The sequence below is a fragment of the Lentzea sp. NPDC004789 genome (assembly GCF_053601075.1).
Map to the genome: position 1 here is coordinate 1 of NZ_JBSGBE010000033.1, position 57,671 is coordinate 57,671.

General features: G+C 66.2%; 52 protein-coding genes, 3 tRNA genes, 1 other RNA gene and 1 pseudogene (1 of these 57 running past the window's edge). 25 read left to right on the forward strand and 32 right to left on the reverse strand.

Going from position 1 to position 57,671, the window contains the following annotated elements:
- Positions 1-40: 40 nt before the first annotated feature.
- Positions 41-1,003 carry a polymorphic toxin-type HINT domain-containing protein gene (locus ACWEIJ_RS42860; protein ID WP_449843047.1) on the reverse strand — a complete coding sequence of 321 codons (963 nt, stop codon included), beginning with the start codon at positions 1,001-1,003 and terminating at the stop codon, positions 41-43.
- A gap of 337 nt (positions 1,004-1,340) precedes the next feature.
- On the opposite strand from ACWEIJ_RS42860, the gene ACWEIJ_RS42865 reads away from it, so the two are divergent.
- Entirely contained in the window at positions 1,341-2,228 is an 888-nt protein-coding gene (locus tag ACWEIJ_RS42865) for a tyrosine-type recombinase/integrase (protein WP_449843048.1), read from the forward strand.
- A gap of 399 nt (positions 2,229-2,627) precedes the next feature.
- On the opposite strand, the gene ACWEIJ_RS42870 is transcribed toward ACWEIJ_RS42865, so the two are convergent.
- From ACWEIJ_RS42870 to ACWEIJ_RS42920, 11 genes and pseudogenes are all read right to left on the reverse strand, one after another.
- On the reverse strand, positions 2,628-3,644 hold the full coding sequence (locus ACWEIJ_RS42870) for a GNAT family N-acetyltransferase (protein ID WP_449843049.1): 1,017 nt from the start codon (positions 3,642-3,644) through the stop codon (positions 2,628-2,630).
- A gap of 121 nt (positions 3,645-3,765) precedes the next feature.
- On the reverse strand, positions 3,766-4,167 hold the full coding sequence (locus tag ACWEIJ_RS42875; RefSeq protein WP_449843050.1) for an SCO4402 family protein: 402 nt from the start codon (positions 4,165-4,167) through the stop codon (positions 3,766-3,768).
- 635 nt (positions 4,168-4,802) lie between these two features.
- Positions 4,803-5,276, reverse strand: coding sequence for a hypothetical protein (locus ACWEIJ_RS42880; RefSeq protein WP_449843051.1), 474 nt, complete (start codon positions 5,274-5,276; stop codon positions 4,803-4,805).
- A gap of 350 nt (positions 5,277-5,626) precedes the next feature.
- Entirely contained in the window at positions 5,627-6,022 is a 396-nt protein-coding gene (locus ACWEIJ_RS42885; protein WP_449843052.1) for a hypothetical protein, read from the reverse strand.
- A gap of 98 nt (positions 6,023-6,120) precedes the next feature.
- Positions 6,121-6,453 (reverse strand): deaminase, encoded by a 333-nt coding sequence (locus tag ACWEIJ_RS42890; protein ID WP_449843053.1) that lies wholly within the window; start codon positions 6,451-6,453, stop codon positions 6,121-6,123.
- Positions 6,383-6,589, reverse strand: a pseudogene (locus tag ACWEIJ_RS42895) (polymorphic toxin-type HINT domain-containing protein); the annotation flags it as partial. The pseudogene ACWEIJ_RS42895 and the gene ACWEIJ_RS42890, both read right to left, overlap by 71 nt.
- A 73-nt stretch (positions 6,590-6,662) precedes the next feature.
- A complete protein-coding gene (locus ACWEIJ_RS42900) occupies positions 6,663-7,742 on the reverse strand; it encodes an RHS repeat-associated core domain-containing protein (RefSeq protein ID WP_449843054.1) in 1,080 nt (359 codons plus the stop codon).
- 132 nt (positions 7,743-7,874) lie between these two features.
- The gene (locus tag ACWEIJ_RS42905; protein WP_449843055.1) at positions 7,875-8,609 is read right to left on the reverse strand and encodes a hypothetical protein; all 735 of its coding nucleotides are present in this window, start codon (positions 8,607-8,609) and stop codon (positions 7,875-7,877) included.
- Between the two features lie 14 nt (positions 8,610-8,623).
- Entirely contained in the window at positions 8,624-14,728 is a 6,105-nt protein-coding gene (locus ACWEIJ_RS42910) for an RHS repeat-associated core domain-containing protein (RefSeq protein ID WP_449843056.1), read from the reverse strand.
- A gap of 16 nt (positions 14,729-14,744) precedes the next feature.
- Positions 14,745-19,634, reverse strand: a complete 4,890-nt coding sequence (locus ACWEIJ_RS42915; protein ID WP_449843057.1) for an FG-GAP-like repeat-containing protein — start codon at positions 19,632-19,634, stop codon at positions 14,745-14,747.
- A 438-nt stretch (positions 19,635-20,072) separates the two neighbouring features.
- Positions 20,073-20,744 (reverse strand): hypothetical protein, encoded by a 672-nt coding sequence (locus ACWEIJ_RS42920; protein WP_449843058.1) that lies wholly within the window; start codon positions 20,742-20,744, stop codon positions 20,073-20,075.
- A 178-nt stretch (positions 20,745-20,922) separates the two neighbouring features.
- On the opposite strand from ACWEIJ_RS42920, the gene ACWEIJ_RS42925 reads away from it, so the two are divergent.
- Positions 20,923-21,846, forward strand: coding sequence for a tyrosine-type recombinase/integrase (locus tag ACWEIJ_RS42925; protein WP_449843059.1), 924 nt, complete (start codon positions 20,923-20,925; stop codon positions 21,844-21,846).
- Between the two features lie 1,021 nt (positions 21,847-22,867).
- Here ACWEIJ_RS42925 and ACWEIJ_RS42930 read toward each other — a convergent pair.
- Both ACWEIJ_RS42930 and ACWEIJ_RS42935 read right to left on the reverse strand, forming a co-directional pair.
- The gene (locus ACWEIJ_RS42930; protein WP_449843060.1) at positions 22,868-23,419 is read right to left on the reverse strand and encodes an AAA family ATPase; all 552 of its coding nucleotides are present in this window, start codon (positions 23,417-23,419) and stop codon (positions 22,868-22,870) included.
- Positions 23,419-24,273 (reverse strand): GntR family transcriptional regulator, encoded by an 855-nt coding sequence (locus tag ACWEIJ_RS42935; protein WP_449843061.1) that lies wholly within the window; start codon positions 24,271-24,273, stop codon positions 23,419-23,421. Before ACWEIJ_RS42935 ends, ACWEIJ_RS42930 begins: the two co-directional genes overlap by 1 nt.
- A gap of 194 nt (positions 24,274-24,467) precedes the next feature.
- Between ACWEIJ_RS42935 and ACWEIJ_RS42940 the strand changes: the two genes are divergently transcribed.
- From ACWEIJ_RS42940 to ACWEIJ_RS43010, 15 genes are all read left to right on the forward strand, one after another.
- A complete protein-coding gene (locus tag ACWEIJ_RS42940; RefSeq protein WP_449843062.1) occupies positions 24,468-24,800 on the forward strand; it encodes a hypothetical protein in 333 nt (110 codons plus the stop codon).
- A gap of 260 nt (positions 24,801-25,060) precedes the next feature.
- Complete coding sequence (locus tag ACWEIJ_RS42945; protein ID WP_449843063.1) at positions 25,061-25,339, forward strand: hypothetical protein; 279 nt, start codon at positions 25,061-25,063, stop codon at positions 25,337-25,339.
- Position 25,340: 1 nt separating this feature from the next.
- Positions 25,341-25,523: a hypothetical protein gene (locus ACWEIJ_RS42950; RefSeq protein ID WP_449843064.1), complete on the forward strand. Its 183-nt coding sequence runs from the start codon at positions 25,341-25,343 to the stop codon at positions 25,521-25,523.
- A gap of 94 nt (positions 25,524-25,617) precedes the next feature.
- Positions 25,618-26,976: an FtsK/SpoIIIE domain-containing protein gene (locus tag ACWEIJ_RS42955; protein WP_449843065.1), complete on the forward strand. Its 1,359-nt coding sequence runs from the start codon at positions 25,618-25,620 to the stop codon at positions 26,974-26,976.
- Position 26,977: 1 nt separating this feature from the next.
- A complete protein-coding gene (locus tag ACWEIJ_RS42960) occupies positions 26,978-27,184 on the forward strand; it encodes a hypothetical protein (RefSeq protein ID WP_449843066.1) in 207 nt (68 codons plus the stop codon).
- A 5-nt stretch (positions 27,185-27,189) separates the two neighbouring features.
- Entirely contained in the window at positions 27,190-27,549 is a 360-nt protein-coding gene (locus ACWEIJ_RS42965; protein ID WP_449843067.1) for a hypothetical protein, read from the forward strand.
- Positions 27,549-27,938, forward strand: a complete 390-nt coding sequence (locus tag ACWEIJ_RS42970) for a hypothetical protein (RefSeq protein WP_449843068.1) — start codon at positions 27,549-27,551, stop codon at positions 27,936-27,938. The genes ACWEIJ_RS42965 and ACWEIJ_RS42970 overlap by 1 nt, the downstream gene beginning before the upstream one ends.
- Entirely contained in the window at positions 27,935-28,159 is a 225-nt protein-coding gene (locus ACWEIJ_RS42975; protein ID WP_449843069.1) for a hypothetical protein, read from the forward strand. The genes ACWEIJ_RS42970 and ACWEIJ_RS42975 overlap by 4 nt, the downstream gene beginning before the upstream one ends.
- Positions 28,160-28,162: 3 nt before the next feature.
- On the forward strand, positions 28,163-28,387 hold the full coding sequence (locus ACWEIJ_RS42980) for a hypothetical protein (RefSeq protein WP_449843070.1): 225 nt from the start codon (positions 28,163-28,165) through the stop codon (positions 28,385-28,387).
- On the forward strand, positions 28,384-28,728 hold the full coding sequence (locus ACWEIJ_RS42985) for a hypothetical protein (protein WP_449843071.1): 345 nt from the start codon (positions 28,384-28,386) through the stop codon (positions 28,726-28,728). Before ACWEIJ_RS42980 ends, ACWEIJ_RS42985 begins: the two co-directional genes overlap by 4 nt.
- On the forward strand, positions 28,725-29,600 hold the full coding sequence (locus tag ACWEIJ_RS42990) for a hypothetical protein (RefSeq protein WP_449843072.1): 876 nt from the start codon (positions 28,725-28,727) through the stop codon (positions 29,598-29,600). The genes ACWEIJ_RS42985 and ACWEIJ_RS42990 overlap by 4 nt, the downstream gene beginning before the upstream one ends.
- A gap of 99 nt (positions 29,601-29,699) precedes the next feature.
- On the forward strand, positions 29,700-30,479 hold the full coding sequence (locus ACWEIJ_RS42995) for a DNA methylase (RefSeq protein WP_449843073.1): 780 nt from the start codon (positions 29,700-29,702) through the stop codon (positions 30,477-30,479).
- Between the two features lie 16 nt (positions 30,480-30,495).
- Positions 30,496-31,860, forward strand: coding sequence for a replication initiator (locus ACWEIJ_RS43000; RefSeq protein ID WP_449843074.1), 1,365 nt, complete (start codon positions 30,496-30,498; stop codon positions 31,858-31,860).
- A complete protein-coding gene (locus ACWEIJ_RS43005; protein ID WP_449843075.1) occupies positions 31,845-32,024 on the forward strand; it encodes an excisionase family DNA-binding protein in 180 nt (59 codons plus the stop codon). The genes ACWEIJ_RS43000 and ACWEIJ_RS43005 overlap by 16 nt, the downstream gene beginning before the upstream one ends.
- Entirely contained in the window at positions 32,024-33,340 is a 1,317-nt protein-coding gene (locus ACWEIJ_RS43010; protein ID WP_449843123.1) for a tyrosine-type recombinase/integrase, read from the forward strand. The genes ACWEIJ_RS43005 and ACWEIJ_RS43010 overlap by 1 nt, the downstream gene beginning before the upstream one ends.
- Positions 33,341-33,406: 66 nt before the next feature.
- Here ACWEIJ_RS43010 and ACWEIJ_RS43015 read toward each other — a convergent pair.
- Positions 33,407-33,482: transfer RNA gene (locus tag ACWEIJ_RS43015), tRNA-Ala, on the reverse strand.
- Between the two features lie 123 nt (positions 33,483-33,605).
- Between ACWEIJ_RS43015 and ACWEIJ_RS43020 the strand changes: the two genes are divergently transcribed.
- The gene (locus tag ACWEIJ_RS43020; RefSeq protein WP_449843076.1) at positions 33,606-34,844 is read left to right on the forward strand and encodes a phenylacetate--CoA ligase family protein; all 1,239 of its coding nucleotides are present in this window, start codon (positions 33,606-33,608) and stop codon (positions 34,842-34,844) included.
- Here ACWEIJ_RS43020 and ACWEIJ_RS43025 read toward each other — a convergent pair.
- The 3 genes from ACWEIJ_RS43025 to ACWEIJ_RS43035 are packed head-to-tail and all read right to left on the reverse strand — an operon-like array spanning position 34,837 to position 37,812.
- The gene (locus ACWEIJ_RS43025) at positions 34,837-35,619 is read right to left on the reverse strand and encodes a DsbA family protein (RefSeq protein WP_449843077.1); all 783 of its coding nucleotides are present in this window, start codon (positions 35,617-35,619) and stop codon (positions 34,837-34,839) included. The genes ACWEIJ_RS43020 and ACWEIJ_RS43025 overlap by 8 nt on opposite strands.
- 46 nt (positions 35,620-35,665) lie before the next feature.
- Positions 35,666-36,952, reverse strand: a complete 1,287-nt coding sequence (locus ACWEIJ_RS43030) for an MFS transporter (RefSeq protein WP_449843078.1) — start codon at positions 36,950-36,952, stop codon at positions 35,666-35,668.
- 50 nt (positions 36,953-37,002) lie between these two features.
- Positions 37,003-37,812: an N-acetyltransferase family protein gene (locus ACWEIJ_RS43035; protein WP_449843079.1), complete on the reverse strand. Its 810-nt coding sequence runs from the start codon at positions 37,810-37,812 to the stop codon at positions 37,003-37,005.
- Between the two features lie 26 nt (positions 37,813-37,838).
- Between ACWEIJ_RS43035 and hrpB the strand changes: the two genes are divergently transcribed.
- Genes hrpB through ACWEIJ_RS43050 form a run of 3 tightly spaced genes read left to right on the forward strand, consistent with a single transcriptional unit; the run spans position 37,839 to position 41,837 of the window.
- The gene (gene hrpB, locus ACWEIJ_RS43040) at positions 37,839-40,109 is read left to right on the forward strand and encodes an ATP-dependent helicase HrpB (RefSeq protein WP_449843080.1); all 2,271 of its coding nucleotides are present in this window, start codon (positions 37,839-37,841) and stop codon (positions 40,107-40,109) included.
- 46 nt (positions 40,110-40,155) lie between these two features.
- Complete coding sequence (locus ACWEIJ_RS43045; RefSeq protein WP_449843081.1) at positions 40,156-41,238, forward strand: macrolide family glycosyltransferase; 1,083 nt, start codon at positions 40,156-40,158, stop codon at positions 41,236-41,238.
- Positions 41,235-41,837 carry an HD domain-containing protein gene (locus tag ACWEIJ_RS43050; RefSeq protein WP_449843082.1) on the forward strand — a complete coding sequence of 201 codons (603 nt, stop codon included), beginning with the start codon at positions 41,235-41,237 and terminating at the stop codon, positions 41,835-41,837. The genes ACWEIJ_RS43045 and ACWEIJ_RS43050 overlap by 4 nt, the downstream gene beginning before the upstream one ends.
- Here the strand turns inward: ACWEIJ_RS43050 and menC are convergent.
- Genes menC through ACWEIJ_RS43070 form a run of 4 tightly spaced genes read right to left on the reverse strand, consistent with a single transcriptional unit; the run spans position 41,822 to position 46,004 of the window.
- Entirely contained in the window at positions 41,822-42,925 is a 1,104-nt protein-coding gene (gene menC / locus ACWEIJ_RS43055) for an o-succinylbenzoate synthase (protein ID WP_449843083.1), read from the reverse strand. The two genes, ACWEIJ_RS43050 and menC, sit on opposite strands and share 16 nt — an antisense overlap.
- Positions 42,922-43,629, reverse strand: a complete 708-nt coding sequence (locus ACWEIJ_RS43060; protein WP_449843084.1) for a hypothetical protein — start codon at positions 43,627-43,629, stop codon at positions 42,922-42,924. The genes menC and ACWEIJ_RS43060 overlap by 4 nt, the downstream gene beginning before the upstream one ends.
- Positions 43,619-45,031 carry an amino acid permease gene (locus ACWEIJ_RS43065; RefSeq protein WP_449843085.1) on the reverse strand — a complete coding sequence of 471 codons (1,413 nt, stop codon included), beginning with the start codon at positions 45,029-45,031 and terminating at the stop codon, positions 43,619-43,621. The genes ACWEIJ_RS43060 and ACWEIJ_RS43065 overlap by 11 nt, the downstream gene beginning before the upstream one ends.
- A gap of 25 nt (positions 45,032-45,056) precedes the next feature.
- Positions 45,057-46,004: a helix-turn-helix domain-containing protein gene (locus tag ACWEIJ_RS43070; protein ID WP_449843086.1), complete on the reverse strand. Its 948-nt coding sequence runs from the start codon at positions 46,002-46,004 to the stop codon at positions 45,057-45,059.
- A gap of 53 nt (positions 46,005-46,057) precedes the next feature.
- On the opposite strand from ACWEIJ_RS43070, the gene ACWEIJ_RS43075 reads away from it, so the two are divergent.
- The gene (locus ACWEIJ_RS43075; RefSeq protein ID WP_449843087.1) at positions 46,058-46,957 is read left to right on the forward strand and encodes a saccharopine dehydrogenase; all 900 of its coding nucleotides are present in this window, start codon (positions 46,058-46,060) and stop codon (positions 46,955-46,957) included.
- Positions 46,958-47,107: 150 nt separating this feature from the next.
- On the opposite strand, the gene ssrA is transcribed toward ACWEIJ_RS43075, so the two are convergent.
- Positions 47,108-47,480, reverse strand: a transfer-messenger RNA (tmRNA) gene (ssrA, locus tag ACWEIJ_RS43080).
- A 121-nt stretch (positions 47,481-47,601) separates the two neighbouring features.
- On the opposite strand from ssrA, the gene ACWEIJ_RS43085 reads away from it, so the two are divergent.
- On the forward strand, positions 47,602-48,840 hold the full coding sequence (locus ACWEIJ_RS43085) for a sensor histidine kinase (RefSeq protein ID WP_449843088.1): 1,239 nt from the start codon (positions 47,602-47,604) through the stop codon (positions 48,838-48,840).
- The gene (locus ACWEIJ_RS43090; RefSeq protein WP_449843089.1) at positions 48,828-49,469 is read left to right on the forward strand and encodes a response regulator transcription factor; all 642 of its coding nucleotides are present in this window, start codon (positions 48,828-48,830) and stop codon (positions 49,467-49,469) included. Before ACWEIJ_RS43085 ends, ACWEIJ_RS43090 begins: the two co-directional genes overlap by 13 nt.
- 7 nt (positions 49,470-49,476) lie before the next feature.
- On the opposite strand, the gene smpB is transcribed toward ACWEIJ_RS43090, so the two are convergent.
- The 6 genes from smpB to ACWEIJ_RS43120 all read right to left on the reverse strand — a co-directional run bounded on the left by smpB (position 49,477) and on the right by ACWEIJ_RS43120 (position 53,760).
- Positions 49,477-49,953, reverse strand: coding sequence for an SsrA-binding protein SmpB (smpB, locus tag ACWEIJ_RS43095; RefSeq protein WP_204764515.1), 477 nt, complete (start codon positions 49,951-49,953; stop codon positions 49,477-49,479).
- 30 nt (positions 49,954-49,983) lie between these two features.
- Positions 49,984-50,886 (reverse strand): permease-like cell division protein FtsX, encoded by a 903-nt coding sequence (gene ftsX / locus ACWEIJ_RS43100; protein ID WP_449843090.1) that lies wholly within the window; start codon positions 50,884-50,886, stop codon positions 49,984-49,986.
- Positions 50,887-50,925: 39 nt separating this feature from the next.
- A complete protein-coding gene (ftsE, locus tag ACWEIJ_RS43105) occupies positions 50,926-51,615 on the reverse strand; it encodes a cell division ATP-binding protein FtsE (RefSeq protein WP_086666930.1) in 690 nt (229 codons plus the stop codon).
- Between the two features lie 69 nt (positions 51,616-51,684).
- Positions 51,685-52,047 (reverse strand): hypothetical protein, encoded by a 363-nt coding sequence (locus ACWEIJ_RS43110; protein WP_449843091.1) that lies wholly within the window; start codon positions 52,045-52,047, stop codon positions 51,685-51,687.
- Positions 52,048-52,097: 50 nt separating this feature from the next.
- Entirely contained in the window at positions 52,098-53,198 is a 1,101-nt protein-coding gene (gene prfB, locus ACWEIJ_RS43115) for a peptide chain release factor 2 (RefSeq protein ID WP_449843092.1), read from the reverse strand.
- A gap of 61 nt (positions 53,199-53,259) precedes the next feature.
- The gene (locus tag ACWEIJ_RS43120; protein WP_449843093.1) at positions 53,260-53,760 is read right to left on the reverse strand and encodes a PadR family transcriptional regulator; all 501 of its coding nucleotides are present in this window, start codon (positions 53,758-53,760) and stop codon (positions 53,260-53,262) included.
- Between the two features lie 389 nt (positions 53,761-54,149).
- On the opposite strand from ACWEIJ_RS43120, the gene ACWEIJ_RS43125 reads away from it, so the two are divergent.
- On the forward strand, positions 54,150-54,350 hold the full coding sequence (locus ACWEIJ_RS43125; protein ID WP_030470381.1) for a hypothetical protein: 201 nt from the start codon (positions 54,150-54,152) through the stop codon (positions 54,348-54,350).
- Positions 54,351-54,434: 84 nt separating this feature from the next.
- Here the strand turns inward: ACWEIJ_RS43125 and ACWEIJ_RS43130 are convergent.
- The 3 genes from ACWEIJ_RS43130 to ACWEIJ_RS43140 all read right to left on the reverse strand — a co-directional run.
- A tRNA-Met gene (locus tag ACWEIJ_RS43130) sits at positions 54,435-54,508 on the reverse strand.
- 245 nt (positions 54,509-54,753) lie between these two features.
- Positions 54,754-54,827: transfer RNA gene (locus ACWEIJ_RS43135), tRNA-Met, on the reverse strand.
- Positions 54,828-54,880: 53 nt separating this feature from the next.
- Positions 54,881-57,671 carry the 3' portion of a UPF0182 family protein gene (locus ACWEIJ_RS43140; protein ID WP_449843094.1) on the reverse strand. Its footprint extends 212 nt past the window's final position, so the window shows 2,791 of its 3,003 coding nt (coding positions 213-3,003); the start codon falls outside the window, past its right edge; it ends in the stop codon at positions 54,881-54,883.

The window sequence follows — 57,671 nt, forward strand, 5'->3', positions numbered from 1 at the left end:
CGAGTCCCAACACACCTCGAAGTTGATCACGGTGGCCGTCTCACATCCCCGGCAGGTCATCGACCAAGATCACGCCATGCGGCTGTAGTACTAGGTCCACACGGCGGAGAATAATCCCGTCCGAGTCATAGACGGCATAGTTACTAATCGCGCCGTTTTGGGTCCTGTACAGAATGCCATTATTTGGTCCTCCCCCGTCGAGCGCTCCGCCTACGGGGAATCGGCCTTGCCACTCAGTCGCATTGCTGAGATCAATGCCGCCATTGTCGTTGTGGACCAGTACCGGAGTGTCACCAGCAAGCACATAGTACGTGTGGATGCCGTCGACACTGAGGTTGCGGACACGCTTGAACTCGACCCGCTCCTTGAGCTGGGTGACCTCTACGCGGGTGCCGGTCGAGGTCTGCAAGGCCAAACCTGCGTGAAGGTCTTTGGCGTCAACCCACCTCTTCTGGTCGGGCAGCCAGAACGGGTGCTTGTCGGTCGCGACGATCTTGCCGTCGGCTGTCTCGATCTCGACGAGGTTCTTGAAACCCTCGCCGATGATCGTCGCGGTCACTTCCCGTGCGCCCGACTCACCCGTCTCCGGGTCTGTGGCGAGCACGTGGTCGCCGACCTTGATCTCGTCGATGCGTTTGATCGAACCGTCGGCCATCAACACCTGAGTGTCACCGGCGAAGCTGTTGCCGGGTCTGCCGCCGCAACCGTTCCCCAGAACCTTGGCGGCTTTACCCAGCCAGCCAGCCTCCTTGGACGCCGCACCTGCACCCCGCAACGCCGACCCGCCTACGGCACCCGCGGCGAGCCCGACCGCGCCGACGACGGTGAAGACGAAGTCCCAGCCGTTGGCCGGTCGGTTGCCGACGGTGTAGGACCATTCGCAGAAGCCGGCGCCGGGGTTGCTGCTGCGGCAGAGGTAGGTGGCCCAGTTGGCGACTGCCTTCGCGTAGGACTCGTCCGGCGCCATCATGACTGGTGCGCCGAAGATGGGACCTCGCTTCATCTCTTCGGCGGTGGGTAGTCGGTGGCCGTAGATGATCGGCTGGTTGGAGCCGTCACCGGTGCCGGTTTCCCATTGCCAGCGCTGTTCGAACTCCCGCTGGGAATACCCGGATCCCTCCGGGCCGCACAGACCGTTGGGCGAGTAGCCGCATCCGACGGACGCCGGCGACTTGGCTGGACCCCGCCCGCGGCCGCACCACTGTCGCCGACTGGGTCACGACCTGGTTCGCCGCGCTCGACCTCGACCCGCGCACCATCGACAACTACCGCAGCGTTCTCCGCTGCCACATCCTGCTCCGCTGGGCGCCACCCCGCTCAACGCGATCACCGCGCTCGGCGTGAACAAGTGGATCAGTGACCTGCGCCAGCTCGGTTATGCCAACACCACCGTCGCGACCATCGTCAAAGTCCTGTCGATGATCCTCACAGACGCCGCCGACGAACACCTCATCCCAGCCAACCCGATCCGCCGCTACCGACGGCGCGGACGACGCAGCCACCGCATCGAACGCGAACGCGTCTGGGCAACACCCACCGAAGTACTCCGCATCGCCGAACAGGCCGCCACACTCGGCGGCGACACCGCCAGCCTGCTCATCATCACCGCCGCCTGGACCGGATGCCGCTGGGGCGAACTCACCGGACTGCGACGAGACAACGTCGACCTCGACCACGGCGTTATCGTCATCGACCCACGCACCGGGGCACTACACGAAAGTGCCCATACGCGGTGGCTCGGCTCACCCAAGACCCCCTCCTCAGCCCGCACGATCACCCTCCCACCGTTCCTGATCAGCTTGCTGCGCAAGCACCTTGAGCGGCACAACAACGAGTTCGTGTTCACCGCCGAAGGCGGAACATGGTTGTGGCGCAGCACATTCATCCGCCGCGTACTCAAACCCGCGGTCAACGGCAACGAAGGACGCCCGCTGACAGGCGTCCGCACGGTGCCGATCCGACCGGGCCTGACCTTCCACGGCTTGCGGCACAGCCACAAGACATGGCTCATCGCCGGCGGCGCCCCCGAGATCGCCCAGGCACGACGACTCGGCCACCACCTGCCCAACCGGGTCACCGAGGTCTACTCCCACGTCGCACCCGAAGTCGAACTCCGACTCCTCAACGACCTCCAACGCCGCTGGCACGAAGCCAGCCTCAACGTCCGAGCACACCCGACCGCATCGGAGCCATCACAACGCTACCTCTCCGGACCACTTGCGGCGTAAGCAATCCCGCTGTCCCTCACACCGTTAGGGGGAGGGGCACGACGATCACCCAGTCCAGCGACCAGCACAACGATCAAGCCGGAGAAACCTGCTCCAGAACTGCTCCATAGGGGCAGCACGACACGATCACCAAAGATCCACCCAGAACAGCAAGAAACCCGCCTGACCAGCGGAAACCGCTCGATCAGACGGGATCTCAATTCAAGTGGAGCTGAGGGGACTCGAACCCCTGACCCTCACACTACCAGTTTGGTCCACAAAGGACTTCTACCAGCACAAACACTAGAGCCTCAGCAACTCCAGCGCAAGTAGCTGCCGTTCAGCGCCGTTGAGTGCCGTTCGACGACGTTCAACTGCCTGCCCTGCTCCAGTTCCGCTCCAGCACGATCAGTGTGAGACTCAGCCCAGCAGTCGACGCAGTTCGGCGATATCCGCACTGACTCCAACCGTCGAGCGGCTGGTCGTGAAGCCGATCTGCTCGTTCACCCTGATCATGTATTGGTTGTCGGCGTTCACGTTGGTGTAGATCTTCGCGATCGATGGCCGTTCGACGAGCAGTGCCCGCAACATGTGCGCCTTGACCCATCGCCCAAGCCCCTTGCCGCGATACGCGGGTATCACGGCGGTGTCCTGCTGGACGGCCCACTCGGGATAGTCGGCGTAGAGGTCCATCTGTGTCAGTGCGACAACCTCGCCTGTCGCCTCGGACACCGCGACCACCACCCGTTGCACGACGTTCCGCTCACGATGGCGAGCCTCGGCCTCGCGTACGCGTTCGGCCGTCCACTCCGCAAGCCTGTACTCGGAGTCGCCGGCAGGCGCATCGCGCATCACGTGCAGCGCGCGAGCGTACGAAGCCACCAGCTCGTCAGGTGCGGCTCCCTCCCACTCCGCCACCCTGAACCCTTCAGGAGCAGGCACGTCCCAGAGCGCCGGGTCGACATCGCGGATGTCCAGCGTCTGCGCGATTGTCGACTTGGAGATGCGCATCCCCACCGCGACCGCCCACTGCGCGCCCGGTCCGCCCTTGGACAGTTCCCAGCCCTCCACGAGCCTCCTGCCGCGCGCTTCGAGTTCCGGCAGCAACGCCTTGAGCACCGCGGTCCCCACACCCTCACGCCGCCGCCACGGTGCCACAGTGATCGTCGTCAGCGCCAGATGCTCGTTCTCGTCAGGCGGGAAGTAGACGACGGCCTTGGCCACCAGCTCGCCATCACAACGGGCGATCCAGTACCGCCGAGGCCCCAGACTCGGGACAAGCTGCCGCAGACTGGCCACCCAGTCGTCGTAGTCGAGCACCACTGGATCCGGGCGATCCAGACGCAGAGCGGCCACCGACAGCTCGTAGAGCGCCCTCAGGTCCACCGGTGCGGCTTGATCAGCCTCGAACGGCTGCAGTTCGAACTTCCTGGTCATTTCCGATCCCCACACTCTCCCCGACACGACGTGGAGGCACGCACACGATTGCAACGCTCGGCGAGCTCACCCCTTCACCGGAGTTCGCGACAGATCATCTGCCGACCAGCAAGCGGCAGGCTCACGAGCCTTCAAGAACGACGAGCACCCTTCGCGCCGCTGCTACAACCGTCCCCCATTCCGGTAGCTCCAGATACTTGTCATCGCTCAGCTCGGTTCCAAATCGATCGAAGATGGAATTCAAGACATCGACCAGCTCCTGCATCGCACAAGCCTCCTCTTCAGATGCCAGCACGTCGCCTATCGCCGCCTGTGGAGCTTCCAAAACTTGCGTATCGTCGTAGAGTATGCGAACCCGATGCGTAAACTCATCATAATTTCCAGATAAAACATCGCGTCGAACCCACACGCGCTGCTGATACTCGAAATCCGAAAGAGCGCGAACCGCCTCCAGGACTTCGTTGCGCAAGTTCGGATACCTAACTTCAATCATGGCGTATCCCAGCTTCTCCACTTTGCCCACTCACTCAACGGAATGTGCGCATTTGCCGCGTCGTCCGTAACGGTGCCCGAGATTGGGCGACCATCACGGCCAATAACCTTCCCGTTACTCCGCACAACAACGTGATCAACCTGCTGGCTCGGCCACGGCGAGTTCGCATTCCCAGGGTCAATGCGAACGCCGTTCTCTCGAGCATCCACGGGAGCGTCCCATCGCCAGCCGCCACCTTTCTTCGTGGGTTTACCTGCCGCCAGTCCGCAGAGATGGTTCCTGGTCGGCCACAGAATGGACCAATGGTGGGACCGGTGTTGTGGACCAGCACAGGGGTGCGGCCAACCAGTACATGATAGGTGTGGAGACATCCACCGTTAGGTTGCGCACACGCTTGACCGCGACCTGCCTCTTGATCGCAACTACGCGCACCCACGTCTCTGACGAGGTCTGCAGCACCGAACCGACGCGCAGGTCCTCGGCGTCCGCCCAGCGTTTCTGGCCGGGCAGCCAGAAGGAGGTGTCGACTGGTAGCGGTGATCTTGCTGCCGATCCCCGTTACCTTCCTCTCACACCCGGTAACCAGGGCCTAAAATGAGGCCAACGCCTCCTGACCAACACGACGAGTCGACAACCGCTTCGCACGGCCTTCAGTGGAGAACCTCTCAAGGTTGCCCAGTCAGACGGAGAGCGTGAATCACCGGATTTTCGGCCAATCCCGGAACGCTCTCAACCAGGCGAGAATATGCCTCTTCGACGAACCCTGCGAAAGCAGGCACCACCTCATCTGTACTAACTGCGACTCGCCATTCCCGTTTGGACGAAGTAACCACGACGGCTTTACCCTCAACCTGTAGACGAATCACTTCATCACTCTCTGTGAACCCGATGCTCGCATCGTCGCCTGAGACCAAGCGTTTGAGCGCATACTGCAGTGACAACGCAAAATCAACTAGGGTTATACCGCGCGTTCTGGAGATGATCTCGATATCGTCGATCACGAACCTGACATGCACCGCGAAGCACTTATAGCAGAGGGCCGTTTCACTGATGATTACCGGATTGACAGGGCCAGCACTGCCCCAGGTGGCACGCCAGGGCGTCTCAACCTCCGAGATGTCGAATGACAACCGAATCATCGCTTACGCACACACCTCATTGTTGCGAAGACCTGTTAGCAGTCTTCAACAACCGAGTCTTGACATGTTCAACAGTAAAGATAGCCCTAGAGCCCGAATATGAGCCAGCCCGGAGAAAGCCTTGAGAGCTCTCTGGCGATTCCTCCGCAAGATCTCGAATATTACACCGAGACTCAGACGCGAGCTCTTCAATCGAGTTGCAACCTCAATCATCGGTCCGCCCACCTCCTCAGCAGTCATCTCATTCCTGCACTCTGCAATGACCTCTCATGGAATCCTCCAATCAGGCGGACTCCCCCTAAAGGGTAGGTCCAAGCAGTCCTCGAAGCCTTGAAGGTCAGATCACCCGACTATTCCATTGACCAGGCAGGACCGAGCCCACCTGAAAAATCTTGCAAGAATTCCGAAACAGCATTTATGGCCTGTAGGCGACCAACCAAATCGGAACGCTTGAACACGCCCATTTGGCCGCCACATACCAGCTCAACCTCGGCTGACAGATTCTTTGATTCATCATGCAGTTGAATTATTGTTCCATCACTCAGCTCTCCTGTAACAAGAAACAGCTCCGGCCCTCCCCCTACGGAGATATATCGGAATGGATCCTCCGCCGTAACAGAAACTTCAGTCCACCTAAGCCCATCAAGGTTGGCAATAGCCTGCTCTATTCTTTCCAACGATGGCTCCTCAACCTCCCAGTCTTGCGTGCTGACCCCACTCCGGTCATCTCCTGCCAGTCTGATCATTTGAACTACCTTGACCTCGGCACGGATGGTCGCTGATTTGCGTTGATCACATAGGTGCCAGAAGGAGCATGTACCAGAAGTTGGTCAATCCCAGCACCTCAGATCAAGGATCCTACCCCACCACTCGCGCCACATGATCGACAAAATTCGCGATCAACATACAGTACAGCTTGAGCCCCGGATACCCTCGCGTTCTTGGCCTGCTGGAACACGTCAGCCTCAGCATGAGTCCTTGTCTGCGCATTGACTCTAATATCGACCTCACGGCCGTGGGCATTTCTTCCACAGCAGACGGCCCCTCCAACCACAAGCATTGCAGCGGTAAATGTATCGTTCGCACTTCCGCTGGTCGGCATTCCCTCACGAGTCCTGTACGCCGCAAGATCCGCCCCAGCCACAGTTGTGAACGAGAACAGACTCTTTACCCGCATTTACAAAATACGTGCGAATATCATCAACGGATAAATTGTACACCCGCTTCACGTTAACATGTTTGCGTATTGCAGATATCTGAACCCAGATTCCCGCCGAGGTCTGCAGCCAAGAACCGACACGCAGATCCTTAGCTTCCGCCCAGCGTCTCTAATCAGGCATCCAGAACGGGTGTTTGTCCGTCGCGGTTATTTTGCCGACGCCAACCTCAATCTCGAATCTCGACAAGGTACTTTAAACCCTCGCCAACGATCGCCGAGACAACCTCTCTTGCGCCCGACTCGCCCGTTTCCGGGTCGGTAGCGATGACTCGATCACCAACCTTGACTTCATCAACGCGCTTGGTGGATCCGTCTGCCATCAAAACGAGCGCGTCGCCGGTAAAGCTGTTGCCGTCTTCACAGGCAAATCGCGCGGCGGCCGCACGACTGGTCCGCAGCTGCCGCGCCAATGTGAAATAGCTACTGCAACCCAAAGACTTCTGATAGGTGCATACAACCTCTGCCAGCGCAAGGAGCTGGTATTCACTGAACTCACCCCAGTCGCCTTCAGGATTTCCGTAGTTGGGGTCTGTCGGCTGATACGCCCGCATCGCTGCGGCAAGCTTGAATAGATCCGGCCCGCCAGGGGGCAGTGCCCTAGTGCCGAGATAGGTAGTTCCGCTGGGCATGTGTCGCGCTGCGGTGATGCCGCCTTCCGATTCGACTTCGAATTCCGAGGCGACTTCGTGGTCGTTGGTGCGGTGGGTGCTGCAGTTGCTGCCGTCGTCCATGCAGCTGGTCGGCAGCAGACCGGTCGGGTCGCTGTAGGTGATCGGTGGGTTGTTGGCGTAGGCGTAGCCGTTCCACTGCTGCGGATCGGCGATGTCCATCACCGGATCCACCGACACGAACCGGCCGATCGCCGGGTCGTACTCACGCGCACCGATGTGCGTCAGCCCGGTGTTGTCCAGCGTGCCGCCAACGAAGCCCTTGTCCAAGCGCCTGAGCATGGGCCGACTCCTGCAACCCAGCACTACAAGCCGCGCGTGCAGCGGTGAAAGCGCTATGAGAAGCAACGTCCCGGTCACCCGTTCCAGGTCGAGGATATCCAGCCCGATAACGGAGCCGAGTTCTAGTCCGCGTTCCACTGCCATACCTTCGACAAAGGCATTGGCGATACCTAAGTCCGCCCGGCGACCCTGCAGCTCATCGGGAAAGTCGAGCGCCCCCACCACATCGACGCCGAAGAGTTCTACAGGCTGCTCGACGGTTTGACAATCGGCGACACCGGCGTGTTCAACGAGCACCTCAAGGAGGCGGAAGAATACTACGACTACACCGTCGGCACGACGGCCTTGGCGATCAGACCTCGTTTGAGAGGTTGCTACAGAAGGCCTCACCCATTCCTAGGTTATCAACGATCAGCGTCAGTAGCATACCTAGCTTACAGATGCAATTACGTCGGTCAGTCGCCGGTAGATTCGCTCCTTCTCCCCCGAACGACTGGTCCAGTCATGAGGCGAGAGCAGCAGCTGCCGCTGTCCCCGCACCGCCTTTTTCAGCAGCACCGCGAGGTAGCTCCTCGCCTCCTCCCGATCCTCGCTCTCCTGCCAGGTGTCAATCTGTTCGAGCGCCTTACTCAGCACCGGTTCAGGCTCAGTGAGCAGCACGTATCCATCTTCAGAGGGAAGACGCTGATCCAACAGATCGACCCCACCCTGGAACGACACCCAGGCCAGTTTCGCCGCAGAGAAGTCGTTGCGCAGGTACTCATTACGCGAACGCCCGAGCTCCGCCTGGTCCGTCTCGTTCAGCGACGCAACGAAGTTGATCTCCTTGAGCGTCCCGCTGAACGTGCAATCAATCATCTCTACATTGGTGCAGAACCACTTAGACAGACGCACGTTCCGAAACGAGCACCGAATGAACCTCGCCCTACCAGGCGCTGTCGCCCCAATGGTCGAACCATCAAAGGTGCAGTCCACGTATTCCGACATCTTCATGCCGGAGCCGAAGCTGAACGAGGGCACCTTGAGCGAGTCGAACCGGCAACGCTCGAAGTGGGACTCAATTATCACCCATCGGGTCTCCCGACGCCCAGAGAAATCTTGATCGACCACTTCTGAACCAGAAATCAGAAGGCTTGTCCCATCAGAAGTGAAGTCAGCAAGCACCGCAACCCGCCCTCTTACCTGTACCCACCAGCGACCGCCAGATTGTACGCCACGTAGGACGAGCTCGCGTAGTTGCCACCCCGCGCCACGTGGGCATCGATTTGCCCGCTCGTGGTGAGTTCAACATAAGCTCCGGAGCGGTGCCGGAAGTCCACGCCCCAGGATGCTTTGTACTCGAATTCGCCAGGAAACATCCTGTCAAGCATTTTTTTCGTCGCACGATGAATGGCCGACCCATAGAAGGCTCGGGCGAGGAACGGCTTCCTCTCCAAGGCTTTTTGTTCCTCCAGAGACAGCTGAGTTTCGATCAGTTCGTCCAGTGAATTGCTGTTCAGCACCTTCTCGGTCGCCGCGCGAACCTTCTCGGCGGCGTCGTACCCGCTGTTCGTGGAACCCTTGGGGCTTGCGATGAACACCTGCGATCCGGCGATTTCCTTCGCGATGTCCATGCACTGCTTGGGGTACAGGGCGCACAGCTTTTCCTGCAGGATCGTGAGCGCCTCGTTGCGCATGTGGGACGGCAAGCCGTCCGGGCTGACCATCTTGTCGAAGTCGGTCTGCTTGTACTGCACCGCCAGCTCGTTCTTGATGCGGTTGGACTCCGCCGCCCACGGCCTGGCAGCCTGCGTCTTCTCCTGCGTGGCGGCGCGCACGCTCACCGCCGATGTCGGCGCGACAGGCCGGTCGTTGTGATGGTGGGCGCTGCACGGACCGTCGTCCATGCAGCTGCTCGCGATCAGGCCTGTCGGATCGCTGAAGGTCACAGGACCGTTGTTGGCGTAGGCGTAGCCGTTCCACTGCTGCGGATCCGACGTGTCCATCACCGGGTCCACCGAGACGAACCGGCCGATCGCCGGGTCGTACTCACGCGCACCGATGTGCGTCAGCCCGGTGTTGTCCAGCGTGCCGCCAACGAAGCCCTTGTCCAGCCGCGCCGGCCAGGTCCCGCTACCACCACGAACCTCGCCGAACGGCAGGGTACGGCGAGTGCTCACGGTCTGGTTCAGCGCGTTGATCGTGATTTGCGCGGTGCCGTGCTGGTCAGACGACATCCACGTCAGACCCGTCGACGTGCGCATCGCGACGGTCTGACCCGCGTGCGAGTAGTAGCGAGTGCAGGTCTTCGCGCCGCCTGCCGCCGTGTAACGCAGCTCCTGACCCGGCAGGTACAACGTGCTACCGGTCGGATCACGCCGGACCAGCCGCGCACCATCGGCGTCGTAGACATACGACGACGCACCCGAATCGTCCGCCGACGTTGCGACACGCCCCTCGCGGTCCCACGTCAAGGTCTGCGTACCACCGGACGGCGACGGGCGGGTGAGCGTGTTGCCAACAGCGTCGTAGGTGTAGGAAGCCTTGCGAGAACCGGCGTTGTCAGTGGTCACTGTGCTGGCCAGGCTGTGCTTGCCGGGCGTCGGGAAGTACTCGGTCGTACGGTCACCCGCGCTGGTGCCGTGCTCGATCAGTTTCTCGCGGTCGCCCGCGGCGTTGTAGGTAAAGGACTGCCAGTACTTCGACGGACCGCCGAGGGCAGCCACCGTGCGCGCGTCACCGCAGTTGCCCGAACCTGGCGTCCACGCTTCGGTCACCCGGCGCACGTGGTCGGTCGTGAAGCACTGCGTGTCGCCACTGATCGAGTCCGCGATGCGGGTGACGTTGCCGGCGGGGTCGTAGCTGTACGACACCTTGGCCACGTCGGTCGGGCCGACCTGCCTCGAGGTGTAGATCTGGCTGAGGCGCCGGGTGTACTGCTCATAGCCGCGGACGATGGTCACGGTACGACCACTGCCCAGCATCGTGGTGCTCGCGAGTTCACCGAACGACGTGTAACCGGTGCCGGCGACGAGCTCGGTCGGTGTCGCGGTTCCGTATGCGGTTTTCTGCGTGCTCGGCTGGTTCAGTGAGTCGTAGCCGTACTCCAGTGTTTCCTTCTTGAGATCGCCGAGCGCCGACAGGTGCATCACGTTCAGCGAGCCGTTGCCGTAATAGTTGTACTCGTAGCTGTACGTGCCGCCCAGCCCGGTTTCCCCTGCGGGAATCGTGAAGTCGATCTCCAGCGGCTGGTAGGCGGCGTTGAACCGGGAGTGCTCCGTGACGTAGTCACCAAGCTCCCCGTGCCGCACCGACTTCACCTGCACGCCATTGACAACAGTTCCATCGGAGAGCGTGTCGTAGAACCACTCCGCGCGGGGCGTTCCGGTCGGTGAGTCGTCGCGGATGCTCGTCTTACGACCCAGGGCGTCGTAGGTGAACGCGACCGTCTTGCCCAGTCCATCCTTTGTGGACACGAGCTGATCTGCGTCGTCGTAGGCCGACTCGGTGGTGCCCTTGTCCGGATCGACCGCACGGACCTTGCGGCCGCGTACGTCGTAGGCGTACTGCCACGTTTTACCGGAGGCATGGACGACCTCGGTCAGCTGGTCTCGGAGGTCGTAGGTGTACTTGGTGGCGTCGAAGCCCGTTGCGCTGCCCGCGACGGCACCCGCGTGGTACTGGCGCAGCTCGGACTTGCGGCCCAGGGCGTCGATCAGCGTTGACGACACGATGCCGCCGCTGGGCGGGGTAACGTCAGTGCGGTCGCCCGCGTAGTAGGTGGACGTGCGGAACAGTTCGTTGCCGCCGGGGCTGGCGACCGGCACGTCCGACTTGAGCGCCTGGATGATCTCGCGACCGGCACCGTCGTAAGTCGTTGTCGTTGCCGATGGAATGGTGTCGGTCGGCACGAACAGGTCGGTGCCGGGAGCTGCGTTCGCGAGGTAGGCGTTGTTGGCTCGCTTGGCCCGGCCCGCCGAGTCGTAGTAGACGTCGGTGATGACGCTGTTGGACGTACCGCCCGCGGCATCCGGTGTCTGCGTCTGACGCGGCCGCAGCAGCCCGTCGAACAGCTGGTACGACGTGACGTACTGAAGTGACGTGTTCAGCGTGCTCGTCGCGACGGCGACAGACCCGTCCGCCCGGTCCCGGTAGGAGAACGTAGTGGCTGCCGGTCCGGACCGGTCGAATCCGATGGGCCACACCGCCGTCGTACGGCCGAGTCCGTCGTAGGCGTAGTCGGTTTTCCGCTGGTTCGGGTCCACAACGGACAGTGGTGATCCCCACGCGGGCGCGAGGACGGTCTTGATCACCCAGCCCACCGAGTTGGTCGCGGCGAGCTCGGTGACCGGTCCGCCCGCGGCCGGCGTGTACGCGACGGTTGAGGTGCCCTTGGGGTCGGTCGTCTTCGTGGTCCGGCCGTAGCTGTCGCGCTCAGTTACCTGGTCGGTCACGTACGCCGACACACCACCGGCGTAGGACTTGAGGCTCTGGATCGTGCTCGGCTCGCCCTTGGTCGGAGCGACACCGTGGCTCTGGCCGTCGTAGTAGGTCTTGACGTCGCCGACGAAGTCCGTGTCCTTGACGCCGGCCGGGGCCTTGGCGTGGGCGCAGTCGACCAGGTAGTCGCGCTTGCGCGACACCGTGCCAGTCAACCATGCCGACGTGTTGCGCGCGTAGTCGATCAGCGTGCACTTCTCGTCGCCGGTGACGTTGTCGTCACCGCGGTCCTCGGTCTGCGTGGCCATGCCGTAGACCTGGTCGAATTCGGTCACCGAACTGGTCGTGCGATAGCCGCGGCCGCTGTCCAGCGCGACCCGCGTGTGCTTGCCGGCCACGGCGGAGAAGCGGGCGTTGACGGTGACGCCGTTGATCGTGCGCGACGCGGTCGCGTTGGACTGCCAGGGTTCGCTGACCGTCGCCGACACCTCGGCGCCACCGTTGTAGACGATCTCTTCGCGGACCATGCCCGTGAACACGTCCTCGTCGACCGCCTCAGGAACGGCGCCGGCGGCGATCGCCGGCATCGACACGGTGCGTGTGCCGGACGGCAGCTTGTCGCCGTTCATACCGCGGAAGTAGCGCTTCTCCGTCAGTGTCTGCTCTTCGGGATCGCCCTTGCGCGTCTTGACCGCGCCGTAGCCACGCCACACCGACCAGGTCTTGTCCTCGGCCTTGATCATGCCGTCATCGTCCGCGTAATGCCACGCCGGGTTGCCGACGTACTCGTAGGCGGTGACCACCCGCACCGAACCACCGGTCAGGTCGGCCTCCTGGACACTTTTCACCACGTACTTGTGGAAGAAGTCCCAGATCGGGCTCGTGTTGCCCTCAGGCGTCCATCGCACCGGGTAGCAACGCAGGTTGTTGTCCTGCAGCGCGTTCACGTCGGGCATTCGCGATCCCGGCACGCAGTCCGCGTCGGCGTAGGTGACGTCGATCCTGCCACCGGTCTCGGTGAAGATCGTCTTGAGCCGCCACCACTTCATCGCCGCGAGCTGATCGGAGTTCGTGTCGACGCGGTTGCTGAGCTGAATGCCCTGGAACCGGACGTCCGGCACCGGCGTCTCCCCGCCGACCAGGCCGACGTGGGAGATCTTGTCCAGCCACAAACCTGAGCGCGTGCCGTCACCGGGGTCCGGGAACGAGTGCCCCAGCGTCCACTTCTCCACCGGGCTACCGCCGGTCTTCGTGGTCACCGCTACCAAGCGCTTGGTCGTCCAGAACGTCGGCGATCCCACCCGGCACGGGCTGGTCGTGCACTCCTGGTCCCAGGGGGTGTCCGGCCAGTGCGTCGCGTCCTTGGTCTCGCAGTCAGCCAGACAGCGGTCGGCCGATTCGAGCACGACCTGCATCGGCGCGGTTTCGGTCCGGTCGGTGCGGGTGCCGTAGTCGATCTGCTTGAGCACCGACGCCCTGTCGTACTCCGCCAGATCGGTCGCGCTGTTGTTGCGCGCGTACTTGTTGGTCTGCTTGTCGTAGCTGTACGTCATCGTGTTGCCGTGCAGATCGACGACGTACTCGAGGTTCCACCGGTACGGCTGTGAACAGAACGAGTCCTTGAACAACGTCGCCGCACACGGCTCACCGGAGTGATTACCTGCCACCGGCACGTTCAGCACCGACTGCGCGCTACGGCCGAACCAGTGCTGCGTGCCGTCCGGCGTCGTCACCACCCAGTGCTCGCCGTTGCGGGCGCCGTTGTTCGCGTTGACGCCGAGCTCCACACGGGTGCCGTCGTCGTTGCGCAGCCGCCAGCGGTTCGACGTCGGGCTTTCCTTGATCAGTTCGCCGGCGTGGCCCTGCATGGACAACGTCGCGTTCTCGTTGCGCCAGCACAGATCGCCGGTCTTCTCGGTGTTGCGCGCGCCGTCCTTCATGTCGTCGCTGCAACCGACGTACCTGCGTTCGATGAAGTTCGCGCCGAACTCGAACCCCTCACCGATCCACGACGGCTGGTTGTTCGAGGCCGCCATCCGCCCGTCCACACTCGCCGACGAGTACTCCAGCGCCAGAGACGGCGTCGGGCCGCCCAGCGAAGGCGGCGTCCGCAACGGGTAGTTCCACGTGAACGCGCCCGTGTTCGATCCGGCCGACCACGTCGCCGACGGGGACAAGCTCGTCGCCTTGTAGGTGCCCGAACCACTCGACGTGCCCGCGGCCAACGCCATGAACGCACCGCCGGAAGGCGACGCCTCAGTCGCGGTCACGGTCCCCTTCGCCACGTCGTTGCGCGACGCGACGGGCTTGCCGGCGCACTCCGGCTTCTCCGGCGTCCGCAGCGCGCACTCGGGCAACTCGATCAGCCGCAACCGGGAAGCCCAGTCACCGCCGTGTGCCCAGCGGTACGAGGAGTAGTTGACTTCAACCTTCGCCGGCCCGCCGGAGACCCTGAACAACACGCCATCCACACCGGCGGCGCGAGTCTTGTCCCGATCGAACGTCTCGATCTTGATCTTCGGCTTCGCGTTCGCCGCCCCGTCGGCGGCGACGACCGACACCGATGTGTCCGCCACCCGCACCGACTTGTTCATCGTCACCGCGCCGAGATCGACCTCAGCTACTGAGGCCTTCGGCCACATCGGTGCCGCACCGGCGAAGTTCTTCCCGGTGCGCACGTCTTCCACCTGCCGCGCACCGGCTTTCTCACCGGTGATCACCCGTTCCTTCTTCGGCACCGGGGGTTTGTACGGCGCGGCCGGAGTGGGTGAGGCGGTGAACATCGCCGACGCGAGCGACGCGGCGAGTGCGACAGCCAGTCCACGCTTAGATCGGGCTGTGGGCATGACACAACTCCAGTTCACAGGCGAAAGGGCGGGACTAGCTGAAGAGCACTCGGCTGGGATCGGGCCATCCCCAGCCGATCTGCCTCGCTTCCGCGTACGGGAACGAGGTCAGACCGTTGTAGTTCGTCCAAGAGAGGACCGCGCTGTCCTCGCGGACCATGACGATCTCCGCCTTGCCGTCACCGGTGATGTCGGCGAAGAAGGTTCGCTCGGGCGTCCAGCCGGAGCCGATCTCTTGTGAGGTGTCGTAACTGCCGTAGCCGAGCCCATTCAGGTTTCGATAGGCAAACACGGTCAGGTCGGCGTTCACCGTGATGAACTCCGCCTTGCCGTCACCATCGATGTCAGCGAACCGAATGGCCTCCGGGGCGGCGGTGGTGACCTTGACGATCACGGGCGTGGCCGCGAACGCCGTGGACTGGCCAAGGTCGTTCAGGCCGAACAGGTTGCGATACACCCGCACCCGGCCGTCGGCGTCAATCGACACGCGATCCGCACGGCCGTCCCCGTCGATGTCCGCGAACTTGATGCGCTTCGTCTCGCCTGGCGCCGAGCCGATGACGGTCGACCCTCCCGTGTACGGGGAGCCGTTCATGCCGTTGACGTTGCGGTACGCCTTGATGGTGCCGTCCTGGTCGACGCTGATGATCTCGGACTTGCCGTCGCCGTCGATGTCGGCGAACCAGGTTCGATCGGGTGTCCTGCCGGAGCTGATCTCCTGCGAGGCGTTCGGGAAGTCGCCGTTGACGTTGAGGTAAGCGCGGACGATGCCGCTAGCCTCCACCATGACGATCTCGTCATTGGCGTCGCCGGAGATCGACGAACCGGTCCGCGGCGTCGCCGGGAGCGCTGCCGCGGCAAGCACTCCCTGCCACACTTTGAGTTCATCAATGTTGCCGTTGAAGAACTCCCCCGCACTGCTGCGCCCGACCGAGAGCACACCGGTGGAGTTCCAGCCGACCACACCGCTGACCGTGCTCTTCAGCGTGTCCGGGCTGTCCTGGTAGCCGACGGTCAGCTTCAGCGTTCGCGCTGCGGCGTCGTAGACGGCCACGAGGTGCGTCCACTTGTTCACGACGGCGTCGCCCTTGGCCTTCCACCACGTGGACGGGTTCGCCGCCGCGTTCGGCATCTCGGCACTCCACTGCGAGCCGTCGTACTTCAGCGTGAAGGGGTCCACTCCGGACGGACCGTGCTGGACGACGACAGTCCGAGGTGTTCCCGTGCCGTTGAGCCTCGCCCACACGTCGACCGAGAACGACTGGTCGGTGTTCAACACGGGCTCGCTCGTGCTGGCCGAACCATTGGTACCGTTGAGTTCCAAACTGTAGTTGCCCTTGAGGCCCGCACCCCATTTGGCGCCACCGGTGAGGTTGAGCTTGAGAGCACGCCGGTACTGCGTGTAGTCGCCGGCGATCGACCCCGAGCCTTCGTCGAACATCCACCGTCCGACACCACTGACCACGGAGGCATCGGCCAGCGCCAGCGTCTCCTGCGGGGTGATCGCACGGTTCCACGCACGCACCTCCGCCGCGTCGCCAAGCCACGGCTCCGCCGGTGCGGAGTTGCGCAGCGCCTTGCCGATCCACACCTGGCCGATGGCAGCGAAACCGTCCTTCACCACATCGGTCTTGAGCTGCAACGCACCGTCCACGTAGAGCCGGACTTCCTTGTTGACGCTGTCGAAGGTGCCGGTCAGGTGGGTCCAGATGCCCGTGGCGGCCGGGGCGTCGGACCTCGCGGCCTTCTGCGTGGCAGTCCCCGCGTCGGTCTCCGCCAGCGCGAACACCCACTTGTGGTCAGCCGCTTCATAGCCGAGCCGGAACGCGGACGTCGCGGAACCCTGCTGGCTCACCACCGTGCGATTCACCGTGTCGCCTGTGAGCCGAACCCACGCGGAGACAGAAAAGTCCTTGCCGGTGTCGAGCACTTTGGCCGTGGTCGCACCGTTGGCGACCGCACCGTCGAACCCGATCGCGCTCGCGCCGCCAACCGCACGCCCGACCCGGCCCGTGTCGAGGCCCGTGAGCGCGAGGTCGTGGCCGTTGCCAGTGGCGTCAGCCGCGGGATCATCAGCAGCGAACCACTGCGCCTCGTTGGGTTTGCCGCCCGCCACCGTGAACTGGAACGTCTTGCGGGTCGAGAGGCCCGCGCGGTCGACCGCTTCCACGAACAGTGTCCGTGGTCCGGCTGATGGTGGTGTCCAGCGGATCGGTGTGCCCGCCGCAACGGTCATCGAGGGCGGATCCGTGAAGCCCCACCGGTATTTGACGACGTCGGTCGACGTGCTGGCGAACGTGAAGGTGTCCGCGATACCCAGCGAGCCGCAGCCGTCCACCGGGCAACCCGTGGTCCTGTAGACCGACGAGGTGAGCGTGGGCGCGTCGGGTGCGGTGACATCCACGGTGAACTCGCACCAGCCCGACGCCGGCCCCCACACCTGGTTGTCGGAGGCCGTCATGCGGTAGGCGTAGTTACCGGTGGTCAGGCCACGGCCCGCGACCGCCCACTGCGCACCACCGGCACCGGTACCGACGACGCCGGGATAGAGGAACCAGTCGTCTGACGACGGCAGTTTCGCGACAATGTCGTTCGCGCCGTCGCCGTTGAAGTCGGCGATCGTACGTGCCATGGCGCCCGACCAGCCACCTGTGCCGATGTCGAACCGGTCCGGCGAGCCGCTGTACCTCTCCCGCTTGCCGCTGCCCAGGTACAGCCACATCGTGCCGGCGTTCTCGGCGAACACATCCGGGGCACCGTCGCCGGTGCGATCCATGACACCGACGAAGGTGTAGGCCTGCCAGCCGTTGCCCAGCCACGCGCGCTGCTGACTCAACGCCGTACGCGCACCGTCGCCGGGATAGACGTAGAGCGCGCCGTCGATGTCGCGGGTGATCACGTCCTGCTTGCCGTCGCGGTCGTAGTCGGCCACACCGGCGAAGGTGTGCACACCCCAGTTCGCGCCCAGCTGGACCCGAGGCTGCGGCGACGGGGCGCGCTTGCCCTCGCCGGGATACAGCCACAGCACCCCCGTCTCGTCCTCACGGGCGACGATGTCCTTGTTGCCGTCGTTGTCCCAGTCCGCGACACCCGCGATCGTGTACCTGCCCCAGCCGGTGCCGATCAGCACCCGGTCACCGGACCTCCTGCCGGACGGAGTGTCCACAGTGGGCAGCAGGTACAGGAAGCCGTCCGCGTCGCGGATCACCAGATCGGGCTTGCCGTCGTTGTCCCAGTCACCGGTACCGACCAGACTGTCCCCCGACTCGACCACACCCGTCGGCAAACTCGACGGCTTCGGCAACGTGTACTCCGCGGTGGTGCCGTTACCCCACGGCGAACGCTCGACCTGCGAGACCGGCCCTTGAGAGCCGTCGGGGCGGATGCGCCGCCACTCGAACCGCGCCTTCATGGTGTCCGAACCATCCGGGTCGCTGACCCGCCCCCGCAGCGTCGGCGTCACCGTCGGCACCACCGGCCGGGCATCCCCCGTCGCACACGCCTTGCCGTCCGCCGTGAGCTGATCCGGCGTGTTCGGCAGCGAGTTGTAGTCGATGGCCAGCACCGCCGAACCCGCGTTGAACCGCTTCCAGTTGTTCACGCTGGCCTCGTCGACCTCCAGCGCCACAGTGACGTCGTTCCAGTTGTTCGCCGCGGCCTGGGAGATCACGCTGGTGAACGGGAACTCCACATCACCGGGGCCGTCGCAGTTGTGCGTGGCGCCGACCTTGCGGTTGGCCGGTGCCGACGACGCCCAGTTGTTGTCCCACCGCGCCGGCTGGTTGTTCCACGTCGTGGCACCGCTGATCGGACCCGTGACCCGCACCGTTGCCCACGAACCACCATTGCCGCAGGTGAAAGACCAGCGCTGCTCCATCCGGAACGACGCGCCCGTGATGATCTTGCCCTTCACCGCGGACACATCCATCCGGAAGAACGACCGCACCTTGTAGGTCGAGCTCAGGCACTTGCCCTCCGACGAGACGCTGTCACAGATCAGACCCGTCCCCGCCGCACCGGCGTTGTCCGCATCACCGAGGTAGTAGTTGCCCTGACCGTTGCGGCCCTGCCAGAAACCCCAGTTCTCGTGCCCGGACTTGCTCGACACCAGCGTCCACGCGTTGTCCTGCACCCGGCCCGTCCACGACGGATCGATCATCACCGGATACCGCGTCGCCGCGTCACCCAGCATCGCGGCATCCGGAACAACAGTGATCTGACCGTTCTCCACCGCGACCGGCATCGGCGCCGACCGCTGGCCCGACGGCTCCGCCGACGCCGGCTCCGCGTCCGCAGACTTCGCGGGTGCCGACTTCGCCGCAACCCCGGCCGCACCCGTGCCACCCGAGTCCCACATCAACGGCGTCGGCGACAGGAACACCACCCGCCCCGACGCGTCCTTCGCCTCCAGCCCACCACCGGCGGCAGAGGTCGTGACGCCCTTCGTCGCGAACCCGAACGCCACCTTGGCCACCTTCGGGTTCTTCGCCGCCTCCCGGCTCTTCACTACCAACGTCTGCGAAAACCCCCGCGCCGACGCCGTGAGCTTCAAATCCACCCCTGGCAGCACTTCCGCGTAGGTCGCCACCGCACGCGACAACACCGGCTTGGGCAGCGCACCGAACGGCCACGTGATCGACAACTCCCGATCACCATCACGCAACCGCGCCGCAAAACCCGTACCACCATTGGAGAACTCGACCGGCAACACCGCCGCACCAGGCGCCACCACCGTGCCCGTGACACGTACAGTCGTGTCGACCCGCGCCCACGACCCATCGGCCTTGCGCGCCCACCGCGGCTCCACCGACTGCTCCGTGGTGAAACCACCACCCGGCTTGGCGAACGTCTGCGCGCTCTCCGCACGCAGCTCGACAATCTCGACCCGACGACCACACCGCGACGCCATCGCCGCAGCGGCCACCGCAGTCGGCTGCTCGTCAACACAAGCAGGCTCAGCCGCACGAGCCAACGGAACGACGAATGTGGACACAACTGCGAACGTCACGAACGCGCGCAAGACAAAGCCTTGCGCCACCCCGGCGCGTGTCAAGTAAAGCCCCCCGCTATCCGCGCATGCCCCCCGACAACACGCGAACCCCCTTGCGGCAGCCGAGTCTGCCGGGCGAGATAGAGATTGGCAATGGGGCCGAACGGGTGACGCCCGGCTCATGCCCTTCTACTAGCAGTAGCGCGGTGCGGCTCAGGTGCTCAGCCAGCTCAGCCGGACATCCCCAGCGAGGTTGAGCTCGGACCCCGCCGAAGCGAGAGCAGACAGCCCTTTTCGGGAGGGGAACGCGCCGAGCCGACCCTGGGGCGAGGTCCTGACGTAGGCACCAGCGTCACGGTCAACCGAGAGTGGTCAGGCACCGATCGGCTTGCGAACCTCAGCAGCCTTCGCCGGCCCGTACTTGGCAAGCAGTACCTCATCGATCATCTGGGCATGGCTCAGGTTCTTCCGCTTGGCAACCGCGCCCAGCGTGGCGTCGGTGAAGTCGAACATCGACGGCAGCTCGAACTTCCACGCGCCATCCTCACGCAGGAAGCTGAGGAACACCGTCGTCTGCGCGGGGGCCACGCGGACCTTTCCCAACGCCTTGCCGTCGTTGATCGTCAGATCGCCCAGCGTGATGCCACTGACACTGTCCCCGCTGACCAAGCCCTCGTCGATGACAGCCTTCACCAGGTCACGCGGAGACGCAGTACGCAACACCACGGGATCCATGTCGCCCCGCATCGTGTACGCGAGGATCCGGCCACTCGGAACCAGCGCAGCAACCTGCTGCTCAACACCGGTGAGCGCGACCTTTCTGATCTTGTCGTACTCGCTGAAAGTGCTGCCCGACAGCACCGATGCGGCGGCCGCGCCATCCTTGGCCACTACGGCCTTCCTGAAAGCCTCGAAGGCAACACCAATGGACTGGGAGTCGTCAACGACCTGCGACGTGGACGGCGCGCTGGAAGGTGTAGCCGGTGCCGAGGTACCGCACGCCGCGCCGAACAGGCACACAACTACCACAAGAAGTCGCTTCACCAGCGGAGCGTAGCCAGCCAACAGGCACCGAGAACGAAAAACAGACACCGAGATTCCGCGAAATACCAGGATCGATTACCGGGCCGACTTGCGCTCAAGAAGCCCGAAGCGCACAACTGAGGCCTCTCACTCCAGCTACACCCCGGAGGTCGTCATGGCATGGTCAGAACAGATCGGCATGCAGTCCTGGCGGGTCCGCTACCGCACCGGAGACGGACACACCGCCTCGATCTCCGGCTTCACCACCCAGCGCGCCGCCGACAACTACGCCGCCGACATCGAATGCGATCAACGCCGTAACACCTGGCTCGACCCGACCCACGGCCTGACGACCGTCGCCGAATGGGTCACGACCTGGTTCACCGCACTCGACCTCGACCCACGCACCATCGACAACTACCGCAGCGTCCTGCGCTGCCACATCCTGCTCCGCTGGGGCGCTACACCGCTGGGCGCCATCACCGCTCTCGGAGTGAACAAGTGGATCAGCGACCTGCGCCAGCTCGGCTACGCCAACACCACCGTCGCCACCATCATCAAGGTCTTGTCGATGATCCTCACCGACGCCGCCGACGAACGTCTCATCTCCTGCAACCCCATCCGCCGTTACCGACGGCGAGGACGACGCAGCCACCGCATCGAACGCGAACGCGTCTGGGCAACACCCACCGAAGTTCTCCGCATCGCCGAACAAGCCGCCGCACTCGGCGGTGACACCGCAGGCCTGCTCATCATCACGGCTGCCTGGACCGGATGCCGCTGGGGCGAGCTCACCGGACTGCGACGAGACAACGTCGACCTCGACCGCGGCGTTCTGATCATCGATCCACGCACCGGGGCACTACACGAGAGTGCGCACACGCGGTGGCTCGGCTCGCCCAAGACCCCCTCGTCAGCCCGCACCATCACCCTGCCACCGTTCCTCATCACCATGCTGCGCAAGCATCTCGAACGGCACGACAACGAGTTCGTGTTCACCGCCGAAGGCGAACATGGTTGTGGCGCAGCACCTTCATCCGCCGAGTACTCAAACCCGCGGTCAACGGCAACGAAGAACACCCGCAAGCCAGCGCCCGCACGGTGCCGATCCGCCCCGGCCTGACCTTCCATGGATTGCGGCACAGTCACAAGACGTGGCTCATCGCCGGCGGCGCACCCGAGATCGCCCAAGCCCGCCGACTCGGCCACCACCTGCCCAACCGGGTCACCGAGGTCTACTCCCACGTCGCCCCCGAGGTCGAACTCCGACTGCTCAACGACTTGCAGCGGCGCTGGCATGAAGCAGACTTGAATGTCCGGGCGCACCCGACCGCGCCGGGACCTGCAGAACGCCATGTTTCAGGGCCGCTTGCGGCGTAAGCAATCCACTGCCCCTCACACCGTTAGTCAAAGGGGCACCACGAACACCCAGATCCACCAGACCGGACGCGATCGCGCCGGAGAATCCTGCTCCAGAACTGCTCCATAGGGTCACCGCAAGACGATCGCCGAAGATCAGACCCAGAACAGCAAGAAACCCGCCTGACCAGCGTAAACCGCTCGATCAGACGGGCTCTCAATTCAAGTGGAGCTGAGGGGACTCGAACCCCTGACCCTCACACTGCCAGCAACGAGCGGGTCACCTCTCCGCCGTGTTCGCCCAGCTCGCAGGCCTTCTACCTCAGTGCTCAGGCGTGGTGGTTGTAGCGGTCGTTGCGGTCAGCGTTGCGGTCACGTGCGGAGCAGCCGTATAGCCGGGAACGACAACGCCGACCACTCCTCCCCCGTCCCCCTCGTCCCTGCTGCGCTTAGCTCCTGGAGACATGTGTCAAGAGTGGCCGCAGGCCATCCCGCAGGGACGCGTAGCGCTCTTGGCGCATGTCTCCAGGTGTTAAACGATGGCCGGGAACAAGGGGTGGCGGTGGAGCCTTCCGGCGGCTGCACGCCCTGTCTCGCCGGCGGTCCCTCCACCTCTACTTGCGGTGGCTGCGGGGCCGCTTAGGTCGCTGTCCCGTTCGATCGGGGTAGGCCCGCCTCCGTCGCCGGGTGCGGGTGGGTGGCCGCAGGCCGGGCCCCGCCCGCTTACCCGAGCGACAAAGGAATGGGGCCGTGAAGCCCCTGTCGAACGGGGATAGAGCGGCGACCTAAGCGGCCCCGCAGGGGCCGCCTTGATGAAGAGAAGAAACTTTGGACACCAGCGCTGCCGCGTCGGCTGGGCTCGTCTGAGATGTATCGATAGAAAGATCCGCTTCCGGAAAGGACTCCGTTGCATCCCATGCGGAAACACGAGCGTCTACATCGCCTGTAGCCCTGGAAACGATGCGCGCCAAGGCTTCTTCACGTGGACAGTGCAAGTAGACGGTGGTCCAGACAGCGTCGGGGAACGCCTCCTGGATAGCCTCGATCGCTTCGAGCTGCCCGAGGTGCACGACTGGCACATGGTTCTCAAGGCACTCGCGCAGAGACGGGCGGTCGACCACGTACACCGATTCGTAGCGCCGGTTCTCCCACACGATGTCTCCGGAGCTGCGCAACTCATCGACGTGGGCGGCGTTGGTCATGCGGTAACCGCTCGTCCTGCCCGGACCAGCTTTGAGTCGGCGGTAGAGCCGATAGCTCGGGTCAAGGCGAGTTAGAGCCTCAGTGACCGTGTCCTTTCCAGACGCCGGCGGTCCGTACAACACAATGCCTCGCATCAGACCGCACCCTGAGCCGCGACCGACTCAACGAGTCGCTTCGCCTGAGCCTGGAGGGGTTCACTCGACGCAGAGTTGTCAACCACGCGGTGTTCGACCGGCGGGCGAAACGATGTATCAATCGCTGCAACGTATTCCGCCCAGTTTCCCAGCTTGACCGCGTCCCGAGCAGCACCCCTGTGACGTACGTAGGTGTGCATCGTGGCCTCGTCGCAGTAGACCCACACGACAACGACGGTGGCCTCCAACGCCTCGAACGTCGCGACTGTCCGGTTCATCCACGCGAGATCCTTGAACTCTTTGATAAACGGCGCTGTCACGATCGCACTGTTTCCACATTGGACGTTCTCTGTGGTCGCCGCAAGGAGTGCTTCATACTCGCGTGGGCGGACAACCTCCAGGTAAACCTCGGACTCCCGATCATGCGGCGACCGACCTAGCGTCTCTAGTGCCGCCTCGACAACCGGGCGCGTCAGTGTGTCCTTGTCGAGCATCGGCCAACCCGTTTCACGGGCCAGAATCCGGCCAAGCTCAGTCTTACCGCTCCCCGCATAGCCACCGATCAGCATCACGGTTGGCCGGTGAGTACGAACGTCGCCCCGCGCGCTCTGCTCCGGAGCGTTGACCACGCGGCCGGCACGAGACTTGCTGATCACCAGGCCCTCGCGCTCAAGGAGCTTCATCGCCTCTGTGACGGTGAAGACGCTCGTGTCCCACTCTTTTGCCATCTCACGTGTGGAGGGCAGCGCCTGCCCGTGCCGGAGTACGCCCGCCTCGATGTCGTTGCGAACGTGGCGAGCGATCTGCTCGTGCATGGACTCCGGCCGGGACAACCGACCGCCGGGGGTGGACATGTGCGGCTCCTGCCTGCGCGAGGACACGTAAGCGTTGAGCATATCAGCCACCTAACAGTGACTGCTGACACATATGCGCTGGTCAGGGGATATGTCTAGAAAAGTTCGACCTAACAGTTGCACGGCGGACCTATCAACTGTTAGCCTGTGACTACGCACACAGCCCAACCAGGGTTTAGAACACGGAGGCTCCGATGAAGAACATGGGGATCATCCTCAGCGACCGTCGCCTGATGCTGACCGAGCTGCCGACGCTGAAGACGCGCGAGGTGGACGGTCACACGGAGATCGTCACGGACCGGGACGGCGCACAGCAGTTCACCGCCACCGTGTTCATGAAGGCCAAGGGGGAGAAGGGCGAGGAGATCAAGGTGACCCTCGCGACCGACCCCGGTGACGAGTTCGAGGAGGGCGACATCGTGGAACTCGTCGACCCGCGCGCCTCGTTCTACTCGTTCAAGAGCGGCCGGGGCGAGACCGTGTCCGGCATCGCCTACCGCGCAACGGGTCTGGTCAAGGTCGCCTGACTCGGGCGCTGCCCGGTGACGCCTAGCGCGTCGCGCTCCGCCTGGCCCCTGTGACCGTCGAACCACCTTCGCGAATCCGCATCGGTAGGCGACGCCGTCGAATAGCAGGGGAATCCTTTCGAACTTTGACAATTCCACAGTGGGCCAATCCATGCCTTTTTCCGGCGTAATAGTCGCGCCGGGGATTCACGTTGACCACCGGCCGATCACTTGTCCGGCGGTCTTCGTGGTTCCCATGAGGAAAGAGGAGGTGCACGATCGTGGCGATTCAGATCATCGAGGACTACAAGACCAAGAAAGCCCTCGAACGGTACGGCCACTTCGTCGGCGCGATGGCAACCCTGGAGGAGGGGTTGATCGAGGCCGAGAAGCTGATCGAGCGCGTGGACGACTCCAAGGCTGGCGCCGGGTTCTCGCTGCCGACCAAGGACGAGCTGACCGCACAGCTCAAGAAGGTGTACGAGCAGGTGGGACACCTCAGGAGCAGGGCGCAGAAGCACGAGGCGGACCTGATCTCGCGCGAGTGGGCGGTGAGCTGACATGTCGTACGCGGTGGACAACGTGCTGGACGAGATCGCGATCGGGATGAAGGCGTTGCGCGACACGACCAAGGGCATTCCGGACGTCGGCGGAATCCGCGCCTCGCACGAGCGGGCACGTAAGGCGGTCGGCGCTCTGGTGGTCGCGCTGGAGGACGTGCGATCGAAGATCAGTGACAGTTAGGAAATAGACGATGCGTGGAGGTGGCCCGGCTCCACGCGGACTGTGAACGCATTTCTCCTGGGGCTGGGCTTCTCCCAGGAGAGGGCGATTCACGATGAGGTATTCCAACCGCAAGACGGGCGTTGAGTGGCGGGCTCTGCTGTGGACGGCCCGGCACCCCGGCATGGTGGTGGTACCGGGTGCCCTGGGGACCTCCACGGTCATGCTGGGCCCCTCGACCACGGGCGCGATCACTGGCGGGGCGCTGACGGCGCTGGGGAGCTGGTACCGGGCGCACCCGGACAGCTTCGACTACTTCGCGGCCCCGGTGCTGCGGGCGTGGCGGCGGCGCTGGTTCTCGCGCTACACCGGCCGGTGGTGGAAGGACACCATGCTGGCGGTCGACCTGGCGCCGGCGCACCGCAAGACCGGTGAGCACCAGGTCCCGCGTATCACCAAGCTCCGCTCTGCCGCGTCCTCGGTGGACACGGTGTGGGTGCGGATGATCCCCGGTCAGACGGCGAAGCTGTGGGAGAGCAAGACCGAGGAACTCGCCGTCGCGCTCAACGCCGAACGGGTGGGTATCGAGCAGATTCGTCCGCAGATCGTGGCGCTGGTGGTGCAGCGGCGGGAGTCGTTCACCGAGGTTCTTGAAGCTCCGGAGATGCCGTGGGACGCCGACGCGGTGGACCTGATGAACGTCGTCATCGGTGAGGACGAGTACGGCAACGACTGGCGCGTGCCGGTGATCGGTCAGCACATCTTCGGTGCGGGCGCGACCGGTTCGGGCAAGGGCTCGCTGGTCTGGTCCTTGCTCCGCGCGCTCGCTCCACTGATCCGTGACGGTCTGGTGCGGCTGTGGGTGCTGGACCCGAAGCGGATGGAGCTGGTCAAGACCGAGGAGATCGCTTACCGCTACGCGGCCGAACCTGAGGACTGCGTTGACGTGGTCGAGGAGTTCGTGAAGGACCTCGAACGGGTCCAGAGGTTGTTGGCGGAGCAGGGAAAGCGCAAGTTCTCGGTCTCGCATGAGACTCCGCTGAACCTGCTGATCGTGGACGAGATGGCCGCCTTGCTCGGGTTCGGCGACATGGTGGTGATCCGCGCCATGCGCAAGGCGTTGTCCTATGTCGGCACCCAGGGCCGCGCGACCGGACACAGCATGTGCGGCTTCGTGCAGGAGCCCTCCAAGGACGTCGTGCCGGTCCGGGACCTGTTCACGATGCGGATCTGCCTGCGCGTCACCAGTGCGGCGCACGTGGACATGGCGCTCGGTGAGAACGCGCGCCTGCGCGGAGCCCTGGCCGACGAGATCCCCAACGACGTCAGCACGGCCGGTATCGGCTACGTGGTGAAGGAGAAGTCCCGCGTACCGCTGCGCATCCGGGCGTCCTATGTGGACGACTCTGAGATCGACGAGTTGATCGAGTTCGTGACGAGTGGCCGCACGGGCGGCCTGAAGGTGGTGGCCTGAAATGTGGAGGTTCGGTTTCGCCCTCTGGGCGACGTGGCAAATGGTCCGCTGGGCCATCGTCGGCGCGGCCGTGCTGTTCGTGCTCTACCTGTGGGGCGGCTTCAACGGCGCCTTCATTCTCGCGTTGTTCGGCGTCGGCCTGGGCCTGTTCGGTCTCAAGCGGACGCTGGCCAACCTGTACCGCCGCGAACTCGCGGAACGGCGGTGATGACGATGTCCACTCCGCTTCGTCTCGCCGGCCTAGGTTCCCCCGCCTCGTGGCTAGTCCAGTGCCGAGACCTCGACCGGGACCGGGTGCTCCGGCTGCTGGCCGAGGTCGACGCGAACGGTCTCGGGTTCTCGCTCACCGTGGACCGCGCGTACCGGCTGGCCGACACCCGCCACGGCGTCCGCGTCAACGCCGACGACCAGCACGCGATCACGGCCCTGATCGGCGCCGGGGTGCTGGTGCCCGGCCGGGGCCACTGGTTGGACGTGGACGCCTGGCCTCCGCGTGACTACGTGCTGACGTTGTTCATCAGCTCCACCGCCGGCCGCGCCTTCTACGCGGAGCTGCGCGGAGGTGAGCAGTGATGGCCCGCACGATCCCCGGTCAGCTCGACCTGTTCGCCGGCGCGGCCGACACCACCCCGGCACCGCTACCGGCGCCACGGTCCGGCTATGGCGGTAAGGCTGACCTCGTGATCGAGGTGCTGGACGAGGTTCACAACGGCCGCTACGGACGCCTGGACGGCACCGACCGTGTCGTGCACCTCGACGGTGACGGACACTGCCGCCACGCCCCCGATGGGCTGTGCGACGTGGTGGAAAGCCTGCTGGCACAACGGTTCGTCAAGCTCGACTCACCGGCCCCGGTCCGGCACGGCGTGATCGTCAAGACCGTGTATCCGCTCAAGCTCACGCCGGGCGGACTCGGACTGCTGCGACGCTCGACGATGCTGCGCACCAGGACGCCACGATGAGCTGGGGCACCGATGAGGTCTTCGACGCGATGGCCCGCGTGGAACAGCTCCTCGAGGAACGCCACGAACTGATCATGCACTGCTACTACATCGGCCACGGCCCGGTCACCCCGGACGAGCGGCGGCAGTTCGTCGCCATCGCCGACGAGATCGCCGACCTGTACGGCGGGTTGTCGGACTACTACCGGCGCCTGGCCGACCGCGACAGGGAAAGGACCTGAGCCATGACCGCAGTGTTGCACCCCGGCGAGTCCACCCCGATGCGGCGGCTCGCCGACGACTACGACGACCTGATCCGCCGCCACGCCAACGACAACGGCGAACTGCCGGAGCCCTACGCCACCGAAGCGGCCGAACTCGCCCACCGCCTGCGCGTGCTGTGCGCCGACGAGTCCGACCACTGGGCGCGGCTGTCCCGCGAACACAGAGAAGGAAGGACGCACCGATGAACAAGGTCACCAAGCCCTACCCGTCCGACTGGAACGACTTCCCGCCGGACTGGATGAAGGCGGATGTCGAATCGGTCCTGAGCATGATCGTCTCGGGCACGCTCTACACCCGTGAGGGCCTGGTCAACGACTACGGCTGGATCAGGCACGACCCCGGACCCGCGCAGCCGATCAGCGACGACGAGTCCTCGACCACGCACATCATGGTCGAACGCGGCTACGTGATCTGGGCCGAGTCCGCCACCCTCACCAGCGAGTCCGGCGAGACCTTCACCGCCGCACGCATGGTGCTCACCCCCGCCGGCCGTCAGCTGCACGAGCAGTTGAGCAAGGGGAAGTGATCACGGTGCAGGACAACGACTCTGACGGGATCAACGAGGCGGCCGGGGTCACGAAACGAGTCGTTGCCCTGCGCCGTCGCAAAGCCGAATCCGCCCACCTGCGGGGCTTGGTGGACGACCCCGACATGGTCGCGGTTCGCATCGAGTCCCAACGGCGGACGATCACGCGCGGAATGTGGTTCTTCCTCGCGCTCGGACTCGCCTTCACCACGGCGGGCGTCCAGGACTTCCTTGCCGGGCACCGCGACCGCACCGACCCGCTGTGGTGGGCGGCCTGGCTCGCCGAACCGATGCTCGCCGGAATCCTGATCATGCTGCTGATGTTCGAGGCCGAAATCCTCTCGCGCGGCCTCACCATCCCGGACGGATGGGTCGGCAAGCTCAAGAAGGTGCTGCTGACCTCCACGCTGGTGATGAACGTCTGGCCCGCGTGCGCGCCGTGGCTGGCCGGGACGGAGCGGTTCGATGGCGGCAACCTCGCCATCCACATCATCGTCCCGGTGGTGGTGTACGGCGTCGCCGAGGTTATGCCGGTGATTCAGCACAAGTTCAACGAGGCCATTACCCGCGCTTACCGCGACGCGGCACGCACCACGGCCCCGGCGGCACCCATCCCGCCGACGCCCGTACCGGCTGCTGAGGAACCCGCACCGCGCACAGCACCAACCACCACGGCGGCACTGGCCACGGGAACCCGCGTGCGGCTGCCTGAACCGATCCTCAAGCAGGTCAAGGCCAAAGCCGCCGAACTCGCGGGCGAAGGACGCGAACTGACCGCCAACGACGTCCGCCAGGTCATCAAGGTCGCACCCGAAATGGCCGCCCAAATCGCCGCAGAAGTCCAGCAGCACAACGGACACGCCTTCACCTGACCCCGGCAGCACAACCCCTCTGCTGCCCACATGAGCGGGGCACGGCCACTTCCCCAGGCTGTGCCCCGCTTCCGTTGCACCACAAGAAAGGAGACCGCCGTGAACGTGCACCTGCTCGACAACCCGGCACGACAGCTCACGCTGTTCGATCCGGCCAGCACCCCCGCCCGCGTGGTGCGCGTCCACCAGGCCGACGCGGCGCACCTGCCCAGCCACACGGCACCCAAGCTGCTGGACCTGTACTGCTGCCAGGGCGGCGCGACCCGTGGCTACCAGCTCGCCGGGTTCGACGTGACCGGGGTCGACCTCGACCCGCAACCGCGCTACTGCGGCAACGCCTTCCACCAGGCCGACGCGCTGACGTTCCTGCGCGCCAACATGGACTGGATCCGCCGCGAGTTCTCCGCCGTCAGCGCGTCCCCGCCCTGCCAGAAGTTCACCAACGCCCAACGCATCCAGGGCCGCGAACACCCCGACCTGATCGGCCCCACCCGAGACCTGCTGATCGAGCTGGGCTTGCCCTACGTGATCGAGAACGTAGAGGGCGCGCCTCTGCGCAACGCCGTCACGCTGTGCGGCACCACGTTCGGACTGCGCACCTATCGGCACCGTCTCTTCGAGACCGGCAACGGCTTCACGCTGGCACCCCTCGCACACACCCCGCACGACCGCCCTGTGGTCAAGATGGGCCGTCCACTTCGGACCGGCGACTACTACCACGCGGTCGGCAACTTCTCGAACGTCCCCTACGTGCGCGCCGACATGGGCATGAGCTGGGCCAACCGCGACGGCCTGCGCGAAGCCGTCCCGCCCGCCTACACCCACCACATCGGCGCCGAACTGCTCGCCCAGCTCCCCGCCCTCACCACCGCTGCCTGACGAGAGGAGACGCCTCGTGCTGCCTGCCGACCCGACCACCAGCCTGGAAGACCGCATCGTCCGCAAGCTGCGCTCGGTCGACTACCGCGACTGGCGCGACAAGGTCACCGCCATCGGCGGATGCGCCCAGCCCATCCGCATGTTCGGCGCGTGGCAGCTCCACGACCACGCCGGCAAGGTCCTGGAGCACAAGGGCGGGGACATCCTGGTCCCGTGCGGCAACCGCCGACAGAGCGTCTGCCCGGCCTGCTCCGACCGCTACGCCGCCGACGCCTACCACCTCATGCACGCCGGGCTCGCCGGTGGCTCCAAGGGCATCCCGACCACGGTCACCGAGAAGCCCCGCGGTTTCGCCACCCTCACCGCCCCCTCGTTCGGCAAGGTCCACAGCGCCCGCCCGAGCAAGCGGGGCAGGACCATCCCGTGCGCCTGCGGCTCCTGGCACCACCCCGACGACCCGCGCATCGGCACCCCGGTTGACCCCGAGACCTACGACTACGTCGGCTCGATCCTGTGGCAGGCCAACGCCGGGGAGCTGTGGGCGCGGTTCATCCGCAACGTCAAGCGCGCCCTCGCCAAGGCCGCCGGGCTGCGGGCCAACGACTTCAAGCACCACGCCCGCCTGTCCTACGCCAAGGTGGCCGAATACCAGCGGCGCGGCCTCGTCCACTTCCACGGCGTCATCCGTGTCGACGGCCCCGACGGACCAGACGACCCGACGCCTCGGTGGGCCACGGCCGAACTCCTGGCGGACGCGATCAAGGCCGCTGCTGGCTCGGTCAGCCTCGAAGTCCCCCGGCCGGATGGCGAGATCCTGGTACTGCGGTGGGGTGATCAGGTCGACTGCCGCTCGATCCGGCCCAGCAACGCGGCTGAGGTCGAGGAGGCTGGCGAGATCAGTGAAGCCCGGTTGGCAGGCTACGTCGCCAAGTACGCCACCAAGGGCACAGGCAAGAGCGAAGCCGCCGACCGCCGCATCCTCTCTGAACTCCACATCGGACACCTCAAGGTCTCCGACCACCACCGACGCATGATCCAAACCGCCTGGGACCTCGGCGGCCTCGACGCCTACGAGTCGCTGAACCTGCGCCGCTGGGCGCACATGCTCGGCTTCCGGGGCCACTTCCTGAGCAAGTCCCAGCGCTACAGCACCACGTTCAAGGCCATCCGCGAAGAACGGCACACCTTCCGCACGCTCGAAGTCCTCGACCGCATGGGCTACGACCCGAACACGGTCACGGTGATCAACGACTGGGCGTACACCGGCTCCGGCTACAACACGGATGCCGAACGCACGCTCGCCCTGGCGATCGCTGAGGGCCGCAGGGAACAACGTCAACGCAAGTTCGAACACGAGGGGGAGAAATGGACAGCAGCCTGATCACGGTGCAAGCGGCGGCAGACCTGCTGTCGGTGAGCCGTTGGACCATCTACCGGCTCATCTGGGACAACGCCGTGAAGTCCGTCCAGATCGGACGGAGCCGCCGCATCGTCAAGGCCTCACTGGAGGCGTACGTGCAAGAACTCATCGAGGAGGCTGCGTGATGGGCAGGACGGCGCTCGCGTCTCCCGATCCCGAGGACGCCAACGGCCGCAAGAAGAACAAGAAGCGCCGCAACGGAGAGGGGCACATCCGGCAGCGCTCAGACGGCCGCTACGAGGCACAGATCTTCGTCACCACCGGCGACGGCGCACGCAAGCGCGTGAGCATCTACGGCAAGACGTGGGACGAGTGCAACGACAAGGTGATCCAGGCTCAGGCCCAGGAACGGCAGGGCCTCCCGGCGATCACAACCACGATGTCGGTTGCCGACTACATGCGGTACTGGCTGAAGGAGGTCGCCGAACCGGCCATCAGGCGGACGACGTACACCACGTACGAGAGTGCCATCCGGCTGCACGTCATCCCCGGCATCGGCAAGCGCAAGCTGAAGGCGCTCCAGCCCGCGCACATCCGCGTGTGGCTGAACAGCCTCCGCACGAAGTGTCAGTGCTGCGCGCAGGAGAAGGACGCGGCTCGTGCCAAGACGAGGACCGGCCGGGCTCGCTGCTGCGCCAAGGCAACGCCGGAGTGCTGCCACGACTACCTGTCGTCGCATTCCCGCCGGCATCTGCTCCGGCTGCTCCGTGCTGCACTCCAGGACGCGGTGGACGAAAACCTGTTGGCGCGCAACGTCGCCCGGCTGGTCGAGCTGAGCGACGGCGACGGGCACAAGGTGCGCGCGTTCACCCCGGTCGAGGCTCGAAAGATCCTCACCGTGGCCCGCGACCACCGGCTTCACGCGCTGTGGGCGGTAGCCCTCGCGGTCGGCCTGCGCCGTGGTGAAGCGCTCGGGCTCGCCTGGTCTGACGTCGATCTCCTCGCCGGCCGCCTCACGGTCCGCCAGGCGCTCTACCGCGTGGATAAGGAGCTACGGCTCACCGAGGTGAAAACGGACGCCTCGAACGCCACGATCCCGCTCCCCGCGTCGCTCGTGAAGGCGCTCCGGGAACACCGCAAGCGGCAGAACGAGGAACGGTTCGAGGCGGGCACGGCGTGGAAGGACACGGGCCTCGTCTTCACGACCAAGCTCGGTGGCCCGATCGAGCCGCGCAACGTCAACCGGATGTTCGAGGCGCTGTGCAAGAAGGCGGAGGTGCGGCAGATCCGCGTTCACGACCTGCGGCACTCCTGCGCGACGCTGCTCTTCGCGATGGGGGTCGACGCGGCGACGGTGCAGCGCATCCTGCGGCACAGCTCGATCACGGTCACGACCGGCACCTACATCGAGGTGATCGAGCGGGTTCAGCGGGACGCACTGGACGGGATGAACGCGTTCATCGATCCCGACGACGAATCCGGGGAAGAGAGCACGGCGTAGGCGCACGTTGCGGTATCAATTGCGGTAAAAAGGCCGCCTACCATGATCGGTAAGCGGCCTTTTTGCTGGTGGAGCTGAGGGGACTCGAACCCCTGACCCTCACACTGCCAGTGTGATGCGCTACCAGCTGCGCCACAGCCCCTTGAAGGTCCACGTTCCCGGTAGGTTTCCCTTCCGTTCTCGTGTGGCAATACCGTACATCACCCCTGCCACAAGATAAAAATCGGGGGTATCCAAAGCGCATTCGGCCTGGTAGGACCGGGTGATGACCGCCGGAGCGCCGTTCGACCCCCAGATCGAGTGCATGGACCCCGAGGCCCGCCGCGAGCTGCAGGAACAGCGTCTGCAGGGGCTCGTGGACCGGCTTCTCGCCACCGACAACTTCCAGGGGAACAAGATCCGGGAAGTTGGAGTGACGCGCGGCACAGATGTGCGGCTCGACGAGATCCACCTGTTGCCGACGATCACCAAGCAGGACCTGTGGGACCACTACCCGTTCGGGTTGCGGATCGCGGAGCCGGAGGACGTCGTCTGCGTGCACGGGTCGTCGGGCACCGGTGGGCGGCCGACGCTCATCCCCTACACGGCGGGCGATGTCGAGATCTGGGCCGAGGTCATGGCCAGGGCGCTCGCGGGGGCCGGGGCCACGCGGAGATCCACCATCCACAACGCTTACGGCTACGGGCTTTTCACGGGCGGGCTCGGGGTGCATCACGGCGCGGCGAGGCTGGGGGCCGCGGTGGTTCCCGTGTCGGGCGGGATGACGGAGCGTCAGGTCAGGCTCATCGAGGACCTCAAGCCGGACGTGCTGTGCTGCACGCCGTCGTACGCGCTGCGGCTGGCCGACGATCTCGAGGACACGAGCATCGAGGTCGGGATCTTCGGGGCCGAGCCGTGGACCGAGGAGATGCGGCAGGAGATCGAGCGACGGCTGGGCATCAGGGCGTTGGACATCTACGGGCTGTCCGAGGTGATCGGGCCCGGTGTGGCGTGCGAGTCCCTTGACTCCGAAGGGCTTCTCAACGTCGCCGAGGACCATTTCTACCCCGAGACGCTGGACGGCGAGCTCGTCTTCACCACGCTCACCAAGACCGGCATGCCGCTGCTGCGGTACCGCACGGGGGACGTGGCCACGCTGCACGAGCCGGCCGGGCAGCGGACGCTCAGGAGGATGAGCAAGCTCAAGGGGCGCAAGGACGACATGCTCGTCATCCGCGGTGTCAACGTGTTCCCGACGGAGATCGAGGCGGTCGTGCTGGAGCACGCGAGCCCGCACTACCTGATCGTCGAGGACCGGCGCACGACCACGGCGCAGCTGCACGTGGCGGTCGAGTCCACTCAGGACGTCCGAACGGTGCTGACGGACCGGCTCAGGGAGCGGCTGGGCATCACGTGCCGGGTTCACGTGCTGGAGCCGGGCAAGCTGCCGCGCACGGAGGTGGGCAAAGCACAGCGCCTGGCCCGGTGGACCCAGGGCCAGGCGCCGATCGACGGGCTCACTTAGTCAGGTCGGCGAGCCAGTTCTTGTTGTCCAGGTCGACGAGCTTGCCGCCGGAAGCAACGCTGGGGGTGCCGCGGAAACGGCCCGTTTCCGGGTCCTTGAGGACGGGGTCGTTGCTGGTCTGCGTCATCAGATCGTCCAACTGGGACTTGTACGTCTGGTTCTGCACGCACGACTCGAACGACGCGGACGTGACGCCGACGTCCTTGCCCAGCTTGATGAGCTGGTCCTTGGTGTAGCCCGCTTCGCCCTCTTCCGGCTGCTTGGCGAACAGCGCCGCGTGGAAGGCGTTGAACTTGCCCGCGTCGGCCACGCACAGGCCCGCGTTGGCCGAGTCCGCCGAGTAGCCGGGCGGGTTCGAGCGGCTGCTCAGCATCGGCAGGATGTGGTAGCGGATCTTGACCTTGCCGTCGTCGACGGCCTGCTTGATGGTGTCGCCGTAGGTCTTCTCGAACGTGCCGCAGATCGGGCAGAGGAAGTCCTCGTACACGTCCACGGTGACCGTGGCGGTGTCCTTGCCGACGAGCACGGTGTTGCCGTCGCGGACCGCGGGGGCCGAGATGGTGTGGTCCGCCGAGGCGAGCGGGATCGCCTCGGTGCCGGACTTCGACGGCTTCATCTGCTGGAACACGACGTAGCCGATGACGGCGACGGCCAGCACGGCGACCACCGCGATGCCTGCGATCACCTTGGTTCGGTCAGAACCCGACGACCGGGCCTGGGCCACCGCACGCGCGGCCTGCTTCCTCTTCCGCGCACTGCGCTCTGCACCACCCACGGCGACGAGGGTAGCGAGCCAAGCTAAAAAGAAGCTGAGCGGGCGATCACGCTTCCGGGTGGCGTGGCTTGCCGCCCACCCGTTCGCCGGTCGGGATCTCCGCGCTCTCGTCGAGGCAGCCGCACTCCGGTGCCACGGCCACGGCCGTGTGCTCCTCCTCGTGTGTGGGCAACGTCTCCGGCGCCACGAGCCAGAAGCCGACCGACAGCAGCAGCGCGGCACCGGTGATCGCGAACGACGCTTCGAAGCCCAACGTGTCGGCCAGCACACCGGCGCACATCGGGCCGATGATCGCGCCCAGGTCGGACACCATCTGGAAGCCCGCCAACACCGGGCCGCCCTTGCCGCGGGCGCCGATGACGTCGGCCACCACGGCGTTCTGCGGCGGGTTCAGCAGGCCCGCGCCCATGCCCGCGACCAGCGACGCGGCCATGAACGTCCACATGTCACCGGTGAAGCCCATCCAGATCGTGGCGAGACCGCTCACGACCAGACCAGCCAGGGCGACCGGCTTGCGGCCGCGGGTGTCGGCGATCTTGCCGGACAGGAACAGCATCGAGGCGTTGCCCGCGGCGAACACGGACATCGAGATGCCCGCGACAGCAGGACTGTGCTTCAACGCCTCGATGACGAACACCGGCACCAACGAGATCCGCACGCCGAACACGGCCCAGCCGTTCGCGAAACCGGACGCCAGCGCCGCCCGGTAGGTCGGGTGCCGCACCGCCTCGCGCACCGACATCGGCGTCTCGGTGTTGGTCTTGTCCAACGCCGCCAGGGTCGACCGTCGCAGGAAGAACCAGACCACGAACGCGGCGAGGCACAGCATCACGCCGTACGACACGAACGGGACCCACAAGCCGAGCGGCACCAGACCGGCGCCGACGATCGGTCCGCAGACGTTGCCGACCAGGAAGCCCGCCGCCCACAGCCCGGACGCCCGCCCGCGCATCGGCGCCGGCGTGATCCGGATCAGCAGCCCCAGCGCGGCCACGGTGAACATCGTCGACCCGACGCCCGCCAGCGCGCGCCACGTCAGCATCTCCGGGTAGCTCGACGAGAAGCCGGACAACGCGGTGCCGAACGCCACGATGAGGATGCCGACGATGTAGACGTGCGGCTCGCCGAACTTGTTCACGAGCCGGCCGCTCACCGGCGCGAACGCCAGCCGCACGAACGCGAAAGTGCTGATCAGGGCCGCGACCGCGGTGTGACCGACGCCGAACGACGCCGCGTACACCGGCAGCACGGGCGCCACGATCCCGAACCCGATGGCGATGATGAAGCTCGCCGCGACCAGAACCCACACCTCGACCGGTAACCGCTCGCGCACACAGCCTCCCTTAGCCCTGCTAAGGATATGTCACGCGGCAACTAAGTAACTCAGTCGAGCAGCTCATCAACTCTGCGTACATATGCCGTCACGGGATATGCCGCGACGAACCCGCACGCCTCGGCGAACCGCTCCCCCGGCCCTTCATCCACCTGCGAAGCGACCAACGCCGCCCCGGCGGACCGCAGCGCCGCAGCAGCGGACACCACCAACGACCGTCCAACACCCCTACGCCGCCGCGCCGGACGCACGACGCACTGCTCGACCAGCCCCACCCCGCGCTCGGCGAACCCCGACGCGAACCCGCCGATCCGGTCGCCGTCGTCCACCACCAGCAACAGGCACCGCGGGTCGTCCAGCCGATGCCCGAGCCACCGCGCGAGTCGCGCCCGGTTGCCGACCAGCTCGTCCGACAGCAGCTCGACGATGCCCTCGACGTCCGCGTCGACGGCCCGCCGGACGCCCTCCGAAACGACCGCGGGCCCGCGGTGCACCACGGTCAGCAGCTCCTCGACCGCGTACCAGCCGGAGTCGTCGGCGATGCCCTCGATCTCGTCCACGGTCGTCGGTGACGCGTACACCACGGCCTCGGCGCGCCCCACGTCCGCGAACGTCTGCTCCAGCTGCAGCAACGTCGACGCGACCTCGACCGACGACCCGTCCAGCGCGCAGCCGAAGTTGCCGGACGGCAGCGGGTTCTCGCGGTTGATCACCACCGCCGCGCACCCGACCCGGCCGACCTTGCCGTACCGGACCGCGCCGGACGCGAGCCGGGCTCCCTCCACCAGGATCGCGAGCGACCGCGACTGGTACGGGTCCAGCAGCTCCGGGTCGTCGGGGTCACGCAACGGGTCGACCATGCCTTCACCCTGACACACTCAGCGATGTGCACCTGCCTGATCTCCCGGTGAAGTCGGTCCTGCCCGAACTGCTCAGAACCCTCGACGACCACGGGTCGGCCGTGCTCGTCGCCCCTCCGGGCACAGGCAAGACGACGCTCGTCCCGCTCGCGCTGCCCGGCAAGGTCGTCGTCGCCGAGCCGCGCCGCATCGCCGCCCGCGCCGCCGCCGCACGCATGTCGAGCCTCCTGGGCGAACCGGTCGGTCACACCGTCGGCTACTCGGTCCGAGGTGACCGCAAGACGAGCAGGCACACCCGCATCGAGGTCGTGACCAGCGGACTCCTGGTCCGCCGGCTCCAGCACGACCAGGAGCTCAAGGGCGTCGGCACGGTTCTGCTCGACGAGTGTCACGAACGGCACCTCGACGCCGACCTCCTCCTCACGCTCCTGCTGGACGCCAAGGCAGGCCTGCGGCCGGACCTGAGACTCCTCGCCACGAGCGCGACCGTTGCCGCACAACGACTGTCCGACCTGCTCGGCGACGCCCCGGTCCTGCACACCGAGTCGCGCATGTACCCGACGGAGATCACCTACGTCCCGCCGGCCCGCAACGAGCACATCGAGAACACCGTCGCCAGGGCGATCAACAAGGCCTTGTCCGAAGTGGACGGAGACGTGCTCGCGTTCCTGCCCGGCGTCAAGGAGATCAACCGGACCGCGCGTCTGCTCAACGCCGACACGGTCATCTTGCACGGTCAGCTCACCGCCCAGACCCAGGACGCCGCGCTGAAACCCGGCAGCCGCCAACGCGTGGTGCTCGCGACCAGCATCGCCGAGTCCAGCCTCACCGTCCCCGGGGTACGAGCGGTCGTGGACGCGGGTCTTGCCCGCGTCCCCAGGGTCGACCACCGCCGAGGCCTGGCCGGGCTCACCACCATCCGCGTCTCCCAGGCCGTCGCCGACCAACGGGCGGGCCGAGCCGGACGTGAAGCGCCCGGCCGCGTCTACCGCTGCTGGCCCGAACACGAGCACTCGACGCTCCCCCGCTACCCGGAGCCGGAGATCAGGACCGCCGACCTGACCAGGCTCGCCCTCGAACTGGCGGTGTGGGGCACGCCGGACGGCAGCGGCCTGAACTGGTGGGACGCTCCGCCCGAGGGTGCGCTCAAGGCCGCCCAGGAGACCCTGAACGCGATCGGCGCCCTCGACCCGGACCGCCGCGACCGCATCGCGAACGTCGGCCTGCACCCCCGGCTCGGCCGAGCCCTGATCGACGGCAGCGAACTGGCGGGCAACCGCACGGCGGCCGAAGTCGTGGCACTGCTCGACGACAGCGCCCACCCCAGCACGACGGACCTGGCGACGGCGTTGAAGTCACCGGGAAAGTGGCGCGGGGAAGCCGAGAAGCTCGAAAAACTGGGCACCAACCCGCACGGCAACGGCGACCCGGCACTCGTCGTCGCACTCGCCTACCCGGAACGGCTGGCGAAACGCCGGTCCAAGAACAGCAACGTCTACCTGATGGCCAACGGCACGGCCGTCGAGCACACCGACTCGCACGCCAAGTGGCTGGCGGTCGCGATCGCCGACCGCGAACCGGGCAGCAAGCACGGCCGCATCCGCCTCGCCGCCCCCGCCGACGAAGAGCTCGCGGTCACCGCCGCCAGCGCCCTCGTGCACACCGAGGACGACATCCGCTGGAACGGCGACGTCATCGCGAACGAGGTCCGCAAGCTGGGCGCGATCACCCTCGACGAACGGCCGCTGAACGACCTCGCCAAGTCGCAGCAGGCACTGCGGCTCGGCCTGGAGACCGAAGGCCTGGGCCTGCTCAAGTGGACCGACGCCGCGAAGCGCCTGCGCGAACGCATGGCGTTCCTGCACCGGACCCGCGACTGGCCGAGCGTCGACGACGAGCACCTGATCCGCGCGATCGACCTCGGCAAGGCGAAGAAGCGCTCCGACCTGGCCAAGATCGACACGGTCGCGCTGCTGCGGAGCCTGCTGCCGTGGCCGGAGGCGGCGGAGTTCGACCAACTCGCCCCAGAACGCATCGGCCAGGGCAAGGTCGACTACACGCAGGACCAGCCGATCCTCTCCGTCCGCATCCAGGACGCCATGAAGTGGGCCGACACGCCGAAGATCGCGGGAGTTCCGGTGGTCGTGCACCTGCTCTCCCCCGCCGGCCGCCCCACCGCCGTGACCAGCGATCTCAGGTCTTTCTGGCGCAACGGCTACCTGCGGGTGCGCAGTGAGCTCAAGGGCAGGTATCCCAAGCACCACTGGCCCGAAAAGCCCTACAGCAAGGGCACGTGAGCGACCGATCTGAACCATTAGGAATCGAACAACGTTAGTCTCAGCTATGGCGCACATCGCGATCTTCCTGATGCCCGAGCGCGGACACCTCCTGCCCGCGCTCGGGTTGATCGCCGAGCTGGTGCGCCGCGGGCACCGCGTGAGCTGCCCGGTGCCGGCAGCGTTCACCGCGGCCGTGACCGAGTGCGGCGCGACGGCGATCCCGTACGAGACCACGCTTCCCGGTGTGCTGCCGGAGTCCCTCTATGCGTCCGCGCGGCTCGCGCTCGCCGAGGCCGAATCGATGCTCCCGCAGCTGGAGGACGGGTTCCGGCAGGACCCGCCGGACGTGGTGCTGTGGGACATCGCGGCCTGGGCTGGCGGGGTGCTCGCCCGCCGGCTCGACGTGCCGAACCTGTTGCTGGAGAGCTTCCTGACCAGCAACGCGCACTGGTCGCTCGGCGCGTCGGTCGTGCCCGCGCGCACGTTCGACGCCGAGGCGATCCGGTTCTTCACCAGGGTCCAGGAGTTCCTCGGCAGCTCCCTGCCGGAGTTCGTCGCGGGCGCGCGGCGCCGGATCGCCTTGTTCGCCAGGGAGTTCCAGCCGGAGGGCGACACGTTCGACGAGCGGTTCGTGTTCACCGGCCCGTGCCTGACCGAACGCCGGTTCCAGGGCACGTGGACACCGCCGGGCGACACACCCGTGGTGCTCACCACGATCGACGCGCAGACGTGCGCCGACGCGGCGCGCGGAATGCCGTGGCACCTCGTCGCGAAAGGCGAGGTCGGGCACCCCGCACCGAACGTCGAGGCGCACGAGGAGGTCCCGCAGCTCGCCGTGCTGGAGCACGCCGGCGTCTTCATCACGCACGGCGGCCTGAGCGGCGTGATGGAGGCGTTGCACCACGGCGTTCCCATGATCGTCGTGCCGCGCATGACCGACCAGCGCCTCAACGGACAGCGCGTCGAGGAGCTCGGGCTCGGCGTCGTGCTCGACCGCGTCACGGTGGAGGGCGTGCGTTCGCTGGTCGGTCAGCTGACGTCAGACTCGGCGATCTCCGCACGGGTGAAGGACATGCGGCGGATGATTCACCAGTCGGGCGGCAGCGCGCTCGCCGCCGACGTCGTGGAGGAGGAACTGGCGCGGTGAAGCAGATCTGGGACGACGCGGTCCGCGCGCTCGGCGGCACACCGGACGCCGGTGACCTGGCCGAGCGCTACGCCGAACCGCATCGGGCCTACCACAACACGGTCCACGTGGCGTCCGTCGTCCGCGACTCGTGGGCGCTGGCCCACGCGTTCGCGTTCACGCCGGAAGAACGCGCGGTCCTCACCTTGGCCGCCTGCGCGCACGACGTGATCTACGACGGCAAACCGGGTGACGACGAACGCGCGTCCGCGGCCTGGGCGCGGGAACACCTGGCAGGGCTGGAAGAAGAGCACATCGCACGCGTGGAGTCGTTGGTGCTGGCCACGATCACGCACTCGTCCGACGACCCGCTCGCGCACGTGCTGCTCGACGCCGACCTCGCGATCCTCGGCTCCGAACCGGCGGACTACGACCGCTACCGCCTGGCCGTGCGCCAGGAATACGCGCAGTACGACGACTCCCAGTGGCGCGTGGGGCGGGCTCACGTGCTGAAGACGCTGCTCGACCGCGAGGCGCTGTTCGTGACCGAGCCCGCACGGCAGCTGTGGGACGCCGCCGCGCGGATGAACCTGGCCCGCGAACTTCAGTCCTTGGCGTAGAGCACGCGCGTCGCCGTGGTGAACCGCTTGAGCGTCTCCGGGATCGGGTCGACGCCGATGCCCGGCCCGGTCGGCACGTGCATGAAGCCGTCCCTGAGCTCGAACGGCTCGGTCACGTCCTCCGCGAAGTACCGGCGTGACGCCGACACGTCGCCCGGCAGCACGAACCCCGGCAGCGCGGCCAGCGCGAGGTTCGGCCCACGCCCAATGCCGGTCTCCAGCATTCCGCCGCACCACACCGGAATCCCGTGCGCGACCGCGACGTCGTGGATCCGGCGTGCCTCCAGGTAGCCACCGACCCTCGCGGGCTTGATGTTGATGACCCGGCAGGCGTCCAGCGCGATCGCCGTGGCCGCGTCCCTGGCCGACGTGATCGACTCGTCGAGGCAGATCGGCGTGCGGACGCGCTGGGCGAGCAGCGCGTGCCCGCGGATGTCGTCCTCCTCCAGCGGCTGTTCGATCAGCAGCAGGTCGAACTCGTCGAGCCGGCGCAGGTGTTCGGCGTCGGCCGGCGTGTACGCGGTGTTCGCGTCGACCTGCAGCAGGACGTCGCCGAACCGTTCGCGCACGGCCCGGACGGGTTCGACGTCCCAGCCCGGCTCGATCTTGAGCTTGATCCGCGCGTAGCCCTCGGCCAGGTAGCCCTCGACGTCGCTGATGAGCTCGGGGATCGAGTTCTTGATCCCGACCGAGACGCCGGCGGGCACCCGGTCCGCGGTGGCGCCGAGGAACGCGCCGATCGGCATGCCGTACGACCGCAGCTCGGCGTCCAGGATCGCGGTCTCGAGCGCGGCCTTGGCGAGCTTGTGGCCCTTGATCGCGTGCGTCCGCGGCTGCACCTCGGCGGCCGTGGCCTCAGGCGTCACCCGCGGCACGAGGTGCTGGTCCAGCACCAGTTCCGCGGCACCGACGAACTCCGAGCAGTACAGCGGTTCCGGGTCGGCCGCGAACTCCGACCAGCCCTCGGCGGTGTCCGTGACGACCCGCAGCAGGAACGTGTCCTTGGTCGTCATCGTCCCGAACGACGTGCGGAACGGCGACACCAGCGGAATCGCGACGTGCAGCAGCTCAACCCGTTCGATCTTCACCGGCGCTCCAACTCGTACCAGCCCTCGCGCGACATCGACGTCGCCGCGTACCCCTGCGCGAAGGCGTCGACGAACACGCCGCGCACCGCTTCTCGCCACTCACGCGCCAGCTTTGCCGACTCCTTGCGCACCTGCACGATGTCGCGCGGCACCCGGCACCAGATCCGCTCGCCGTCCGTGCGCGCCAACGGTTCCCCGTCCGGCGCCGTCGAGGTGACCTCACCGGCGGGTACCGGCTCCCGTGCCGCACGCTCGCCCGTGAGGTCCCACTGCACGGTGAGCCGATCGCTCTCGTCACCGTCGTTCACGCCGTCACGCATCGGCCCGTAGAAGTCCACTGTGTACTCGGTGACGACCGCGCCGAGCTTGACCAGGTTGAACCGGGCGTTGCGCGACACCAGCGGGTCGTAGGTCCACCGCATCGACTTCGCGCCGAGCCCGACCGCCCAGTCGCGCTGCGCGAGCTTCAACGGATGCCCGGCACCGGGCCGCGCCGCCGCGATCATCGAGTACACCGACCCGTCCGGGCAGAAGAGGCCCGTCGTCGCACCGACCAGCTCGTCACCGTCGAACGCCCCGATGGTCGCGCCGCCCGCGTGCCGCAGGCAGTGCAGCGTCTCCGTCGACAGCACGTCCTCGGTCGTCTCCCAGACCTCGGCGTAGTAGGCGGCGACGCGGGCGATCCCGGGAACGTCACTGATCACTTGGAACCGCAAGGCGTGCCTTCCTGACGCTGTACCCGAAGTAGATGCCGAACCCGATCACCATCCAGACGATGAACGCGATCCACGACGGCAGCCCGAGGCTGAACATCATGTAGATGCAGAACGCCAGCCCGAGCAACGGCGTGACCGGCGAGAACGGCACCCGGAAGCTCCGCTGCCGGTCCGGTTCGGTGCGGCGCAGGATGATCACCGCGATGTTGACCAGACCGAACGCGAACAGCGTGCCGATGCTGGTCACGTCGGCCAGCGAGCCCAGCGACACGAACGCGGCGAGGACGGCGATGAAGGATCCGACGATCACCGTGTTGACGTACGGCACACCGGTCCTCGGGCTGAGCTTCGCGAAAACCGGCGGTACCAGCCCGTCGCGGGACATCGCGTACAGGATGCGCGTCTGTCCGTAAAGGACGGTGAGCACCACGGACGCGGTCGCCACCACCGCGCCGATCGACAGCAGGATCGGCCAGATCTGACCGCTCACGTTCTCGGTCAGCACCTGGCTCAGCGCGGCCTCAGCGCCCTCGAACGACTGCCACGGCATCGCGCCGACCGCGGCCAGCGCGACCGCGCAGTACAGGGCCGTGATGACGACCAGCGACAGGATGATCGCGCGCGGCAGGTCGCGCTGCGGGTTCTTGGCCTCCTCACCAGCGGTCGACGCGGCGTCGAACCCGATGTAGGAGAAGAACAACGTGGCCGCGCCGGCGCTCATCCCGGCCAGCCCCAACGGGAACAGCGGCTGCAGGTTGCCCGCCTTGAACGCGGTGAACGCGACCGCGCAGAACATCAGCAGCGAACCGACCTTCACCCACACCAGGATCGTGTTCGTGCGCGCACTGCCCTTGGAACCACCGAGCAGCACCAGCATCGAGAGCACCACGACCAGCACGGCCGGGATGTTGATGATCCCGCCCTCACTCGGCGGCTGGCTCAGCACGTCCGGAATCCTCAGCCCTGTCACCAGGTGCAGCAGCTCGTTGATGTACTGCCCCCACCCGACGGCGACCGCCGCCACCGAGACCCCGTACTCCAGCACGAGACACCAGCCGCACACCCACGCGACGATCTCGCCGAGCGTGGCGTAGGCGTAGGAGTACGACGAGCCGGACGCGGGGATGAGGCCCGCGAGCTCGGCGTACGACAGTGCGGAGAACAACGCGGTGATGCCGGCGAGCACGAACGACACGACGATGGCGGGCCCGGCCTTCGGCACCGCCTGCCCCAGCACGACGAAGATGCCGGTGCCGAGCGTGGCACCGATGCTGATCATCGTGAGGTGCCCGACCCCCATGGTGCGCTTCATCTCGCTACCGGGATGCGTCAGCTGATCGATCGGCTTGCGCCGCAACACCCGCGCCCCGACGCGCTGCTCGTTGCTCATCCGACCAACCTAACCGGTGAGTCAGTTATCGGCGGCCACCAACCGGGCGGAACGTGCGCCGGTATGTGTCCGGCGGCACACCGACCGTTCGGTGGAAATGCCTCCGCAACGTCGTGGCGGTGCCCATGCCGGACGCCTCGGCGATCTGGTCCACGCTGTCGTCGGTCATCTCCAACAGCTCCTGGGCCCGCCGGATCCGCTGGACGTGCAGCCACTGCAACGGCGTGGTGCCCGTCACCACCTTGAAGAGCCGGGCGAGGTGACGCGAGCTCATGTTCGCCTGACGCGCCAGGTCCTCGACGGTCAACGCCTCGCCGAGCCGCGTGCTCACCCAGTCGAACAGCTCCGTCAGCGGATGACCTTCCTCCGCCGGCACCGGCGCGAGGACGAACTGCGCCTGCCCACCGTCCCGATGCGGCGGCACCACGAGCCGACGCGCCGCCGTGTTGGCCGTCGCCGCGCCGTGGTCGCCGCGGATCAGGTGCAGACTCAGATCGATCGCCGCCGCCTTGCCCGCGCTGGTCAGCACCTGCCCGTTGTCGACGTACAACACATCCGGATCAACCTCGACCAGGGGATACCGCTCCGCCAGCACGTCCGTGTGCGCCCAGTGCGTGGTCGCGCGCAGCCCGTCGAGCACCCCCGCCTCCGCCAGCACGAACGCCCCGGTGCACAACGACACGATCCGAGCACCCCGCTCGTGGGCCTTTCGCACGGCCTCCACCAGCTGGGGCTCGATCGGCTCGTCCACGTCCGCAAGAGCGGGCACGATCACCGTGTCAGCCCGTTCGAGCTGGTCAAGGGCCAAATCCGGCTCCATCGTGAACCGCCCGACCCGCACCGGCCGGTTGCCGCAGATTCTGACCTCGTAGTCCAGCTGCGGCGCGGCGAAGATCTCGTACGCGGCGGCCAGCTCGAAGTGAAGCATCCCCTCCGTCACGGCAAACGCAAGCATGTCCGAAACTGTACGCATCACGTCGTTCCAGACACTAGCCCGTTCTCAACCCCACGACTTCAATGGTCCACATGGGACACAAGATCGCGGTGTACGGCGCCTCCGGCACAACGGGCCGCTTCGTAGTGGCAGAACTGCAAAAACGCGGCTTCACCCCACTCCCGTTCGGCCGCGCCCAGGCAACCGCCGACGACCCTTTCGCACTCGACCGGTCGCTCGCGGGTGCCGACGCGGTGATCAACACGGCAGGCCCGTTCGCCGTGACGGCCCTCCCTCTGATCTCCGCCGCCGAACGCGCGGGCATCCCGTACGTCGACGTAGCCGCCGAGATCGAGGCGAACGCCGACACGTTCGCCCGCGGCGCCACGATCCCGGCCGTGCCCGCGATGGCGTTCTTCGGCGGCCTGGGCGACCTGCTGGTCACCGCCGCCATGGCCGACTGGCCCACCGCCGACTCAGCCCACATCGCCTACGGCCTGAGCAACTGGCAACCCACCCCAGGCACGCTGACCGCCGGCGCCATCTCCCACGAGAGACGGGCGGGCCGGCGCGTCCGCTTCCGCGACGGCGCCCTGCAATACCACTCAGACCCGCCGCAGACCCTCCACTGGAACTTCCCGAGCGGCCCACGCGAGGTGATCGCCGAGTTCTCAATGGCCGACATCGTCACAATCCCAAGCCACCTGCAAATCCCCTCAGTGACCTCCTACATGTCCACCACAGCAGCCAACGGCCTGACCAAAGCCGCCGACCGCACAACCCCAGAAACCTTCGAGGTAGACGTCCGCGTACGCCGAGGCAACGAAGAACGCAGGATGACCGCAGCGGGCCGCGACATCTACGCAGCAAGCGCACCACTGGCGGTCGAGGCAACAGAACGCCTGCTAACAGGCCGCTTCAAGATCACCGGGGCAGCCTCAGCAGGCGCAATGTTCAACGCCCCAGACTTCCTGACCACCCTGACCCCCTGACCCCCCTGACCCCCCTGAACCCCCAGGGGCGAAGCCCCGAAGGGGGGTCCGGGGCGCAGCCCCGGCTGGGGGTCTGGGGGCTCGGCCCCCAGAAAACACCCGGAACGAGCAAGGCGAAAGCGGCCGAAGGCCGCTGAGCAGCCTTCGGCCGAGTGGAGGTGCCGGGAATCGAACCCGGGTCCTGTGGCGGCTCATCAGGGCTTCTCCGTGCGCAGTTCGCTTCGCCTCTGCTTGACCCCACCAGTCACGCGAACAAGCTGGTGTGACGGGCCCAGTCGCTGTGAGTTTCCCGAACAGTCCCCGCGACCGGGACTGCTGGTAAGCCCTCTAGCTGATGCCGGACTCTAGGCCGAAGGCACTCCTAGGCCGACAGCGTTGCTACTCGCCTCAGCCGGCGAGAGCGAACGCGCGCTGGTCGTTAGACGTGGCGCTTATTGGTTTGCGATGACGCTTGCGGTGGTCTCTCGCCTGCACCGGCACGCTTCCCCTGAATCAACGTCCACAGTCGAAACCGTTCACCCCCTTGTAGTGGTACGCATAGCATAACGACCGGGGCCAATCAGTTCTTCCCGAGGCAGGTAGGGCTGTCCCCACCACGGACCGCCTGGCTAGCCTGATGGTCCCTGACCAGCGAGAACGACACCATGGACGGCATGAGGAAACCGAACGCGCTCGCAGCCGGGTTCTACCTGCTGACCAACCTGGTGACCGGCATCTTCTGGTTCACCCTCTCCGCGGTGCTGCTCGTGGTCGGGTTCGCGACGTCGGTGCTGTGGGTCGGTCTGCCGATCCTGTGGCTCGCGATGAACGTGGTGCGCGGCGGCGCGACGATGGAGCGGGCGTGGGTCAGGGTCGCGTTGCGCGCGGACGTCCCCAGGCCGTACCGGGAGCAGCCGACGGGCACGCTCTGGCAGCGGTGGAAGCACCAGTTCACCGATCCGGCGACGTGGCGTGATCTCGGTTATCTGGCGCTCCTGCTGCCGGCGGGTGCGCTCGAGTTCGCCGCGGTGGTCGCCATCATCTCGGTGGTGGGCGCGTTCCTCGCGGTGCCGTTCTGGATCGGTGAGGCGCCGTTCGCGATCGTCGTCGGCGAGTTCTGGACCATCGACTCGTTCTTCTCCGCGCTGCCGGTGACGGCCATCGGGCTGGCGCTGATCCCGGTCGCGCTCATGGGCGTCCGGGCGCTGGGTTCGATGCACGGCAGGATGGCGCGCGCCTTGCTCGGGCCGACGCGGGCCGACGAGCTGGCGATCGAGGCGGAACGGCTGCAGTCCAGCCGGGCGCGGGGTGTCGAGGCGGCCGAGGCGGAGCGCCGGCGCATCGAACGCGACCTGCACGACGGCGCGCAGCAACGGCTGGTCGCGGTGGCCATGGGCCTGGGCCGGGCGAAGTCCAAAATGGACACGGACCCGGAGGGCGCGGCCGCGCTCATCGCCGAGGCGCACGCGGACGCGAAGCTCGCCATCAAGGAGCTGCGCGACCTGGCGCGCGGCATCTACCCGTCCGTGCTGGGCGACCGCGGCCTCGACGCGGCCCTCTCCGCGCTGGCCGCGCGCGTGCCGATCGAGGTCGAGCTCCAGGTGGACGTCGACCCGCGCCCACCGACAGCGGTCGAGAGCGCCGCGTACTTCACCGTCGGCGAGGCGCTCACGAACATCACCAAGCACTCCAACGCCACCAGGGCGACCGTGAAGGTCAACCGGGTCCAGGAGGGCGTGCTGGTGGAGGTCACCGACAACGGTCGGGGCGGCGCCGAGCTGAAGCCGGGCGGCGGTCTCGCCGGGCTGGCCGACCGCGCTGCCACGATCGACGGTGTGGTTGTCGTCGTCAGCCCCGTTGGCGGGCCGACCGTGATTCGAGCGGAGTTGCCGTGCGTGTGGTGATCGCCGAGGATTCGGTGCTGCTGAGGGAAGGCGTGCAGCGGCTGCTCGCCGACGAGGGCATCGACACCGTTGCCGCCGTGGAGAACGGCGACGACCTGCTCGACGCCGTGACCGAGCACCGGCCGGACCTGTGCGTGGTGGACGTGCGGATGCCCCCGACGTTCACCGACGAGGGCCTGCGCGCCGCCATCGAGGCTCGCCGCCGCCATCCGGGGCTGCCGGTGCTGGTGCTCTCGCAGTACGTCGAGGAGCGCTACGCCGTGGAGCTGCTCGCGGGCGGTGCGAGCGGGGTCGGCTATCTGCTCAAGGAGCGGGTCGCGGACGTGAAGGAGTTCGTCGACGCGGTGCGACGGGTCGCCGACGGCGGCACGAGCATCGACCACGAGGTGATCACACAGCTCATGGTGCGCAGCAAGAAGAGCCCGGTCGACTCGTTGACGCCGCGCGAACGCGAGGTGCTGGGGCTGATGGCACAGGGACTGTCCAACACGGCCATCGCCGGCACTCTCGTGGTGTCCGACGGCGCCGTGGAGAAGCACGTCGGCAACATCTTCGCCAAGCTCGGCCTGGAGCCGTCGAACTCCGAGCACCGCCGCGTGCGGGCGGTGCTCGCCTACCTCGACAGCTGAAGCAGGGTCAGTAACGGCCCTTCAGCGCCCGTCCGTGCGCCCGCGCGATCTCCCGGTTGGCGTCCCGCTTGGCGATGTCCTGACGCTTGTCGTAGGCCTTCTTGCCCTTGGCGAGGGCGATCTCGACCTTGACGTAACCGTCCTTGAAGTACATCTGCAACGGGATGAGCGACAGACCGGACTCCTTGGTCTTGCCGATCAGTCGCTCGATCTCGTGCTTGTGCAGCAGGAGCTTGCGCTTGCGCCGGACGTCGTGGTTCGTCCACGTCCCCGCGACGTACTCCGGGATGTGCAGCGCGTGCAACCAGATCTCGCCGTCGTCGACCTGGGCGAAGGCGTCCACGAGGGACGCCCGTCCCATGCGCAGGCTCTTCACCTCGGTGCCGACGAGCTGAATGCCCGCCTCATAGGTGTCCAGAATGGTCCAGTCGTGCCGAGCCTTGCGGTTCGACGCGATGGCCTTCTGCCCGCGTTCCTTGACCATGACGACAACTCTACGTGGTCAGCACAACCGTTAAAGCCGCACGTAGAGACGCAGTGTCACGTAGCCCGTCGTGGCCGAGATGACGATCGCGACGAGGAACAGCCACGGCGAGACTATGAGGATGTCCAGGTACCCGATCGGCGGGATGATGCCCGACTCGGTGAGGTTCCTGGTGATCCGGTCGAGGAAGAACGCCTTGAACAGCACCAGGCCGGCGACCGCGGACACCGCGCCGATGATGCCCGCGACGACCGCCTCGATGAGGAACGGCAGCTGCGTGTACCACCGGGTCGCACCGACCAGGCGCATGATGCCGACCTCGACGCGGCGGGTGAACGCCGACACCTGGATGGTGTTCGAGATCAGCAGCAACGCGGCGAACGCCTGGATGAGCGCGAGGATCAGGGCGACGTCGCGCAGACCGTTGAGGCCCTCGAAGAACCGCTCGAGGAACTTGCCCTGGTCGTCGACGCCCTTGACGCCGGGCTTGCCGTCGAAGGCCTTCTTGATGACGTCGGTGCGGTCCGGGTCCGTCAGCTTGATGCGGAACGTCGCCGGAATGGCCTCCGGCCGCGCGAGCTTGAGCAGCTCGGGCTGCGCCTCGAAGATCCGCTTGAAGCGCTCGAAGCCCTCGTCGCGGTTCTGGAACACCACTGTCTCGACACCGGAGGTCTGCTCGAGCTGGGAACGCAGACCCGCGCAGGGCTGCTGAGTGCAGTCCTTGTCGTTGGCGCTGACATCGTTGGTCAGCAGCACGGAGACCTCGAGCTTGCCCGCGTAGTTGGCCTGCATCTTGTCGACCATGCGGACGACGAGCAGGCCACCGCCGAGCAGCCCGAGCGAGATGGCGGTCGTGAGGATCATCGCGATCGTCATCGTGACGTTCCGGCGAAGTCCGGTGACGACCTCGCTGAACACGAAGCTGGTACGCATCGGGGGCGGGGTTCCTTGGGGGTCGGGGGTTAGGAGTGTTTAACGGCCGACGCCGTAAACACCGCGCGCGTCATCACGGACGACCTTGCCGTACGCCAGCTCCACCACACGGCGGCGCATCGAGTCGACGATGCCGTGGTCGTGGGTGGCCATGATGACCGTCGTGCCGGTGCGGTTGATCCGCTCCAGCAGCAACATGATGTCCTGGCTCGTGTCGGGGTCCAGGTTTCCGGTCGGCTCGTCGGCGATCAGCACCAGCGGCCTGTTCACGAACGCACGGGCGATCGCGACGCGCTGCTGCTCACCACCGGACAGCTCGGTCGGGAACCGGTCCTCCTTGCCGTCGAGGCCCACCAGCTGCAGCACCTCCGGCACCACCTTGACGATGGTGTTGCGAGGCTTGCCGATGACCTCCAGGGCGAAGGCCACGTTCTCGGCGACCGTCTTCGTCGGCAGAAGACGGAAGTCCTGGAACACGCAGCCGATGGACTGGCGCAGACGGGGGACCCTGCGCCGCGACATCTTGGCGACGTCGAAGTTGGAGACGTAGACGCGTCCCCTGGTCGGCACCTCTTCGCGCAGCAGCAAGCGCAGGAACGTCGACTTGCCGGACCCGGAAGGCCCGATCAGGAAGACGAACTCGCCCTTCTCCATCTCGACGGACACGTCGTCGAGCGCAGGACGCGTGGAGGTCTTGTAGACCTTGGAAACGTGTTCGAGACGAATCACGAGGCGCGAGTCTACCCATGGGCCGGGTAAAGCCCCCGTTCCGGTTAACTTCCGACCCCCGGAAGGGGCTCAGTCCCACCAGTTGAAGAGGGCGGCACCCAGCGTCTGCGGCCGCCAGTACCGGAGGTCGTTCGCGGACATCTCCGGCCAGGCAGCGGCGTCGAACGGCCCGTCCAGCTCGGCTTTCGAGTAGATCCGGTACTTCGTCTGGGCCGCCAGATCCGTGAGAACGGCCACCAGATCCGGTTCGTCGAGGAACGTCAGCGGCATCGTGCTCACGCTGCCGTGGGCGAAATCGATGACCCTCGGTTCAGCGAGGGTCATCCGCCCGTAGTAGCGCGTGCCCACAACCGCGACCGTCCGATCGCGGTACGTGAGCACGCCCTGGTGGAAGTTCGGGGTGTCGTACCGGGCGAGCCTGAACTCCGCCACCTCGCCACTCGTGCGACGGGCGAACTCGTGGACGAAGCCCCGGAACTCGCTTACGCCTGGCTCTGCTTGCGCCACCGGATGCCGGCCTCGAGGAAGTCGTCGATCTCCCCGTCCAGCACCGCGGACGGGTTGCCGACCTCGTGCTCGGTCCGCAGGTCCTTGACCATCTGGTACGGGTGCAGCACGTAGGAGCGCATCTGGTTGCCCCAGCTCGACCCGGAGTCCTTCAGCGCGTCGAGCTTCGCCTGCTCCTCCTGCCTGCGCCGCTCCAGCAGCTTGGCCTGCAGGACGTTCATGGCCGTGGCCTTGTTCTGCAGCTGCGAGCGCTCGTTCTGGCAGGACACCACGATGCCGGTCGGGATGTGCGTGAGGCGCACCGCCGAGTCGGTCGTGTTGACGCCCTGGCCACCGGGGCCGGACGAGCGGTAGACGTCGACGCGCAGGTCCTTCTCGTCGATCTCGACGTGGTCGGTCTGCTCGACGACGGGCACGACCTCGACACCGGCGAACGACGTCTGGCGGCGGCCCTGGTTGTCAAACGGCGAGATGCGCACGAGACGGTGCGTGCCCTGCTCGACACTCAGCGTGCCGTAGGCGTAGGGGGCGGTGACGCGGAACGTCGCGGACTTGATGCCCGCCTCTTCCGCGTAGGACGTGTCGAACACGTCGATGCCGTAGTTGTGGCGCTCGGCCCAGCGCGAGTACATGCGCAGGAGCATCTCGGCGAAGTCCGCGGCGTCGACGCCACCGGCCTCGGCACGGATGGTGACCAGCGCGTTGCGCTCGTCGTACTCGCCGGACAGCAGCGTGCGGACCTCCAGCGACGCGATCTCCTCGCGCAGCTTGGCGCGGTCGTTGTCGGCGTCGGCCTGGGCTTCGGCGTCCTCGGCCTCCTCCGCGAGCTCGTAGAGCAGCGGGAGGTCGTCGAGGCGCTCGCGCAGGCCCGTGACGCGACGCAGCTCGCCCTGCTTGTGGGAGAGCTGGCTGGTGACCTTCTGCGCCTTCTCCTGGTCGTCCCAGAGGTCGGGCTTCGCCGCCTGCTCCTCCAGATCCGCGACCGCGGCGCGCAACCCATCGAGGTCCATCACCGCCTCGATGCTCGAGAGCGTGGCGGAGAGGTCCTTGATGTCTGCTTCGACGTCCGGGTTCACGGCAAAAGATTACGCCAGCACCGGTCGTCGGTCGCGACCGGTGCTTCGCTGGCGCTCTCTTCTACGCGGTCGGGATCGCGTCGAGCAGCTTGAGAACGGCCTTCGCGTGAGCGAGACCGAACTCGGCCACCGCCTTGGCGTAGGGGTCCTCCGCAGTCTTGGCCGCGCTCTTCGCGCTCTCCTGCTCCTGACCGTACGTCGAGCGCGCGGTCGTGATCAGGGCCTCGCGCTGCTTCGCGGTCAGCGAGCCGGCGTGCACCAGGCGCAGGATGAGCGGGCTGCGGAGGTGGTCCGGGCCGGGCTCGGACAGCAGCCAGTTCTTGAAGGCCTTCTTGCCCGCCGCGGTGAGCACGTACTGCTGGCTGGACCGCGGTCCTTGCTTGCCGAGACGCAGCAGGCCCTGGTCGGCCAGCGCGGGCAGCTCGCGGTACACCTGGCTGCGGGTGACGCTGAAGAACGCGCCGAAGCGGTCTCCTGCCTCCGCAACCAACTGGCCACCGGTCTTGGGTCCGTCGTGCAGCAGCCCGAGCAGGGCGGCTGCGGTCGCATTCAGGTCTGACACAAAGACAACGTTCCCACGTCTGAGGGAAGCTGTCCACAATGGTCAGCCGTTCTGTCCACAGTGGCTGATCACCGGGCTAGTCCGATGGGCCATGCGGAGCAACGAAAAGTCTCGCTGAGTAAGCGGCAGTTTCCGCACCTCACGCGTTTGGCCGCTTGACCGTCCGTGTCCATCCCGGATGGAAAAACCCTTTCGCAGAAACGAAAGTCCCCCGATCTCACTCGATCGGCGGTACGGCTCTCACCGGCCGGAGCCACCCGAATGGACGGACGTGAGCCTTCGTCGCACGACCTGGTGATGTCCGCGCGCACCTCTTTCCCCAGCCTGCACAACCGGGAAAATGATCATTGCCGGACAGGCAGGCGGACGACACCACGGAGGTCGGGACGATGAACATCAAGTGGCTGGATCACAAGAAGGTGGCGGCGCACACGGTGGCGTGGATGACCGGAGGCATCCCGGAGCAGGCGGGCAAGGACGAGTGCATGGTGTGCGGCAAGCAGATCCGCAAGCACCGCACGGTCAACGGCGAGGGCCGGATCTGCTCCAGCATGCTGTGCGCGCAGTACTGGGCGGAGAACATGACCTGAACCACACCTGCCCCGAAAGGGCAGGTCGAGGTGACCTTGAATAAGCAGAAGGCCGGAACCTGACGGTTCCGGCCTTCTGTCCAGTAGCGGGGACAGGATTTGAACCTGCGACCTCTGGGTTATGAGCCCAGCGAGCTACCGAGCTGCTCCACCCCGCGCCGCTTCTAGCTTGTCTTGCTGTTGTAGGTAGAACTATACACCCCGACAAAACCCGATTTCACCACCCCCCACCGACCAGCATCCCCGCAGGTCACCGCGCGAAGTGGATGCCGCCGAAGCCGAAGGCCAGGCGGCCGGGGGTCCGGGGGCTTGCCCCCGGGGTGGGGTTTGGGGGCTCCGCCCCCAATGTGAAATGCGAAAAAGCCCTGTCTGCGTTCTGTGCAGACAGGGCTCTCCCACTTTGTAGCGGGGACAGGATTTGAACCTGCGACCTCTGGGTTATGAGCCCAGCGAGCTACCGAGCTGCTCCACCCCGCGTCGGTATGAATAGAACCTTACGCGGGGGGAGCAGCTGAATGCAAATCGGCCGGTCAGCCCGACGGAGTGGGGCTGGGAGCCACCGACGACTGGCCCGTCGGCGGCGGTGAAGCGGCCCCGGTGTTGTACTGCTTGAACCGCTTCGTCGCGTCGTCCAGGCGCTGGTACGCCTGGCCGAGCGCGGCGAAGTCACCGTTCGACTGCGCCTTCTTGATGTCGGACAGCGCCGAGTCGATGTCGTTGACCGCCTTCTGCAGGTCGGGGCTCAACGCCCCGTTGGTCGGCGGTGTCGTCGACGGCGGCGTGGTGGTCTGACCGTTGCCGTTGCTGTTGTTCGGCGGCGGCACGACCGACCCGGTGCCGCTCAGCACCTGTTCCAGCGCCTCACCCAGCGTCGACGCGTAACCGACCCGGTCGCCGTACCAGACGAGCACCTTGGACAGCTGCGGGTACGACGTGTTGTTGGACGCGCGCTCGATGTAGACGGGTTCGACGTAGAGCAGCGCGCCGCCCACCGGGAGGGTGAGCAGGTTGCCGTAGACGACGGTCGTCTTCTGCTGTGCCAGCAGGTTGAGCTCGCGGCTGACGTTGTCCGACGTGAGGAACTGCGTCTGGATCTGCTGCGGGCCCTTGGCGTCGGTGTTGAGCTGGAGCACGTTGATCTTGCCGTAGTTGTCCGGGTCGGATCCCACTGACACGTAGGCCGCCATGAACTCCCGGTTCTCGCGGACGAGCGGGCTGGTCAGCTGGAAGCGGACCTTGCTCGCGTCGGTCGGGTCACCGGCGAGGACGTAGAACGGCGGCTGGGCGTCCCTGCGCTTGCTCGCCGCGTCCTGCTGGGCCTGCGCCGTGGTCACGTTGTCGATCGTCGGGTCCTGCGGCGCCGCCCAGTAGGAGACACCCGAGTAGAAGTCCGACGGGGACTGCACGTGGTACTTCGACAGGATCTGCCGCTGGACCTTGAACAGGTCCTCCGGGTAGCGGAAGTGCTGGCGCAGCTCGTCGGACACCTCGCTGGCCGGCTTGACCGTGCCCGGGAACACACCCATCCACGCCTTGAGGACCGGGTCCTTCTCGTCGATCGCGTACAGGCTCACCGTGCCGTCGTAGGCGTCCACAGTGGCCTTGACCGAGTTGCGGATGTAGTTGATGGGCTTGTTGGCCTGCGAGGCGACCACGCCGTCCGCGGTGAGCGAGTCGTTCGTGGCGTCGCTGAGCTGGGTGCGCTGCGCGTACGGGTAGTTGTCGAGCGTGGTGTAGCCGTCGACGATCCACGTGATGCGGCCGTTGACGACGGCCGGGTACGGGTCGCTGTCCACGGTCAGCCACGGCGCCACGGCCTGCACGCGGTCGCGCGGCGTGCGCTTGAACAGGATCTTCGAGTCGTCCGCGATCGACTGGTTGAACAGGATGTTCCGTTCGCCGTAGTAGGTGGCGAACGCCAGCTTGTTGAACAGGTTGCCGATCGGGACACCGCCGGCACCGGTGTAGGTGTAGGACTTCGAGTCCGTGTCGTACTCCGCGGCCGAACCCTGCGGCCTGCCGCCGACGATCGAGTAGTCGTTCACGCCGAACAGCTCGCCGTAGTACGTGCGCGGCTGGTCGACCCGGATGCCGTTCTCGGCGTTGCGGACCGTGCCGTCCGGCGCGACCTCACCGGTCTTGAAGTCCGGGTATCCGCCGTTGGTCTGGTCGGCGTCGGCGTTGACCTTGTTCGCCTCGGCGTAGACGAAGCCGTTGCCGTGCGTGTAGATGAGGTGCTGGTTGATCCAGTCGCGCTGCCCCTGCGGCAGGCTGTCGAGCTTGAGCTCGCGAACGGCGACGATGTAGTCGCGCAGCTTCTCGTCCACTTTGTACCGGTCGACGTCGAGCTTGTTCGGGAACCCGTAGAACGGCCGCAGCTGCGTGAACTGCGTGAAGGTCCGCGACAGCACGGCGGGGTCGAGCAGGCGGATGTTGCCCAGCGTCGCCGCGTCGTTCGCCTTGATCTGGTCGTTGGTGACGGTCTGCTTGCCCTCGTACGGCTTCGTCGAGACCTTGTCGTCGGTCAGCCCGAACGACTGCCGTGTCGCCGAGAGGTTGCGCTTGATCGACTCGGCTTCCTTCTGGATGGCGTTCGGCTTGACCGAGAACTGCTCCAGCACCGCGGGCCACGCCGCGCCGACGAGCACGCTCGACAGCACCAGCAGGACGGTCGCGATGGCGGGCAGCTGCACGTTGCGCATGAACGCGCCGGCGAAGAACGCGACCGCGCAGAACACCGCGATGCACAGCAGGATCAGCTTGGCCGGCAGCACCGCGTTGAGGTCGGTGTAGCTCGCGCCGACGAACTTCTCGTTCTCGTGCAACAGCAACTCGTACCGGTCGAAGAAGTACGCGACCGCCTTCAGCAGCACGAACGTGCCGGCGACCAGGGCGAGGTGCAGCCGAGCCGGGCCGGAGAGCTGGCCACCGCGACCGGCCAGCCGGATGCCGCCGAACAGGTAGTGCGCGATCACCGAGCCGATGAACGACACCGCGGTCGTGATGAACAGCCACGACAGCAGCCACTCGTAGAACGGCAGCTTGAACGCGTAGAAGCCGATGTCGTGCCCGAACTGCGGGTCCGTGACGCCGAACGGCTGGGCGTTGAAGAAGAGCTGGACGAACTGCCAGTCAGCCTGCGCCGACGCACCCGCGATCAACCCGATGAACACCGGGATCCCGATGGCGAACAACCGCATCCGCCGCATCACGACGGTGCGGTAGCGGGCCACCGGGTCGTCCGGCCCGGAGACCGGCACGAACACCGGCCGCGACCGGTACGCGAGGTACAGGTTGAGGGCGACGACGCCGCCCACCACG

Coding starts and splice junctions, on each gene's coding strand:
- ACWEIJ_RS42860 (WP_449843047.1), bottom strand. CDS start 1,003: ATGAAGCGAGGTCCCATCTTCGGCGCACCAGTCATGATGGCGCCGGAC.
- ACWEIJ_RS42870 (WP_449843049.1), bottom strand. CDS start 3,644: ATGACCAGGAAGTTCGAACTGCAGCCGTTCGAGGCTGATCAAGCCGCA.
- ACWEIJ_RS42880 (WP_449843051.1), bottom strand. CDS start 5,276: ATGATTCGGTTGTCATTCGACATCTCGGAGGTTGAGACGCCCTGGCGT.
- ACWEIJ_RS42885 (WP_449843052.1), bottom strand. CDS start 6,022: ATGATCAGACTGGCAGGAGATGACCGGAGTGGGGTCAGCACGCAAGAC.
- ACWEIJ_RS42890 (WP_449843053.1), bottom strand. CDS start 6,453: ATGCGGGTAAAGAGTCTGTTCTCGTTCACAACTGTGGCTGGGGCGGAT.
- ACWEIJ_RS42925 (WP_449843059.1), top strand. CDS start 20,923: ATGCAGTCCTGGCGGGTCCGCTACCGCACCGGAGACGGACACACCGCC.
- ACWEIJ_RS42930 (WP_449843060.1), bottom strand. CDS start 23,419: ATGCGAGGCATTGTGTTGTACGGACCGCCGGCGTCTGGAAAGGACACG.
- ACWEIJ_RS42935 (WP_449843061.1), bottom strand. CDS start 24,273: ATGTCCACCCCCGGCGGTCGGTTGTCCCGGCCGGAGTCCATGCACGAG.
- ACWEIJ_RS42940 (WP_449843062.1), top strand. CDS start 24,468: ATGAAGAACATGGGGATCATCCTCAGCGACCGTCGCCTGATGCTGACC.
- ACWEIJ_RS42950 (WP_449843064.1), top strand. CDS start 25,341: ATGTCGTACGCGGTGGACAACGTGCTGGACGAGATCGCGATCGGGATG.
- ACWEIJ_RS42955 (WP_449843065.1), top strand. CDS start 25,618: ATGAGGTATTCCAACCGCAAGACGGGCGTTGAGTGGCGGGCTCTGCTG.
- ACWEIJ_RS42960 (WP_449843066.1), top strand. CDS start 26,978: ATGTGGAGGTTCGGTTTCGCCCTCTGGGCGACGTGGCAAATGGTCCGC.
- ACWEIJ_RS42965 (WP_449843067.1), top strand. CDS start 27,190: ATGTCCACTCCGCTTCGTCTCGCCGGCCTAGGTTCCCCCGCCTCGTGG.
- ACWEIJ_RS42970 (WP_449843068.1), top strand. CDS start 27,549: ATGGCCCGCACGATCCCCGGTCAGCTCGACCTGTTCGCCGGCGCGGCC.
- ACWEIJ_RS42975 (WP_449843069.1), top strand. CDS start 27,935: ATGAGCTGGGGCACCGATGAGGTCTTCGACGCGATGGCCCGCGTGGAA.
- ACWEIJ_RS42980 (WP_449843070.1), top strand. CDS start 28,163: ATGACCGCAGTGTTGCACCCCGGCGAGTCCACCCCGATGCGGCGGCTC.
- ACWEIJ_RS42985 (WP_449843071.1), top strand. CDS start 28,384: ATGAACAAGGTCACCAAGCCCTACCCGTCCGACTGGAACGACTTCCCG.
- ACWEIJ_RS43005 (WP_449843075.1), top strand. CDS start 31,845: ATGGACAGCAGCCTGATCACGGTGCAAGCGGCGGCAGACCTGCTGTCG.
- ACWEIJ_RS43010 (WP_449843123.1), top strand. CDS start 32,024: ATGGGCAGGACGGCGCTCGCGTCTCCCGATCCCGAGGACGCCAACGGC.
- ACWEIJ_RS43020 (WP_449843076.1), top strand. CDS start 33,606: ATGACCGCCGGAGCGCCGTTCGACCCCCAGATCGAGTGCATGGACCCC.
- ACWEIJ_RS43035 (WP_449843079.1), bottom strand. CDS start 37,812: ATGGTCGACCCGTTGCGTGACCCCGACGACCCGGAGCTGCTGGACCCG.
- ACWEIJ_RS43045 (WP_449843081.1), top strand. CDS start 40,156: ATGGCGCACATCGCGATCTTCCTGATGCCCGAGCGCGGACACCTCCTG.
- ACWEIJ_RS43065 (WP_449843085.1), bottom strand. CDS start 45,031: ATGAGCAACGAGCAGCGCGTCGGGGCGCGGGTGTTGCGGCGCAAGCCG.
- ACWEIJ_RS43070 (WP_449843086.1), bottom strand. CDS start 46,004: ATGCGTACAGTTTCGGACATGCTTGCGTTTGCCGTGACGGAGGGGATG.
- ACWEIJ_RS43075 (WP_449843087.1), top strand. CDS start 46,058: ATGGGACACAAGATCGCGGTGTACGGCGCCTCCGGCACAACGGGCCGC.
- ACWEIJ_RS43085 (WP_449843088.1), top strand. CDS start 47,602: ATGGACGGCATGAGGAAACCGAACGCGCTCGCAGCCGGGTTCTACCTG.
- smpB (WP_204764515.1), bottom strand. CDS start 49,953: ATGGTCAAGGAACGCGGGCAGAAGGCCATCGCGTCGAACCGCAAGGCT.
- ftsX (WP_449843090.1), bottom strand. CDS start 50,886: ATGCGTACCAGCTTCGTGTTCAGCGAGGTCGTCACCGGACTTCGCCGG.
- ACWEIJ_RS43125 (WP_030470381.1), top strand. CDS start 54,150: ATGAACATCAAGTGGCTGGATCACAAGAAGGTGGCGGCGCACACGGTG.